Below are 55,189 nucleotides of genomic sequence, written 5' to 3'. Positions count from 1 at the left end.
CTGAAAATCAACATAGAATAGAGCAGTTATCTTTTTCAGAAAATACAGTTTTTTAATTCTTCTCTATTCCTTATTCCCTATTCCCTACTCCCTAATATCTATTTAGATAGATATTTGACGATGAAAAATCTCCTACTAGAAAATTTTCCAACTTTGTAGACAAACAAATATAGCAATCAGGAATCAGATGTGAGAATTTTACTCTTCCTGAAAATCAACATAGAATAGAGCAGTTATCTTTTTCAGAAGATACAGTTTTTTAATTCCTCTCTGTTCCCTATTCCCTACTATCTATTTAGATAGATGTTTTGCGATGAAAAATCTCCTACTAGAAAATTTTCCAACTTTGTAGACAAACAAATAGAGCAATCATAAATCAGATGTAAGAATTTTACTATTTCTGAAAATCAACATAGAATAGAGCAGTTATCTTTTTCAGAAAATACAGTTTTTTAATTCTTCTCTATTCCTTATTCCCTATTCCCTACTCCCTAATATCTATTTAGATAGATATTTGACGATGAAAAATCTCCTACTAGAAAATTTTCCAACTTTGTAGACAAACAAATATAGCAATCAGGAATCAGATGTGAGAATTTTACTCTTCCTGAAAATCAACATAGAATAGAGCAGTTATCTTTTTCAGAAGATACAGTTTTTTAATTCCTCTCTGTTCCCTATTCCCTACTATCTATTTAGATAGATGTTTTGCGATGAAAAATCTCCTACTAGAAAATTTTCCAACTTTGTAGACAAACAAATAGAGCAATCATAAATCAGATGTAAGAATTTTACTATTTCTGAAAATCAACATAGAATAGAGCAGTTATCTTTTTCAGAAAATACAGTTTTTTAATTCTTCTCTATTCCTTATTCCCTATTCCCTACTCCCTAATATCTATTTAGATAGATATTTGGCGATGAAAAATCTCCTACTAGAAAATTTTCCAACTTTGTAGACAAACAAATATAGCAATCAGGAATCAGATGTGAGAATTTTACTATTCCTGAAAATAAATCTAGAATAGAGCAGTTATCTTTTTCAGAAGATACAGTTTTTTAATTCTTCTCTATTCCTTATTCCCTATTCCCTACTAGATATTTATGTCGAACAGTTTATCAAATATTAATCAACAACAACTAACAAACTGGGTAGAACAAGCATTAGCTAAAAGTAGTTTGGGTAAACTACCTAATTATATCCCTTTACTTGCTGAGGCTAACCCGAAAAGTTTTGCAGTTGTTTTACAAACTATTGATAATCAGATTCTTTCATTAGGAAATCTGGAGACTAAGATACCTTTAATGAGTTTAATTAAACCATTTTTGCTATTTTATTTGTTATCTAAATTTGGCAATAAATCTGTATTTCAAAAAGTTGGCAGAGAACCTTCAGAAAAGCCGTTTAATTCTTTAGAACAATTAGAAGTTGATGGAGGATGGCCGAGAAATCCTATGATTAATAGTGGAGCGATCGCTTTATCATCTTTGTTACTAGGAAATACTGCTACTGAAAGGTGTAAAAATTTTTGTTTTTGGCTGAATAACCAAGGAAATTGTCAATTGTTTTTAGATGAAAATATGTTGGCTTCGGTTCGTTCTTTACCGAATCAGAATAATCAAGCTATTGCTAAAAAGTTAGTAGAATGTGGTTATATAAAAGATGCAGAAATTACTTTAGATACTTATAATCGAATCTGTTGTTTATCTGGCAGAATTTTTGATATAGCTAATCTCGGAATGTTATTAGTAAAGCCATCTAACTATGACTGGAAAAAATACTCTTCTACAGTTCAAGAATTAATGACTACTTGTGGTTTATATGAAGCATCAAATATTTATGCAAAAGAAATAGGAATTCCAACTAAATCTAGCGTTAGTGGAATTATTTTGGGAGTAGTTCCTAGTGGAGGAGTAATTGTTTGTTATAGTCCTCCTCTCGATCAACAAGGAAATTCTGTAGCAGGTTTATTTCTCTTAGGAGAAATTTCTAGAAATTCACACTTAAGTGTCTTTTGTTAGCCCAAAATTTAATTAGTTTTAATCAGGAGTCTACTTTGTTTAGCAATGCCAATTATTTGTCTTTTTTCCAGAAAGAAACTTTGATATTTTTGAGGCTAAATATGACAAAAATCAAACTTCAACAGAGTAGATAGAAAGAAAATACCCCATCCCAAGTTAAAGTTTTAGTCTGTAATATTTTGATTTTATTCCTGCCGTGTTTTTGAATCGTAAGTCTTTATAGATAACTGCAGTTCATTAATGGATAATTGATAATTATATCAAATCCGGTAGTATCAGTAGAATTCAAGACTGTAGGGGTTTGGTCTCCAAACCCTCCACCAACTAGGATTTTTCACTCTTTTCTGATGGTAGAATTATCACTCCTTTCGCGAGCGGATTTGATATTACCTCTCCCTAAAAGAGAGAGGATTTACTAAAAGGAAAAAATTTATTTCTCTTGGTTGAGGGATGGTTAGGTCATCTATCCATCCCTCAACCGCTTTTTTCCCTTTTAAGGGAAAGCTTTAAAGGTGAATTATTTAATTATTAATGTCAGCATTCACCAGTCAGTATTCAACTATCAATTTTATTATCTTGAGAGCAGGAATTGGCGTCTTTATGATTTCAAAGAATTAGAAAGTATGGGTAAAAGCTGATGCTTGCTTCATTTATTAAAAAGCTGAGAGCTGACAGTTAATAGCTGAATGCTTACTTAAAAATAGAGAGGATTGACGCTCAAGGAAAAAATTGATTTTTTTACCTTTTAAGGGGAAGCTTTAAAGGTGAATTATTTAATTATTAATGTCAGCATTCACCAGTAAGTATTCAACTATCAATTTTATTATCTTGAGAGCAGGAATTGGCGTCTTTATGATTTCAAAGAATTAAAAGTATGGGTAAAAGCTCATGCTTGCTTCACTTATTAAAAAGCTGAGAGCTGAGAGTTAATAGCTGAATGCTTACTTAACAATAGAGAGGATTAACTAAAAGGAAAAAATTGATTTTTTTCCCTTTTAAGGGGAAGCTTTAAAGATGAATTATTTAATTATTAATGTCAGCATTCACCAGTCAGTATTCAACTATCAATTTCATTATCTTGAGAGCAGGAATTGGCATCTTTATGATTTCAAATAATTCAAAGTATGGGTAAAAGCTGATGCTTGCTTCATTTATTAAAAAGCTGTTTGCGTAGCATTCCGCAGGAAGAGCTGAAAGTTAATAGCTGAATGCTTACTGATTAATTATTAATTATTCGGTAATCAAAACTTCCCAGTAAATTTATTTCTAGTGGAGCGGTAAATTAACCCTAATCAAATATTTTTTCCAGATATTCAGGGTTTAATGATGGAAAAAATATTTCCAATTGAATTAGAGATGCAAAAAAGATTTCTAATTGAATTAGGTTTTATTTATGCAGGTAAAATTCTGACACGACCTTGTTTATAAAAACACTGATTACTATATTTTTCACTCACATTCTTAATAATATGAAACCTCGCCATTAATTCCATTAATTCATCCTTTTTTACAGGTTTACTAAGATAGCCATCAGCACCTTGTTTCATTGCCCAATATACATCAACTTCTGCACTTTTACCAGAGCAAAAAACTACAGGTATATTCATAGTTTGAGTATCAGATTTAATTTGACGACAAACTTGATACCCATTCATTTTCGGCATAATAATGTCTAAAAGAACTAAGTCGGGATGGTATAGTTTGACTTTTTCTAATGCCTCTAAACCATTACTTGCTAATTTAACATTGAATCCCATCTTGGCAAGGATCTCTGAACATATTGTTCTAACAACTTCGGAGTCATCTACGATTAAGACTTTTTTATTAAACATAACTATTAAAGTAAAACTATGGATCTGAAGTCAAATTTAATTGAGATATTGATTGATATTCACTTCCATAAGTATCTTGACCTGAATTGAGCTATCTAATACTTGCACCTCTGAGTATTTTTCCCACTTGCAGGTTCAATTTACTTAATCAGTTAAAGATTTTGTTTTTCAGCAAAAGTTTATTAAAATTGCTGATTTAGTTTCAAAATTTTGTGGTACTTATAAAAAATTTTACCATATCAATCTATATTTATGCCTTAAGCAAAGAAATATTTAAGATTAAATATTGAGGCGAAAGTTTAAAGCAGTTATGTAAGCATTCAGCGTTCAGCTATTAGCTATCAGCTATCAGCTATGGGTTATTAACTTATTATCATAAGAAGGAGGAATTAGTCTCCAAGAAGTGACATAAGAATGAAATTGGTTATCAACCAAAACTTAGTAGTTCTTTTCTTTAAAGATATTTACTCATATGTTTGCGTCGATTCCGCAGAAAATGCTAAATGCAAGCTAGCTAAATACTTACACAGTTATATCAAATCCGCTTAGGTTAGTTAGCTAAACTTCCAAATTTTCTTGAAAAACTATTTGTCAAATAGCTATTAAGAGATTTGTTGAGGAACTAAATCTTTAAGGTGCAATAATGCCAGAGATTGAAATCAGTCTACAGGGTTAGAGGTATCGGTATTTAGACTCCTAAAGTTATGGTGAATTTCTTGGTGAAAAATAATTACAAATAATTGTATCTTTGCCTATTCAAATTCTCAATTAGGAAATTCCTAAAAGCACAACTACTTACCTAAATATGTAGAACTTACACGATGGAAAAATATTCTTAAAATTTGAAAATAAAGAGATTGAAATCAGTCTACAGGGGAGGATTTATCGGTATTGATACTCCTGAAGTTATGGTGAATTTCTTGGTGAAAAATAATTACAAATAATTGTATCTTTGCCTATTCAAATTCTCAATTAGGAAATTCCTAAAAGCACAACTACTTACCTAAATATGTAGAACTTACACGATGGAAAAATATTCTTAAAATTTGAAAATACTTTGAGTTTTTGCTGTCGGTAAGTCCTAATATTTTTTTTGATAAAATGGAAAATTATTAGTGCTGTAAAAGTAGTGATTTTCCCTCGAAAAAGTCAAATAATTTCTAAATACTTTTCCTTTGAAACTCTGAATTGAAAAGACTCTCTTTTTGTAAGCATTTAGCTATTAGCATTTAGCTTTTCCTACAGAATACTGCGCAAACAGCTTTTCAATGTAATAACTTGACTTTGGTTAGCTAAAGGGAACAGTATTATTGATAAGTTTGAATTTTCTTATGCGACTAATTCCTCCAGAGAGTGTGATAATCACTTAGTAACTTATAGCTGTTAGTTGACTACTGAATGCTTACCTCTTTTTTCTGTTAAAGTTTCCCCACTCTCCATAGTAAATCAGCAAATTAAAGCACTAACTAAAAATTTTAATTTTTCTGACTTTGCTAAATCAAACTCTCCCAGAGCGAGAAAGACAAAAAAATTAAATTCAGGTACAAATTACATCCTTTCTAAAACAGAAATTCCCAATAAAGACAAACCCAATTTTAAAGTTCTTGCCGTTACATCACACAACAATAATCGAGAAGTACGCAAAGGTTCTTCCGACTTCAAAACCGGACAATTTTCAAAGAACTTATTAAACTTTTCGCTCAACTCATACAAATATTCACAAAGACGATTAGGCAACAATTCAACAGACACAATATTCAATACTTCATTCAACTGTAATAAATGTTTTCCTAAAACCAACTCTTGCTCATCCTGCAAAATAATTTTGGCATCCTTTCTCAACTTTTCAAAATCAATTTCTCCCTTCCGAGCAATTCCTTGAACACGCACATAAGCATATAACAAATAAGGAGCAGTATTGCCTTGCAAAGCCAACATCTTATCGAAACTAAACACATAATTACTATTCCGATTTTGACTCAAATCTGCATATTTAACCGCACTTAAACCAACAACTCCAGCAGCATTTTCAATAAACTCTTCACTCTCAGAACGATTTTCCTCTTTTAATCTTTTTTCCAAATCATTTCGCGCCCTATTTATCGCTTCATCTAATAACTCTCTCAACCTTACAGTTTCTCCAGAACGAGTCTTTAATTTTTTCCCATCTTCTCCCAAAACCAAACCAAAAGAAACATGAACAACCTCTACATTTTCTGGTATCCAATCAGCCTTTTTTGCCACCTGCCAAACTTGAGAAAAATGATTAGCTTGACCAGAATCAGTAACATAAATTAATCGCCTTGCCTCCTCTTTTTCAATCCGATGAATTAGGGCAGCTAAATCAGTCGTCGCATAATTATAACCACCATCAGACTTCTGTACAATTAAAGGTAAACGTTCACCTTCCTTATTAATAAATCCCTCCAAAAATACACATTGAGCACCATCACTTTCTTCCAATAAACCTAACTTATTTAACCCTTCCAAAACCCCAGGCAACATCGAATTATAAAAAGACTCTCCCCGCTCATTTAACTTAATATCAAGTAAGTCATAAATAACTTGAAATTCGCGCCGAGATTGATTACATAAAAGTTGCCAAGCATAACGACTATCCTCCGCACCTCCTTGTAAACTTACTACCTCTTTTCTAGACTTTTCCTGAAAATTTTCATCCTCATCAAACCGTTTTTTTGACTGCTTATAAAAAGCAACTAAATCTCCTATATCTAAAACATCAGCAGTTATTAAAGCCTCCGGAAAAGCTTCCCGTAAATAAGTAATTAACATTCCAAACTGAGTACCCCAGTCACCCACATGATTTAGCCTTAATACATCATGTCCCTGAAATTCTAGTACCCTTGCCAAAGAATCTCCAATAATTGTTGAGCGTAAATGTCCAACGTGCATTTCTTTAGCAATATTAGGACTAGAAAAATCTATAACAACTCGCTGAGGATTTTTAGTCGGGGAAATATTCAGTCGTTCATCCTTAATTATTGCCTCTAGACAGATTTGGAGATATTCTGGTTTAAGACTAAGATTGATAAAACCAGGTCCAGCAATTTCTGGTGGAAGACAAAGGTCGGTAATGTCAAGATTGTCGATAATTTGAGTAGCGATCGCCCTTGGTTTATCCTTTAATTTTTTAGCTAAAGACATTGCTACATTACATTGATAATCTCCAAATTTGGGATTACTAGCAGGAACAACCATTGGATCTGTACCTGCTAAATTTTGACTAAAAGCAGCAACTAAAGCTTTGTCAAATTTACTTTTGAGTTTTTCAAGGGTAGATTCCATTGTCATGTTTAATATTTTCAACTTTTACAAATAATAGCCTTTTGCCATGAGAAAAAAAATTAGTATCTGATCAACTCCTACTCGAATATTCTGAATCTTGAGGAACCAAATTTACAGTTTATTGCACTATTGAATATGTATCAGTCTACTAGGAGCAGGAGGGTTATGATTTTTTCACGGGCAAAAATCCAGGATATTTAGAGGAATTGAGAATTTACATGAATACCAAGTTTGTTCAAGACCATTACGTGAGCAGGATTACTAAAATATTTACCTTGTTAGTTGTACAACATTAATCACCTAATCTGCTGTATAATTTTTCCCGATTAACGTGGCTTGCGTAACATAAATGTACTTTATTGTAGCTTAAGTAAAAAAAAATATAGGACATGAAACAAAAGCCACAGTTGTAAATTGCTGAAATTTTTCTCCTGTTTACTGCTATTTGATTCTTGTCGGAACTAAAACTTAATTATCATAATCCTTGTTTCTATATGAAACTAATTGAAAAACATATAATTAGCAAGCACCATTCTAATTATCAAGAAATAGATAAATTATGCTTTTTATCAAAGAAGCAGTTCAATCATGCTTATGCCGATGGAATAGAGGGACCTTTGAGTAATTCCCCATACGGAAACACCTGGAAAAGTGAGTTGATAATAGATGAATATTTGTCTATAAACTTACAAACTCTTATGTGTGATTCAAGACACTTAGATTAGTAATTATTATCTTATAGTTTTGTGATTTAGATAATGAAGATCGGATAATATATAGATATATAATTTTAAGAAATGTTAAGATAGGCTAAAATACAGAATAAAATACAACTTGAGGAAATTTATCATGTTATCTAGACGGACTTTCGACGATCATTCCCTGAGTGAATCTTTCTATCAAGCATTAATTAATCACTTTTATGAAGCTTTGAGTTTTTCCACTCAATCCCTATTAAATGAATGTAGTTTTGGCTTTGCCCCAGATTCAGTTGGAGTCAAAACTTTTTTCATTATTACTCCTTCTATATTAGATGCAGATAAATTAGGTCAAGATATTGAAAGTCTCAAAAATCGAATAATTTCACTAATGCCAGGAGTAGGAAAACTTGCTATCTGTGTAGATCCCACGAAAAAGGAAGTAGAGAATAATTATCACAATCAGAAAGAATTAGAAAAATCTAGAGACTGTGTTGATAAAGACCAAGAATTTATGCCACGGTATATGATGTGTAAAATTTTTCCTATAGATTTATCTAATCAAAATCTAGATTAATTTTTCCATCTAATTTAGATACTTCTGATATCTAAAATTTTTTCAATATTTTTTTTAGTTTAACCTCCGAAATAACTTTACCAGAAGGGTTTTTAATTTCAACTTTCTCGTCGAAATAATTGCTACCTTCATTGTAGTCAATTGGTAACAAGATATATCTTCCTTGATAGAGAGTTTGATCGGAGGTAATCGTAAATTCTAAATCCTGATTGTAAGTATTTTTTGTATATTGTAGATGTAATCTAGTGATAAATGTTTGTGCTTTTTCGTCATTCATACCCAACTCATTCAACTCTTGAGAATTTAACGGTGTTGTATTACAAGGGTCACAAGAACCTGTATCCCAGGCATATTCTGTAACTACAATTTCTTTCTTTGTAGATTGAATAGTTGAAACAAACAATTCTCGATAAAATTCGCCAAATTTTAATTCTATGTTTTGTGGAACATCAAAATTACTAGGAATCATTACATTTTCATAATTACTAACTTCAGCACGACCAGTTTTACTCAAAAAATAAACGATAATATTCTGAGTATCCTCTGAGTTAATTTTTCCCAATTGAAAAGGTAACATAATCTGAGGATAATTCTTAACAGTAAACTGAAGAGGTCTTAAATTTTGAAAACCTAGTTTCTCTTGCGCTTCTAAGTTAACTCTTACTACAAAAAAGAAAAGTTTTTTATCAATATAAGGTTGTAGATATTTAGCAGCACCTCTAGGAATTTTATACTGATTTTCCCTTAACCAACTTTCCAAAGAATTAGACTCTGTTGCACTTAAAATAACAATGTCATATTCTCCCACGGTGAAGCTTTCTATAACTCTTACATTTTGGCGAGGAGACTCACTTCTTGCTCCCCCACCTCTAAGAGCTGGATTACTATCAAAATCATAGTTAACTAATCTAGGAGCAGTAAAATCATCTAAGCGTTGAAAAAGTTTTGGAGAAATAACTCTTACATCTTGTTTTTTTAGTACAACTGGTACAGGTAAAATTAAAGCAAACTCTTCAGGTTCCCCCTTATAATCAAAAGCTAAACTATAAGTTGTTTGATTGTCTTGATGAGCGATCGCCACTTGTGAGCGGTTATTAAACATTTCAGCATCAACTTTTGCCACAAAAAAGCCACAAAAACTTCTAACTTTTTTGACATCTATAGACAGAGAAACCAAGATTAAACTTCCTACTATAGATAATTTGATAAATTTTTTCAGCCTGAATTTTAAAAACATATTAGTGGTGCTTACTTTGGGAGGTGGAAGTAAGGGATAGTCGATCAAAAAAACTGCTAAATAAAATTATTCTGGCAAATTGCTATCCCTCAAGACAAAATTGATGAACTACTACGTTATGGTTGCCAGACTTGTCTGTGTCGGTCTACTAATATTTATTAGCCAAAAAAGCATCTCCTGACAAAGGCTCGATCGCTGTATGATTGGGACTAGCCAGAAAATCTGGACGCGGTTTTTCCATAGGGAGCGGAATATTTTCAATACTGTTGTAGACAATCACAACAACTGCTCGATCAAAAGGATAGATATTAGCAGTTGACCCATGAACACAATTCGGATGAAGAAATAATATCGAGCCTGCACTTCCTTTCGGAGCAACTGTGCCATATTTTTTAGTCAATCTTTTCAGAGTTGGTTCATCAACAGCATAGTTAATATTGCTAGTCACATTAGCAATCCATGAGTCATAACCTTGATAAGTTTCATGTTGTTTTCGATCGCTCTTTTCAGCAATAAGACCTTCTTGATGAGAACCAGGAATAACCATCAGAGGGCTATTAAATTCGTGGACTTCATCTAAAAAAACAATCGCGATTCCGACTCTCGGAGTGGGAATTGAGTCTTCTTTCAAATGATAAGCATAATCCTGATGCCATAAATAGACATCTCCAGTCAATGCTCTTTTAGCATTAATATGAAATTGGTGAACATAGACCGAACTCCCCAAAATCTGTTGAATAGGTTCAATAATTCTTGCTTGTTTTGACAAACACTCGAACACTGGATTATAGGTGTGCGCTCCATAAATTGCGCGTATTGTCGTGCCATCTTTTTCGGTAATTTTACCGGGTTTTCCTTCTGCATATATTCCCGGCAATTCGGCTTTCATTACCTCAATCTCTTTTGGAGAAAAACAATTTTCTACCAAGAGATATCCTTGGTCTTGATAGGTCTGTAATTGTTCCGATTCTAGGTTCATCTGTCTAATTTCAAACGCTTTACTCCGAAATTTTACTATATTTGGAGATATAGAGACCTAAGATAACCACAGTAAATGCTACATAGTTCCAGAAACTTAAAATTTCGCTAAAAAATAACCAAGCTAAGAAAGCATTGATAATAGGGATAAGTAGCTTGGAGACCGCTATTAACCCAGAAGATATTTTCTTGAGGCAATAGGTGACAAGTCCCACCGCTAAAAGTTGACAGATTAACCCCAACAAAATCACAAAAAGCCATCCTGACCAAGTGTGGGGAAATACTTGAGTTTCTGTCATCAAAGCAATAGGCAATATAAATAGAGTCGATATTACACAAGTCCATGAAAGAATTGCTATCGAACTCAATTGGGAGCGCAAAGATTCTACAGGAAGCAGATAGGTACTATTGAAGAGTGCAGCCATTATCGCAACGCCATCCCCTTGTAAATTTCCTGTCGCCAATTGCCAGTCTTGAAGGCCAATCATACAAGCGCCTACAACAGCAACTGCCATGCCAATTAAAAAGACCTTATCAAAGGTTTGATTCCAGATCAGCCAACCCAAAAGAACTGTCCAAATTGGAGTCATATTCGTTAATATTGTGGTATTGGCAACAGTCATTTGACTCAAGGACCAAGCTAATAGGAGTTGATTACCCGCAAAACTGATTCCAGCAACCAATAGTTGTAATATAACTAAACGGGTATAGGGATTTTGTTTGACGGATTTATCTGGGGAAAACTGGTTTTTGAGATATTGTGCTCCATTCCAGAGACCTAGGAGCAAAGTGGCAAGCCAAACACGATGAAATGCGGTTGAAAATGGACCGATTTCTCCTTCAAGTAATCGGTAAAAGATTGGAAGCGAAGAGTGAGCAAATATTGCAAGACCTAAAAATCCGATCGCTCTTGAATTGCCCGATCCAGAAACTATTTCTTGTAGGACTTTCAATATTGACTCCTTGTTATAAGATTTTAGATAAATGGAAATCTAGGACTTAACGTCTTAGTTATCTGACTTAAGTTATACATAGAAATCTCAGATTCTACTCTGAGAGATTGATATAAAATTAGTCTAACTGCAACGTCTTAGTTATCTGACTTAAAGTTATAGATAGAAATTTCAGATTCGGGTCTGAGATATTGAGGCAAAATTAGTCCAACTGCAACGTCTTAGTTATTTGACTTGAATTATAGATCGATATCTCAGATTCCGACCTGAGATTTTGTAAGTTATAGATAGAAATTTCAGATTCTGGTCTGAGAGATTGATGGAAAATTAGTCTAACTGCAACGTCTTAGTTATGTGACTTTCAAGTTTATAGCTCGAAATCTCAAATTCAGCTCTGAGAGATTGAGGAAAAATTAATCCAACTACAACGTCTTAGTTATGTGACTTTCAAGTTTATAGCTCGAAATTTCAGATTCAGCTCTGAGAGATTGATGGAAAATTAGTCCAACTGCAACGTCTTAGTTATCTGACTGAAAGTTATAGATAGAAATTTCAAATTCAGCTCTGAGAGATTGATGGAAAATTAGTCCAACTGCAACGTCTTAGTTATTTGACTTTCAAGTTTATAGATCGAAATCTCAAATTCAGCTCTGAGAGATTGAGGAAAAATTAGTCCAACTACAACGTCTTAGTTATGTGACTTTCAAGTTTATAGATCGAAATCTCAAATTCAGCTCTGAGAGATTGAGGAAAAATTAATCCAACTACAACGTCTTAGTTATGTGACTTTCAAGTTTATAGCTCGAAATTTCAGATTCAGCTCTGAGAGATTGATGGAAAATTAGTCCAACTGCAACGTCTTAGTTATTTGACTTTCAAGTTTATAGCTCGAAATCTCAAATTCAGCTCTGAGAGATTGATGGAAAATTAGTCCAACTGCAACGTCTTAGTTATTTGACTTTCAAGTTTATAGCTCGAAATTTCAGATTCAGCTCTGAGAGATTGATGGAAAATTAGTCCAACTGCAACGTCTTAGTTATTTGACTTTCAAGTTTATAGCTCGAAATCTCAAATTCAGCTCTGAGAGATTGATGGAAAATTAGTCCAACTGCAACGTCTTAGTTATTTGACTTTCAAGTTTATAGCTCGAAATTTCAGATTCAGCTCTGAGAGATTGAGGAAAAATTAATCCAACTGCAACGTCTTAGTTATTTGACTTTCAAGTTTATAGATCGAAATCTCAAATTCAGCTCTGAGAGATTGATGGAAAATTAGTCCAACTGCAACGTCTTAGTTATTTGACGGGAATTTTCTAGCTCGAAATTTCAAATTCCGGCGTCAGAGATTGATCAAAAATTAGTCCAACTGCAACGTCTTAGTTATTTGACGGGAATTTTCTAGCTCGAAATTTCAAATTCCGGCGTCAGAGATTGATCAAAAATTAGTCTAACTACAACGTCTTAGTTATTTGACGGGAATTTTCTAGCTCGAAATTTCAAATTCCGGCGTCAGAGATTAATCAAAAATTAGTCTAACTGCAACGTCTTAGTTATTTGACGGGAATTTTCTAGCTCGAAATTTCAAATTCCGGCGTCAGAGATTAATCAAAAATTAGTCTAACTGCAACGTCTTAGTTATTTGACGGGAATTTTCTAGCTCGAAATCTAGCGTTTAGCCCAAAAATATAACTTCTGAACTTTGCTAGAGTTGGCTATTCAACCATTGGGTATCCAATTCCAGAAACTCAGCATTCCACCTCAAAGGTTCATCTACAAACTTGCTTCCCAGAGTAACACAGCTATCTAAAAATGGAGTATCCACTCCTACAAGACGAGCTAAAACCTGTAGTGGAAAAGCTCCAAAAGGTAACTCCTCCGAAAGATAGCGATGATGGAGATTCCTAACAGTAGCATTGTCCAATGCCTTAATCTGATGAATATGTTCGTAAATAGATGGCCCAGAAGTTCCATAAGCAGTCTTAAAATAATCATATATATTACTGAGATTAGGAAACCCTAACGCCTTAGCAATAATTAAGCGATCGCTATCTAAATCAGCAATTAAATCACCAGTACGAGGACTAAAACCTCGGTAAATGTTATAACTTTCTCCAAGCTCCCACTTTTCTAAAGTAGCTAAGATTAAAGGTATATGAAAAATATCATTACATTTATCTAAATTTACTTCTAAACTAGAAATAGCAGGACGCAAATTCTCAAATAAACTTTGGTAAGTAACCAAAATACGCTCTGTCATTTCTGAGTTTTGAGCAGCCACCTTAAACTGTTTTTTAAACCTTTTAATAGCAACTTGGTCATCAGCATTGCCTCGGCAAGCAAAAGGGCTATTATTTACATCTGCAATTGCCGGTAATTGCGTTTCAATTATCCCAAATTCTCTGTACAAAACTTTGCCAAAAACTCGACCAGAAAAACGACTAGCGCAAATTATTAGAATATTCATTTGAGAGTGAATATATTCACCTAAAATACTGGCATAAGATTCAATATCCTGACCTCGACAGCAAATAATAATATTCCTGGGCAATTTTCCATCATTGGCGACTGCAATTTTCTGAATATTATTAGAACAAGCTGCAATTGGATAATTACCAGGTAAAAATAGACCAGTTGAACGAACAATCTTAGTTTTATTTATTACAGAATAACGACGAGAAAATAAATAAACCAGACACCCTTGAGAACTAAGGTGAACAGCTGTAGCTAAACCTACATCTCCGCCACCCACGACTAGGTAACTATCTTGTGACATGAAAAAGTTTCCTCTCAATTTACTGGAATTTATTAAAACTTGACAATTTCTTTATACCAATTCGATAAAATAATGTTACAAGACTTTGGTTGTAGGGAACAAGAAACCAAAAATATCAGATTCGGGTCTGAGATATTGATAGAAAATTAGTCTAACTGCAACGTCTTAGTTATTTGACTTTCAAGTTTATAGATAGAAATCTCAGATTCGGGTCTGACATATTGATAGAAAATTATTTTAACTGCAACGTCTTAGTTATTTGACTTTAAAGTTTATAGATAGAAATCTCAGATTCGGGTCTGACATATTGATAGAAAATTATTTTAACTGCAACGTCTTAGTTATTTGACTTTAAAGTTTATAGATAGAAATCTCAGATTCGGGTCTGAGATATTGATGGAAAATTACTTTAACTACAACGTCTTAGTTATTTGACTTTCAAGTTTATAGATAGAAATCTCAGATATTGATAGAAAATTACTTTAACTGCAACGTCTTAGTTATTTGACTTTAAAGTTTATAGATCGAAATCTCAGATTCGGGTCTGAGATATTGATGGAAAATTAGTCTAACTGCAACGTCTTAGTTATTTGACTTTAAAGTTTATAGATAGAAATCTCAGATTCGGGTCTGAGATATTGATGAAAAATTACTTTAACTGCAACGTCTTAGTTATTTGACTTTCAAGTTTATAGATAGAAATCTCAGATATTGATAGAAAATTATTTTAACTGCAACGTCTTAGTTATTTGACTTTCAAGTTTATAGATAGAAATCTCAGATTCGGGTCTGAGATATTGATAGAAAATTATTTTAACTGCAACGTCTTAGTTATTTGACTTTCAAGTTTATAGATAGAAATCTCAGATTCGGGTCTGAGATATTAATGAAAAATTACTTTAACTACAAGGTCTTAGTTATTTAACTTTAAAGTTTATAGATAGAAATCTCAGATTCAGGTCTGAGATATTGATTAAAAATTACTTTAACTACAACGTCTTAGTTATTTGACTTAAATTTATAGATAGAAATCTCAGATTCGGGTCTGAGATATTGATAGAAAATTCGTCTAACTACAACGTCTTAGTTGTTTGACTTAAAGTTATAGATAGAAATCTCAGATTCGGGTCTGAGATATTGATAGAAAATTCGTCTAACTACAACGTCTTAGTTATTTGACTTTAAAGTTTATAGATAGAAATCTCAGATATTGATAGAAAATTATTTTAACTGCAACGTCTTAGTTGTTTGACTTAAAGTTATAGATATAAATTTCAGATTCCGGTCTGAGATATTGATAGAAAATTCGTCTAACTACAACGTCTTAGTTATTTGACTTTAAAGTTTATAGATAGAAATTTCAGATTCCGGTCTGAGAGACTGATGGAAAATTACTTCAAGCAGTCTTAAAATAATCATACATATAATTTGTCAACCGTTAATACTATTTTTAAAGTATTTTTTGGTAAAGTTCGGTTAATTATTGCTTGCAAAAAATATCATTGCTTGTCTTATGTTCATACCAGAAAAAATTCAACTTAACCCTCAAGCTTACCTCAAATGTGCCGTTTGTGGAGAGGAATATCCCTTAGAACTACGTTATCGTTGCCAGGCTTGTGATGGAGGTGTCTTAAATGTTGTCTACAGCAGCACTCAAACGTTAAAATCTGGTTCTGGACTTTCGCGCTTTGAAGACTTTGTTCCAATTCAACCCCTCCCAGAATTTGACTGTCCAGAAACTCCTCTGATTCGATTGGACAATCCTCAATATGTTGACCATGATGGGATTTACTGTAAAGTTGAAGGAGCTTTAGCCACAGGAAATACAAAATACCGACAGAGTTGTATGGCAACGCCAGGATTGTTATGGGGCGGAGTTAAAGAATTTGTCGTCTCTTCTACAGGCAACTCCTCTTCAAGTTTCATGTACTGGGCTAAAAAACTTGAAGGTCTAATTAGGCTTCATGTTTTTGTTCCATCAACCCATCGGCATCGGTTAAAGTTTGATAATCCCTATGCGACCATACATGAAACAAATGTAGATTTTGTGGAAACTGGCAAATTAGCCAAAGAATATGCTTTAGAAAATAATCTTTTCTGGGAAGGAGGATTTTTCAATTTCTTTCGTCGCGAAGGTCTGAAAACTGGCTATATGGAAGGAGCCACCCAACTAGATTTCCAAGTTGATGTAGTCTTTCAACCTATCAGTAGTGGGATGGGTTTTTATGGCGGATATTTTGGATTTAAGCAGCTTTTAGCTAATGGGTACATTGAGAAAATGCCTCGTTTTGTTGCTGTCCAGCAAGATACCTGCCCTCCTGTTTATACAGCATTTCATAGCGATCGAGAACAAATTGCCGATGAGGATATTGTCCGGAATCCTAAAGGGAAGGCTGAGGCAATTCTTAGAGGTAATCCTACCGCTAGTTACCCTTATTTGCGGGATTTAATTCTAGAGACTCAGGGAACTGTGGTTGCTCCAACTCAAGCAGAACTTTTGGAGAGTTACGAGATTTTACAAGAGACTGGTATTTCCGCTTGTCATACTGCGGCGTTATCTTTAGCGGCCTGTAAAAAGTTAATTGTTGACGGATGGATTTCCTCATCAGAAAAATGCTTGCTGATGTTAACTGGAGGACGAAGTTAGGAATGAGAATTAAATAAGTTCTGGAAAATTCTGGAATTTTTTTAAGAACTCCCATTATCAAAATAATTGCGTCGAAAACCTCGCCTTGATCGGCAAAATATTTTTGGAGCGGTACTCAAATCCCCGTTACAAAAATAACTTCTGACTTCTAACTTCGTTAATAGGGGTAAGCGTTCAGCTTTTCCCCAAAAATCCGTAAATCTCCCAACTATTTTTCATCCCGATTCAAGAGAGAAACTATATTTATCCTCAAAATTTTCATCTCCCCAAAACTCGGCAAAATTCCACAGTATTTTTCAGAACATCATACCCACGAAACCTTTTCAAATTCCATCGAATAATTTTTTACCAACCATTCATAATTTTCATCTACCCAAAAATCCGTAAATCTCCCAAATATTTTTCATCACAAAGAACCAAACCAATCCTCAGTCTCCAAATTTTCATTTCCCTAAAACTCGGCAAAATTCTAGAATATTTTTCAGAAAATCATACCCACGAAACCTTTTCAAATTCCATCATGCTAGCTCGGAAAATTCCTAATATAAATTGATAACTTCTCTCCAGCTAAAAATTATAAATTTTTGATCTAATAATACAGTTTCTTGAGATGAGTTATAGCCACTTCTGAATAATTTTTAACCAACCATTCATAATTTTTATCTCAAATTTTTCATCTCCCCAAAAACAAGTAAATTTCCCAACTATTTTTCACCTAGACAAATATAAAAACTAATATTAAACTTCCTAGTATAGATAATTTTATAAATTTTTTTAGCCTGAGTTTTAAAAACATACCATCAGCAATTAATAATTAATAATTAACAATTCTCCTTTCTTAAAAGAAGGGGATTAACTAAAAGGAAATTGTTTGATTTTATCTCCTTAAAAGGGGAGGCTTTAAATCTGAATCGTTTAACTATTAATTATTAATTATTCGGTGACTTAAATAGCGTTTGCCTTCCCTAATTATTCTGTGGTATAAATTACTTATTTGCTACCTTTTCGCCTTTCCTCAAACCATAAGCAAAAGCACCAAATACTAATAAACCGATGGCAGAAGTAGGTTCAGGAATTGAACTAGGGGGACAATCTTCAACTTCAACACATTTGATAGCATGATTGTCTGATTCAAAAGGTAGAGAGGGAGATAGAACTATTTTGTCAAAATAGTCACTTGCTCCAGTAGCAGAGAAATTAACGTATTCACCACCTCGATTAACTGGAAATGAGGTAATAATGTCTCCACCTGTAAATGATTGAAGTAATGTATTGCCTTGGTAGAAATCAATCCGATTTCCGTAATCCATTGATCCCCAATAAAGACCAAAATAATCTAGTAGTCCGTTATTAGAGTTGATTGTAACAGGGCTAGTTCCAAAATTACCAGGATCTCCAACACGAAAAGGAGAAACTACTAGATACTTTGATGAATCGTCAAGTGGTGCTGCAGAACCCCATACAGTACCTTCAACAATTGTTGGACTACCACCACTAGCAGAATAAACTATAGGACCCGATGTCGGTGCCGCACCTGAGTTAAAATCTATAGTTGTCACCCCTGGCATACTGGAGAATTGACCTTCCCCTGGAACAGATGTACCCCCAAGACTAAATGTAATTGCATTCGATGGTTTGGCAATTGTAGTTAAAAGTAAACTACCCAAAAGACCTGTCAATACTTTATTGATTGCTTTCATAATGGTTCCTTCAGAAATTATACGGATGTAGTGAATCCTATCCTGAAATTTTAGAATAAAGAATAAAAGGTAGCTCTTAATTGTTATTAAATGTTTAGATTTGATAAAAGAATGTTAAGAAAACAAAGTTTTAGGGTACAGAGAACCAGAAATCTTGGACTCACCGCAAAGAACTTAACTATTAGATTTCACAGCAATGCCAAATCTAGCGATCGCCTCAAAAAGTTTAGATAAAGAAATTCCTTCCTAAACCCAAGAAATGCTCACCGACAACTTACGATGAACTACGATGACACAAAAATTTAGGACTCAAGACCTCAAACAAACCTAATATGGTACAACTAACACCAAATCCCTCATTTAGTTTAACAATTCGCCTCGAAACTCCTAACCGTGCCGGAATGTTGGCCAAAGTCACCCAAGCCATCGCATCAGAAGGAGGCAATATCGGCCATATTGACTTACTCGAACAAAGTCGCCAAATTACACTTAGAGAAATTACAGTTGACGCCTACAGTACAGAACATAGTGACAAAATCGTCCAAGCTGTCAAAGCTTTACCAGAAATCAAAGTAGTCGATCTGTATGACCGAACCTTCAATTTACATCGTGGTGGTAAAATAACAGTCCAAGGCAAAATACCCCTCAAATCCCAAGCCGATCTATCAATGGCTTATACTCCAGGAGTAGGCAGAATTTCCAAAGCAGTTGCCGAAGACCCCGAACAAATCTACAACCTAACTATTAAACAAAATACAGTTGCCATTGTCACAGATGGTAGTGCCGTTTTAGGACTAGGAAATCTTGGCCCCGGAGGAGCTTTGCCAGTGATGGAAGGTAAAGCTATGTTATTTAAAGAATTTGCTGGAGTAGATGCTTTTCCAGTTTGCCTGGCGACTCAAGATACTGATGCTATTGTAGAAACAGTTAAAAATATTGCTCCTGTTTTTGGAGGAGTTAACTTAGAAGATATTGCTGCCCCTCGTTGCTTTGAAATAGAAGCCAAATTAAGAAAAATATTAGATATTCCAGTATTTCACGATGACCAACATGGCACAGCAATTGTTAGTTTAGCTGCCTTAATCAATAGTTTAAAATTGGTCAAAAAATCTATAGAAGATATTCGTATCGTTATTAATGGTGCTGGTGCTGCAGGAATAGCGATCGCTCGTTTGTTACGCAAAGCAGGGACTAATAAAATTTGGTTATGTGATTCTAAAGGTATAGTCTCAAAAAGTCGTACAGGTTTAAATCCCGAAAAACAAGAATTTGCCGTTGAGTCTTCAGGTACCCTCGCAGATGCTTTAGTGGGAGCTGATGTATTCTTAGGTGTTAGTGTGCCAGGAGTTGTTACTCCAGAAATGGTACGTTCTATGGCCAAAGATCCAATAGTATTTGCCATGGCTAATCCTATTCCCGAAATACAGCCAGAATTAGTAACAGGAGATGTGGCAGTTATGGCCACAGGTAGGAGTGATTATCCAAATCAAATTAATAACGTTTTAGCATTTCCTGGGATATTTCGGGGCGCTCTAGATTGTCGGGCAACTACCCTCACTTCGACAATGTATTTAGAAGCTGCTAGAGCGATCGCTTCTTTAGTCAAAACTTCAGACCTTGACAAGGAGCATATTATTCCTTCAGTATTTGATACAAGGGTAGCTACGGCTGTTGCTGGCGCTGTAGCCCATGCAGCTCGTCAAGAAGGGGTGACTGTTTAAGTAGGACTTGGTGACAAAGTCTTTTTGCTTTTTGTAGTAGTCAGTAGTCAGTAGTCAGTAGAAATGGGAATTTAAAGGAGGTAGTCGGATATATTTATTCCTCAATTTTTCTGTCCAATTCTTGCTGTTAATACTAACTTTTTGACAATTAAGAGCTGAAAACCAGGTACTTTTTATAGTAGTCAGTAGTCAGTAGTCAGTAGTCAGGAGAAATGGGAATTTAAAGGAGGTAGTTGGATATATTTATTCCTCAATTTTTCTGTCCAACTCTTGCTGTTAATACTAACTTTTTGACAATTAAGAGCTGAAAACCAGGTACTTTTTATAGTAGTCAGTAGTCAGTAGTCAGTAGTCAGTAGTTAGTAGTCAGTAGTCAGTAGTTAGTAGTCAGGAGAAATGGGAATTTAAAGGAGGTAGTCGGATATATTTATTCCTCAATTTTTCTGTCCAATTCTTGCCGTTAATACTAACTTTTTGACAATTAAGAACTGAAAACCAGGTACTTTTTCCAGACCTAAAAAGGCGCTTACCTTAATCTGTCAATCCTTTGAGATTAAGAGAGCAAAACCTAAGTAGGATTTATCAAACAAACAAAGTCACGGCACCCTACCTTGATTGGCGAAGTGTTTTTGGAGCATTGCTCAAAATCTCCATTACAAAAACAACTTCTGATTTCTAGCTTTACCAATTAATCTACTTTTGAAGACTTACGCCAAAATTATCAAATTATAGTCAATCAAAACTATAGCACTACTGTATATGTAGGATGAATGGTTGAAACAGGCTTCATTAATGGATAATGGATAATGGATAATGGATAATTGATAATGGATAATTGATAATTACCTCTCCCTAAAAGGGAGAGGATTGGCTAAAAGGAAAAGATTTATTTCTCTTGGTTGATTGGATATGGCGCCGGTCACCTATCCATCCCATCATAAGGGAATGCTCCGCTTGCCAACCGCTTTTTTCCCCTTTATTGGGGAGGATTTAAACCTGAATTATTTAATTATTTAATTGTTTAATTATTAATTATTTCGGTAAGTCTAATTAAGTTTTCAATTTTTATTTCTATTCAAAAAATTATCCATGGTTAATGGGAAAGTTTCTAGTTTGTTAAGATTAGAAAGTCGTTCCAGAAACTGGGTTGAGGATGCAACTATTGTGTTAAGACCTACGCCAAAATCTTGATGAAATATAATTAGTCAAAACTATAGCACTACTATTACAAACAACCTAAATAGTTAAAGCAAGTGTAAATCTAATTAAGTTTTCAATTTAAATTCACTTTGTTTTGAGTCAAAAATTATTGTTCCCAAGACATTTCTATAGTGAATTGGATATTCCTTTGTGTGCAAACTGACGCGAAAATCTTGATGAAATATAGTTAGTCAAAACTATAGCACTATAGCGCTACGCGCTAGGGAATAGGGAATAGGAAACAGTAGACTGTCAAAGGGTTTCAGGATGTAGAAAAATTCTAACCTTAATATATAGCACTATACTATTACAGACAACCTCAATGGCAAAAGCAAGATAAATATAATTAAGCTTTCAATTTTTTATTTATATTGAGTTAGTCAAAAATTATTTTTCCGAGAAAATTATCCATAGTTAATGGGAAAATGCTGGTTTTAGATAAACTAGATTTACTATTTTCTTAGTGCTTTTTAGATATTGTTAAAAATTTAATTCTAATAATTTGTAGGAATCTCAAAAAATATAGAATATTAACTATTGCAAATATATAAACCAGTAAATCATAAATGGCAACTACAAAATATATCCGCCGCAAGACTCGTAAAGTACCAATATTTGAAAGAATAATGGCACTTTTAGCACTATTAAATTTTACCCTAGTCTTATTTAATATTACCTATGTTACTTTGAGAGATTTTTATTTCGATTATATTCCTAGTCTCATAAAAATATACGACCCTATTAAAGGAATTATACCTAATAGAGATACAAAAAAATACCTAGATAGTTTTGAAGAATTAAAAACAAAAATCAATGAAGATCCTGAGTCTGTAGCAGTAAAAGAACAATTAAAATATCTACGAGAACTTTCTATAGATATGATCAATCAAAATCCTTTTGAAGTTGCGAATAAAAGTGGCTCTTTAGAAAAAATAAAAAATCGCATGAGGGATAAAATTCGTAATCCAGAAGATTCTGCAAAAGAATCATTTAGAACTTTTTGGAGTGTTGAATACTTAACAGAAAATAGGTGGATTGAAAAACGTGATTGGTTTGAAGCAGAGATAGTACCATTAATTGCTAAAAATTATTATCGAGGCATTGGTGAAAGTGGAGGACTAACTGATTATTTCAGCATAATTGACTTCCCATTTATCATTATATTTGGTTTAGAATTTTTAGGCAGAACATTTTCAATTAGTCGCCGTTATCCTAGCGTTAACTGGCTAGAAGCAATGCTATGGCGTTGGTACGATATTTTTTTACTACTGCCATTTCTTCAGTTTTTACGAATAATTCCTGTGACAATTCGCCTCAATGATGCTCAAATTATTAACCTAGAAACAATCAGGGCACAAGCTAGCCGAGGTTTTCTTGCTTCCATTGCTCAAGAACTAACAGAAGTAGTCATAATGCAAGTAATTAATCAGGTACAAAAAGATGTAAAAAACGGTGAATTAGCAAAGCGAATATTTTCCTCTCAAGATCGAACTTATATCGATCTAAATAACATAAATGAAATTGAAGCTATCGCTAGTAAATTAGTACAAATAACTGTCTGTAAAGTCATACCTGAAGTTCAATCAGACTTAGAAGCTTTAATCCGTTATAGTGTAGAAAAAATAGTTGCAGAATCACCCACTTTTCAGAGATTTCAGCAAATACCAGGAGTAGAAAACTTAGCAAATCAATTATCGGAAAGATTAGTCAAAGAATTATCCAATATTGCTACTGAAGTACCCCAAAATGCCTACGAGACAGTTAAAGCTGCAATGGCAGATCCAGAAGGAACAAAATTATCCGAACAATTAGTTCAACACTTCAGCAAATCGTTAAGTAAAGAATTACAAGAGGAACAGACTTTAGAAGAACTTCAATCCTTAGTATCAGCATTTCTTGAAGAAGTAAAGGTTAACTATGTGATGGGAATGAGTGAGGAAGATGTCGAGAAAATTTTAGAAGAAACCAGACAATTACAGCTTAGAGCTAATAAATATTAAGATGCTATAACTGGAAAAGAGCATCAAAAATGACTAGAGAAAAAAATAACTTTGCGTGTTAACAAAAAAATTGATAGTATAAATATTTTTAAGTAGCTAAATATGGTCTTCTGAATAAATTTAGAACCCATATATAGCAATTATAAATTGGTTGTGACAATTTTTCTAATAGTTGATTTGAGCTGAAAACATGAGTAAATTCTTTACGTCTCCAATCCGACCTTCCCTACCTGACTCCTAACTGCGACCAAAATACTATAACTTAAATTTGTAGTGCCAAAATACCGTCGAATAAGGAGGTAAATCCTTGGGTAAATCAAACCAATTACAACCATTCTTAAGTTAGTAGAGAACACGATATAAATATTTCTCTTTGTAGTCTATTTTGGGGGTTTAGTTTTTTTATTTTTCGGTAAATAGAATTCAATTATAACCCACTTCTCGTCTATCAAGCTACTTGAGTATGGCATTTTCTATCCATTACACTCTCTTGTAAATATCACCTAAATGGGTGAGATAATAAATTAATAAATAATTATTCGACGTTGGTGAATCAAGCTATGAAATCTAAAATTTGTAAAATATAAAATGCTTTTTATTTTAATTAGGAATTAGGCAATTACCATTTCAAGAAAAATCATAGCTAAAATTACCAAAGCCAATTATTCCTCTTAGTTATTTCCATGAAGTTTGAAGAAATATGGTCAAAATATAGAGCTAGTCTCAAATCATTTTTGCATTCAAAAGTTTCGTCACCAGATGAAGTTGATGATCTGCTTCAAGAAATTGAGATTTATACAAATCTAATTTAACTTCAACGGATTCGTAAACCACTTCTATCACATAGTAATTAAGCTTATTGTTTAATTCTTAATTGTTGCAGAGAATCATAATTTATTTTACTATCAAAAAATAGCTCACTTTTTGATAGTAATATCTTCTGATTTTTTATTACTCGCGGGACTTTAGTCGCCTTATGTTATACTTAAAAACTTAGTAAGGGTAGATGCCTGCGTGTTGAAGCATCCTAGTACGGAGAAATTCCGGCCCCACCTGAGAACCGACGGCTTTTTAAGTGCTTCAGCGACATTCATTGGGGCAAACAATGGCAGGTTGTAGAGCGATGAGAAGCATGCGTGGTAATCCCCTGCAAAGAAAAAAAACAAGTAGCCTGAAGCGAAAGCAACAGGGTAGAGGGTCGGTGGCTCCAAATGCCTTTTGACAGACCCTTTCAGGTACTTCCTGAAGAATCTGCGTCTCTTGAGAGGGCAGAGTGTCAATCTGTAGTAATCTCTGTCCGTTATACGGCGGAGAGAATGTCAAAATTGTCAACGGGGAGTGGGTAAAGCCCACTTTTTTTGTTGCATTTGTCCCATGAGTCACCCATTAATACCACAAATCATCAAATTTGCTACCCCTATTGCTGAATCACTAGGATTGGAATTAGTAGGAGCAGTATTTCATACAAACCAGCATCCTCCAGTTCTACGATTGGACATTCGACACCCTCATCAAGACACAGGTTTAGATGACTGTGAACGAATGAGTCATGCGATAGAAGAACAACTAGATGCAGTAAATATAATTCCTGAACCATATCTACTAGAAATATCCAGTCCTGGTATTTCTAAATTTTTGGATAATGACCGAGATTTCATTGCCTTTAAAGGCTTTAGTGTCACTGTAAATACTTCCGAACCCTATAAAGGTAAAAATAACTGGACAGGACAACTGGTTCGTCGGGATCAAATATGTGTTTACATAAACCAAAAAGGGCGACAAGTAAGTATTCCACGTTCTCTTATTAGTACCGTTGAATTACAAGAAGGAAGGTAGAAATTAAAAAGTGGTAATGCTCAAAACTCAGCAATCAGATTTTTAAGATTTTAAAAGAAAACGCTGTTTAGGGAGCATTACCAAGGAAAGAAATGAGTATTTCAACAATGAATAATGAATAATGAATAATTACCTCTCCTTGAAAAGAAGAGGATTGACTCGAAGGAAAATTTTTATTTCTTATCCCCTTAAAAGGGGAGGCTTTAAACCAAAATTTTTCGGTAAAACATCTCTAAATTAAATTAAAGGAAAATAGAAAATGTTGTAGGGACAGATATTATGGTCTAAATTTTTTGTTTGATAATTTATAGGAATTACACATCCAGAATTAAAAATTAGGGTTTGAGATTCTATATAAAAAATATCAAATCCCTTCGGGAGAGTTAACGGGAAAAAGCTTATTTAACAACAGTATTTTTGTTGAATGAAATCTACTGGGATTATTTGCTTTTCACTTCCTCTTCCAATAGAATAAGTCTGATATAACTGCTGCAGGATGGCAGAAATAACTGACCAGTTACAAAATCTTAAAAGCCTTACTAACCAATAATGCATGAATTTTTAATTCCGCGTAGTGGCACTAGGCAATTGGCAGTGGGTGTTTTGGGCAGCGCAAAGCTTTTATACCTAATACTCTGGGTAGGTCAAATCATTTACCATATACCGTCTCTATTCCTTTTTGTCTTTACTATCCTAATAGTTTCGTGAAAATAAATTTGTTTTCAGTAGGGCTTGCTGAATAAATATTAAAAGCTGATAAAGTTAAAATTTGAGCTATTATCTGTGTGAAAAAAAATACCATTTTTTGCCTCTCGTGAACTACAAAAAGTAAGGATTATGAGCAGATAACAGGGGAAATTTTGAGAAATAATTGTTCCGATTACATTCTCTCAATCTACCATTTCTACTGACTACTAGAGAACAGCAAGAAGACTTTTAAGCGCAAACCCTAAGTAAATACAAGTCCAATACCAATACTTCATGTTTGTTCTTTTTCCTAGTTTTTTTCTATCTCCAACATCTAAGCTCTCAAAAAAACAAAAAAATATCGCACTTGAATGCCTAAATAATTAATACCCTAATCTCACCAAGATTTAAACCAATTAGCTTCAATAACTACAATTCATAAAAATTTAGAGGATAAAAAATTATGTCAATGGTTAGTTTGCCTGGACTGAAAGAGTTAATCGAAAGTATTAGTAAAGAGCGCAATTTACCTAAACAAGCAGTTCAGTCTGCTTTACGAGAAGCTTTATTAAAAGGATATGAACGCTACAGACGGACTCAATCTATAGATGGAGTCCATTTTACAGATGATTACTTTGACAACTTTGAAATAGAGTTAGATATTGAAGAAGAAGGTTATCGAGTATTAGCTACTAAAACCATTGTTGAGACAGTAGCTAATCCAGATCACCATATAGCTCTACAAGAAGTTCTAGAAGTAGTCTCAGTAGCTCAGTTAAATGACACAGTATTGTCAGATGTGACACCCAATAAAAATGAATTTGGTCGTATGGCTGCTATCCAAACTAAACAAGTATTAGCTCAAAAGCTACGGGATCAACAACGAAAGATGATTCAAGAAGAATTTCAAGATTTAGAAGGAGAAGTTCTTCAAGCTAGAGTTTTGAGATTTGAAAAACAGTCAGTTATCTTAGCTGTAAGTAGTGGCTTTGGTAGGCCAGAAGTAGAAGCAGAACTACCGAAACGAGAACAACTACCTAATGATAACTACCGTGCTAATGCTACTTTCAAAGTCTATCTGAAACGGGTATGTGAAGGCTCAACTCGTGGACCGCAGTTACTTGTGTCCAGAGCTGATGCTGGTTTAGTGGTTTATTTATTTGAAAATGAAGTCCCAGAAATTGAAGACGAAATAGTGAGAATTGTGGCAGTGGCGAGAGAGGCCAATCCCCCATCCCGGCACGTTGGTCCCCGAACTAAAATTGCTGTTGATACTCTAGAAAGGGATGTAGATCCTGTGGGAGCTTGCATTGGTGCAAGGGGATCGAGAATTCAGGTAGTGGTGAATGAATTGAGGGGTGAAAAAATAGATGTGATTCGGTGGTCTCCAGATCCTTCTATATATATCGCTAATTCTCTTAGTCCAGCTAGAGTAGATGAAGTTCGTTTGATCGATCCAGAGGAAAGGAGGTCTCATATTTTGGTGTCTGAGGACCAACTTAGTCTGGCGATCGGTAAGGAAGGACAAAATGTGCGTTTAGCTGCTCGCCTAACAGGGTGGAAAATTGATATTAAGGATACGGATAAATATGACCATGCTGAAGAAGATAGCAAAATTGCGGCTGAAGTCTCTTATCGTCAAGCATTAGCTGAACAAGCTGAAGAAGAAGAAAATGAAACTGAGGAACCAGAGTTAGAGGTAATAGAAAATACTTTTGACAAAAATTTTGATGAACCAGATGATTCTTTGGAGGTTGATGAGAGTGAAACTGAATATCCTCTAGAATTAAGTTAGGTATAGCAGAAGTCAGATAGGGAAGCCGTAATTTCAGTTATCAGTTATCAGTTATCACTACCTCCTGCTGTTTGCCCAGAATTCCGTAGGAAACCAGGAGGCTTGAAAATACGGAATTGAACTTTTCTCTTGGTCGATTGGATATGGCGAGGTTTCCTCGCCATCCCTCGACCGCTTTTTATCCTCTTGAAAGAGGAGGTTTGAAACCAAAATTTTTCGGTCAGATTGCCGATGTATAGTAGGGGTTTGTTGGCCATTCGCCCCTACATTCGCGGCACGGACTATATAGCGCTACGCGCAAGTCAGATAGGGGAACTGTCGGATTGCCGACGTACAGTCAGAAGTCAGAAGTCACCTCTGACTGAGTTTGAGCATCTAGTAGTGTCCGCGCCCTTTGCTTCGACTACTATATTTGAGAGGAGCAAGAATGTCCTAATTGCCCTAGCGATTGCTATATTATGGTAATAATGTTAGTGTTGAAGGTAATTAATTAAAATCACAATTAATCTAATTAATTTAATCCCCTTACATTTGATGAAATAATTAAGATTTATTATTCAGAAAAGATTTTGTTAGTTGAGAACGACTTTACTATGTAATAATATCTTTTCTAGGTATTAATTTGTATAATTGTATTTTGAAAAATCTCGAATCAATATTGAAGACAAAAAGTTCAGTAATTAACAATTAACAATGACTTCTTTTTACAAAAAAGAGGATTCACCGAAAGGAAAATTTTTAATTTTCTCTTAGTCGATTGGAATGGGCTTTCCTTCGGAACCGAAGGAAAAAAAACTCACCATTTAACTAATTATTACGATAAAAATCTGAATAATTGAGTGAAAAAAATTGTTACAAATAGAGTTAAAATGAAACCCAATTACCGTCGGTGTATTAGTTGCAAAAAAGTTGCTCCTAAAGAAGAATTTTTGCGAGTTGTTCGGAGCAAAAAATCTGATAGTATTAAATTAGATCAAGGCGAAGGTCGTTCAGCTTACATTTGTGAAAAAATCGAATGTTTGAAAGTTGCCGAGCAAAAAAATAAGTTAGGCCGTTCACTTAAAGCTTATGTGCCACCAGAAATATATCGATTGCTATGGCAAAGATTAGAAAAACTGAAATAACTACAAATAATACTTAAAATAGTTTAATAGGAGCATAAGTCAATCAAGCAAAATTTATCTAAAATAACCAAACAAATTGAAAGGAATTATTAATTTGTATATTCTATAGCAGTTAGACATTTATGCTCTAATTTAGTCTAACTATAGATGTATAGATATATAGATAACTATGATAGTATTGAGACCAGTGAAAAATTACAAATAATGCTAGTATAAAGTTTGGAGTAGTAAAACTATTTCAAAAAAGCAACTACCGTCAAAACTAAAATAAATAATAAACTCCATTAAAATTAAATTATTTTTGTATAATTAATGCTCTCATAGAACTAAAAATCCTCAAATAGGAGTCTTAATTATTGGGCATGATTAGACCTGGAAACAAGAAATAAAATTAGGGAAAAAGAACAATCAACAATTTGTGAAGATCCCTCATTATAAGTTAATAGAGATGTTAAGGTATAAAGCTCAATTAAAAGGAATAAAATTCAGAATTACAGAAGTCTATTATACATCTTAATCAAGCTGTTTAGATGGGGATAATTTACCGAAATATAGATATAAAAAAACTAAATTTAGTGGAAAAGGAGTAACAAGAGGGTTGTATAAAACCAGGGAAAATAAATTATTAAATGCCGATTCATTAATGGATAATTAGAGCAGATAAACAAGTTAGATAGAAATAGGAATAGAAAATTAGAGATTAAAAAAACTCTTTCATTATTAATTAAAAATTATCAATTATCAATTATTCATGTAATTCCTGATGTCTTTGACCAAGGAATAAAGGGCTTGCCGTTAAACCCTGTAGTGGTCGCTCCACTTGCGTTCAACTAAGCTTTCAGTTTTTCTCGTTCAGTTTGAGTAAGTTTAGTTGAGCGGTGAAAACTAAAAAAAATATTTTTAGCAACAAAACTGAATAGAAATATGGTATAATTATAGTGTAATCCTTAAATCAATATTATAGCAATGTAAAAATAAGTTTTTTAAAGAGGGGGTAGAGTGGATGAACAATGGAAAAGTAAGAATTTACGAATTATCAAAGGAATTGAATTTGGACAACAAAGATATATTAGCAGTTTGTCAAAGGCTCAACATATCAGTGAAGAGTCATAGTAGCACTATCACAGAATCAGAAGCAGAACTAATTCGCACTAGAGCAGAAAACTTACCCCAGTCTCCTAGTCAGTCTGCTGCTCCAGAAAAAAGTAACTCTCAAAATCAAGATGCACCTAGTAACCATAACGAACAGAAAAAACAGCAGATACTAGAAGTACGCAAACCCAAATCATTAGTAGAAAAATCTCAACAGAAAAATCACAGCAAAATACATAATAATTTAGTGGCAACTCCTCCAAATCCCTCAGTATTAGATAATCAAGTTCAACCAGTTGGTAGACTAAGGCCAAACCCATCTCTAAAGTCAGAGACACCAAAAAATAAATCTGGCTCAGAAGTAGGTGATAATTCTCCAGTTCAATCTCCCAATAGACCATTAAATAAAAATCATACTCCTGAGAAAACGGATACCAGTGAAAAGGTAACAGAAGAAGTACCAAAGTTAGTGGCCCCACCTGCAAGGCCAACTCCCCCTAGCTTGAATCGAAATCAACGAAATACTAGCATTAGCAAGCCAAATCAAAAAAATAAAAAACCAAAGCAAGAAGGTAAAAAAAGAAAAGAGAAGGAAGAAAAACCTGCTATTGTATCTAAAACAGAAAATAAAGATACTCATGTTGCCAAACCTGCTATTGTATCTAAAACAGAAAATAAAGATACTCCCCAAAAAAGAGAAGGTGTAAAAACATCTCCTTCGGCTCCTGAAACTGCTCCTCAATTAAAGCCAAAACATAGAGATAAGCCGACAGTTAAACTAAAGCAAGAACTCAAGCAAGAACCAAAGCCTCAACTTGCACCAAAGCCGAAACTAACAACACCTGCTACAGAAGAATCAACAGATATTGACTTAGATTTAGATGTAGAAGAAAAAGGCCAAGAAGATAATGCAGTAGAAACTATAAATTATGATTTAGAAAAACCAAGGCGAAAAGCTATAGCTCCAAATAAGCCGACTTTAACGAAACCGAAGAAAGGTTCAAAGTGGGAAGAAGAAGAAGAAGAAGAAACCAGCGATATTCTTCAGAAAAATACGAAATCTGCTGTTAAGGCTAAACGTCGTCCAAAGCCGTTGCTAGAAGATGAAGATGAAGAATTAGCAGAACTTTTGAATAAACCTGCACCAGTAACAATGAGCTTATCTTTAGCTCGTCCAGCAAAACCAAAAAGTTTTGCTGAACAAAATAAGCCTCAGTCTGGTAGCAATGCTTCCACTGTTAAGAAGAAATCTAGTCAATCCCGTGAATCTGTCAAGTCTGAAAGTAGCGAACAAACTCAACCTGCTGAACTAAAACCTGTTGAAAAGTTAGTCATTAGTGCATCAATGACTGTTCAGGAATTGGCATTAGCTTTAGCAGTGCCTGAAACAGAGATTATCAGAAGACTGTTTATGAAAGGCATAGCAGTCAATATTACTGAAAGCTTGGATATTCCTACCATAGAAATGGTTGTACAAGATGAAGGAATACCGATAGAAATTCCAGAAGAGGAGTCAGCAGCTAAGAAAACTACTGAAATGCTGGAAGATGCAGATATGGAAAGTCTTCAACGTCGTCCTCCAGTTGTAACAATTATGGGACACGTCGATCATGGAAAGACCAGTCTTCTAGATTCGATTCGTACAACTAAGGTAGCAGCAGGGGAAGCAGGTGGTATTACTCAACATATTGGAGCTTACCATGTTGATGTGGAACATGAAGGCCAGATGCAGCAAGTAGTATTTTTAGATACTCCTGGTCACGAAGCTTTTACTGCAATGCGAGCTAGGGGGGCAAGAGTTACGGATGTTGCTATTTTAGTTGTAGCTGCAGATGATGGGGTACAACCACAAACTATAGAAGCTATTAGCCATGCTAAAGCTGCAGAAGTACCTTTGATAGTAGCTATTAATAAGATAGACAAGGAAGAAGCTAACCCAGACCGTGTTAAACAAGAATTGATGGAACATGGTCTAGTGCCTGAAGAGTGGGGTGGAGATGCAATTATGGTTCCAGTTAGTGCTATCCAGAAACAAAATTTAGATAGCTTACTGGAAATGATTTTGCTGGTGTCGGAGGTAGAAGACCTGCAAGCTAATCCAGAACGTTTGGCTAGAGGTACGATAATTGAGGCCAATTTAGATAAAGCTAGAGGACCAGTAGCTACTTTATTAGTACAAAATGGGACTTTAAAAGTAGGAGATATTGTAGTAGCAGGTTCAGTCTATGGAAAAGTACGGGCAATGATCGATGATCGGGGCGATCGAGTAGAGAAAGCTAGTCCATCTTTTGCTGTAGAAGTTCTTGGTCTTAGAGATGTGCCTGAAGCTGGTGATGAGTTTGAAGTGTTTGAGAATGAAAAAGAAGCTTCAGCTATTACTACGAAAAGAGCAGATGCGAAAAGACAATCGCGGATTATGGGTGGCGGAACTACTTTGGGTACTTTTTCAGCTCGTGCCCAGGAGGGAGAACTCAAAGAACTTAATTTGATACTAAAAGCGGATGTTCAAGGTTCTATAGAGGCTATTGTTGCAGCTCTACGACAACTACCTCAAAAGGAAGTGCAACTAAGGTTGTTGTTATCTGGAGCTGGGGAAGTTACAGAAACAGATATTGACTTAGCAGCAGCGAGTGAGGCCGTGATTATTGGCTTTAATACGACTATGGCATCAGGAGCGCGTCAGGCATCAGATGCAGCGGGAGTAGATGTTAGAGAATACGATGTTATCTACAAACTCTTGGATGATATCCAAGGGGCCATGGAAGGTCTGTTAGATCCTGAGCTGGTAGAAGAAGCGTTAGGTGAGGTGGAAGTTCGTGCTGTGTTTGCGATTGGCCGTGGTGCTGTTGCAGGTTGCTATGTTCTGTCTGGTAAAGTTGTCCGTAATTGTAAAGTGCGAGTACGTCGCAATGGAGAAGTTATACATGAAGGTATATTAGACTCCCTCAGACGTATGAAGGATGATGTTAAGGAAGTAAATGCAGGTTATGAATGTGGTATTAGTTTTGATCGGTTTAATGATTGGAGTGAAGGTGATATAATTGAAGGTTATCAAATGGTAACTAAGCGTCGGAAACTATCTACCTAAAGTAGTGAGTATCAAAGTAGTCCTTAATCAAAAGTAATACGAAAGAAGTTCCATAGTTTGAAGGCCACGTTTAAATTCTTTTCATCTACTCCCGTACAGGCAATTCGCTCTTTGCTGCTATTCCCTCTTCTCTAGAGATACACTTACGTCTTCTATAAATCGCTCAAAAAATAACCAACCCCCATCCCCTCCTGGGAGGGGATGGGGGTTGGTGCTGAGTCCTGACTGCTTCTTTATAAATGCTAAAAAAACCAACTTTACTTAAACTTTAAAGGCATTAATTACTTAAAGACTTTTTTACAAACACATAGGTGGAAATTGCATCAAAGCAATTTTTAGTTAAATTATAAAATAGTTACTAAATCTATAGAAAAATATTCCTAGACAAGTGTTTTAATTAAGTGTTACCTTAACGGGGTGAACTACAACACCCTCTATCCCATTGCTAAAAGCGTTTGGGACTACTTTTCTTATCGGTATTTAAACGAACATTGACATGACTCATTGTATTTGACACCAGATTATTTTTTTTAATAATAGTACGTTCTACTAACTGTATTATCCCTCCTGTAAACATTTAACGAGCTGTTCTGCAATCCTTTCTCAGTCTAAGATATTTTTAGTTGTTTTCCTATGTTTTTCTATAAAATTAATAAAACTTTACAATACTCCCGACGTTGCCCTTACGGGACAACGCGGGATTCTTCAGTCTGGGAAACCCTGACCGCTGCGCATGACAGAGGTGATGTCCTCCCCCTGTGTTGACATTGATAATAACAAAATGCTCCTAGCTTGTGTCTTGGGCCTATGAACGTTTAGCTTATGAAGGTATCCAAATCCGGGCCCAGGCTTTCATCCCGACGCTCCCCTCCCCCCTTCCAAAGGGGGGTTAGGGGGGATGGAGAGCGCGGGACTTCCCGCCAGGAAAGCTAATTAATAACTAAAAGATGATTTGGCAATAAAATTATCAAAATAATTCGGTCGGGCAACCCCGCGCTGATCGGCGAAACGTTTTTGGAGGTTTGCTCTAATCCCCGTGACAAAAAACAACTTCTGTAGGGGCGAGCAAGCGAATCGCCCCTACAGACTTCTGACTTCATATTTATGGAGCGATCGCACCCACACAAATGCTTTTTTTCAATCCAAACTAAATTTATTGAAAACTTTATTAATTAGTTAGAGCTTATGTAAAAACTAATATATAATCTTTAAGACTAAAAAATGTGTAGTAGAATTATTTGTGATTATAAACTAAATTCAAAAAATTATCAACTACAATTGATACAGATTTCAATTAATTTAGCCTATATATTCAAAAATAGATAGGATTCAGACAAAAAGCTATGTCTATATCCAAGGCTATCTGAACTATTTGTCTCTATTAGCCTTTGTTATTTGATTTAGCTTGGGGATAAAATCGACTAACTTGTTCAAATTAACTTGTAGAAACCACCTAGATACCCTCAAACATCTTGGTCAAACTACTGTGATTGGCAATCCCCAGTAGATTCAATCAACTTTATATTTAGACGTATAACTCATCAGGAGTGTTGATAATGGCAAAAATTGGCATATTTTATGGCAGCACATCCGGCGTAACAGCAGAAATCGCCGAAGCAATCCACGAAAAATTAGGCGAAGAACTTTGTGATATCATAGATATGGAAGAAGATTACGACGACTTTAATCAACTTCTTGAGTACGATTATTTATTATTGGGTTGTTCAACTTGGGGAGCTGGGGAAGTGCAGAATGCCTGGCGCGAACCACTTTTTGACATGGATATCGAAAAGCCTGATTTTACAGGAAAAACTATTGCTTTGTTTGGTGCAGCAGATCAAGTTAATCATGGAAAGCACTTTGCTGGCGCATTGCAACTTATGTGCGACCAATTCGAGAAGCTTGGTGCAACTGTAGTTGGAGAGTTTCCTACTGATGGTTACACTTTTGAGCATTCTCCTGCCGTACGTAATGGTAAATTTGTAGGATTACCACTTGATGAGATTAATCAAAGCGATCTAACTGAAGAGAGAATTACAGAGTGGTTGGAAACGCTACGCCCCATTTTTGTAGGCGAAGAAAGTCGTGTCTTAGTATCTGCTTAGATAGCGAAACTTCTCTAACATCAAATAAGCAACGCTAGGAAAAATTTTGACTGTCAAAGATTTCTCTAAATCTCAAATTGGGAAATCTGGCAGCCAATTTTCGTGGTGATCGCTGTTGAGACGAAAACAGCATCATCGGATCACATCTATAAAAAGTTTTTTTGTTTGCATATCAGTTCGTCTCCTTTTGGGTTGGGGAATATATTATTTCCCAACTTTTTTTTATTTATCAGGACTTATATCATGTCCGTTGGTATTGTTTGTGTAAAAATTGGGGAAATATTTACCCTCATGTAAGGTTTTTCCTGATCTTGTAGGGGCGAACGGCCGTTCGCCCCTACTCTTCTCTGTACAATACCGATGGTACCGGACATGATATTACGCAGGTGAAGCGAGAAACCCGGTTTATGGGAGGTAGATGTTAGTGTAGTCAGGTATTTAATATAAACCCGGTTTCTTTGCTTTTTTGCACTGATACTACCGGATTTTATATAATATCATGTCCGGATAATCAGCGATAGAACTCCGTTGCGCTTAGGATCGCGCCCCACAAACCTTCTCCCTTTGAACCTGAAACAATATTCCCTTGTGCCTTCTGCCTTCTGCCTTCTGTCTTCTGCCCTCTGCCTTCCTTCCTACTGACTAAATATCAAAAACTGTTTAACCAATAGCAGTTTGATTAGATAATAACAGCCATTTTTGTAATCCATCAATCAACGCTTGAGTGTGATGATAAGCTGCCATATTATCTCGATCGCCAAAACACTTGGCAGCAGCTTGTAAATCTTGCATTGCTGCTTGATAAAGTCCAGACTCTTGACGCAATAAACCTCGGTTTAAATATGCTTGAGCTTCATGGGGATTAAGTTTTAGAGTTTTGCTAAAGTCTGCCATTGCTCCTTCAATATTTCCCATCTTGCTACAAACACAACCTCTGTTGTAATAAGCTCTAGAGTTACCAGAATCTATATAAATAGCATAACTAAAATCTGCCATTGCTTTGTGCATATTTTTTGACATTAAATATGCTAAACCCCTTTCATTATAAATATCTGCTTGATTAAAATTAGCATCTTGTTGAGTATTGGCTAAAATTAAGTTATAGTCTGCTATTGCTTCTTGATAATTATTCAATTCAAAATTAGCTAATCCTCGGTTATATAAGGCACGAAAATCATTATAACTTTGGTTAAGCACTTGAGTATATTCTGTGACTGCCTGTTGGTAATTACCGATTTCGTAGTAAGCTAAACCTAGATTGAGATTTGCTTCTAAATTTTCTGGGTTGAGTTTTATTGCTTGATGACAGTCAGCGATCGCTTGCTCATATTTTCCCCATTGAAGATAAACTAAACATCTATTACTATAAGCACTGGCAAAGTTAGTATTAAGTTCTATTGCTTTGCTAAAATTGTCAACTGCTTGCTCATAGTTTTTGTTTTTAGTATTAGCTATACCTTCAGTGAAGAATTTTTTAGCATTGCCTATATCTGGGTTAGCAGTTGCAATTTTCATCGGTGGAGAGAATGACAAAAATAGGACTGTAACAACTATACCAATGCTGAATAGAAATCGATAAAAGCTATTCATTTGTCACCGTATGTATTTACTTCCAATACTAATATTGGGGCGAATACATAGAGCTATAGATTTGATATTTTCCCTAGCTCTAAAATTCACCCCAACTATCAAGGAATATATTATCAAGAACAGAAAACTTTCATTTGTAAAGTAGAAAACTTTTCTATTCTATCTTTTCCTAGTTTTATATTACTTTTTCTTTTTCCAGTCTGCTTCAGCTTGCTCTAAAACATAAGCTGAAACATCAGCAATGGCAGTGTCTCCAAGTCTTTTAAAAGCTGGCATAGATGCCTTACCATTTGTTACTTGATAAACAATTGCCTCTACACCTTTTGCTTCAAAATCCTTAAGGTATTTTGTTAAGGCTTCCTTTTTCAGAGTTTTCATAGGCATAATTGTATTCTTGCCTCCCGCATGGCAAGCTGCACAATTACCTGTGAATATCTTTGCTCCATTAGCTGTATCAGCAGCTAAAGCTGGAGGTTGTACCGCAACAACAACAAACATTATGGCCAATAGCACAATTGATAGTAATTTTTTCATTTGTTCTTCTCTCTCAATGCGAATACTGATGATGATTAAACTTGCGCTTCCTATTCTGAATTAAGTCAAGCACTACGTCAAACGACAGCCTGTCAAACATAAAAATTAAATTAATGATTATCAAAGAGTTTTTAATGCTACATTTTTTATTTGTACTAAGATTTTACAAGATTTTAAAGTTACTTATTAAAAAAATTATCCTCTCCCTAAAATACTCAACTTTTAGAGAGAGGAATATCTAACGGTAATCAATTTCAACCTTAATTAGTTAAAGGTTTGACCATTTTTTCAATTCAAAATTCAAAATTCAAAATTCAAAATTCAAAAATTTTGGTTCTAAGTGAATTTCAATAATTGTTTAATTAAGTATTCTAGCCTCGTTCTTCAAAGAGTGAAAAAATCAAAAATATTTTCCTTATTTCAAGCCTCTGACTTTAGGCAGAGGTTATAATTAGCGAATTAATAATTTTGAATTAATAATTTTGAATTGATTTGACAATTTATCTTACACTATAAAATATCTCCCAAAATTATATAGCCATAAGAAATCATTTGTGAGAAAAAACTGTAGGGTTTTGTAGACCAAAACCCTTGGCACTTGGGTTTGGAGGTCAAACCCCTACGAGCAAATCTTACAACCTATTTAGGATTGCTATATCTGCTTTTTCTTGACATACTCCCGACGTTGCCCTTACGGGAATTATAGGGATTATTCAGTCTGGGAAACCCTGACCGCTGCGCATGACAGAGGTGATGTCCTCCCCCTGTGTTGACATTGATAATAACAAAATGCTCCTAGCTTGTGTCAAGGGGATATGAACGTTTAGCTTATGAAGGTATCCGAATCCTGGCCCTGGCTTTCATCCCGACGCTCCCCCTCCCCCCTTGGAAAGGGGGGTTAGGGGGGATGGAGAGCGCGGGACTTCCCGCCAGGAAAGTTAATGCATTGTAGAGACGTACCATGGTACGTCCCTAGAGTTTTTTTCCAAATAAATAACTATTTGTGATTAGGCTAAGACAAAGATATTTTCGTCATGGCTAATGGCAATGAACTAATATCAACCTAGCTGGTTTAAGCTTGTGATGTATTAGTTAAGTTTTGCTATTATTCTACAATTAGATGGCCAACCATACCTGCACCACGGTGAGGAGCACAGAAAAACATATAATCACCAGCCTTAGCATCTGCTGGAATTTCTACATCAAAGCTCTCTCCAGCTTGAAATGCCATTTGTTTGTGAGAAAGTGATTTTGCCAGTTTTGCATCAGGTGATTTAGCAGGATCAAACAATACATTATGAGGTGCAAGCATACCATTCTTAAATGTAACTGTATCACCAGGCTTAACAGTTACTTTCTGAGGACCAAATGCTAGTCCACCAGCACCCATTGTTACTTCGTAGTTTGCTGCTTCTGCTGGACTAGAGAATACTAGACTACCAATAACTAGCATTACTACGGAAGCCAGCATTGCTATAGACTTGGAAAATGATGATATGAAACGCATCTTTAAACTCCTGTTTTTTTAGATTATTTAGTATCTATTAGGTAATTATACACTAATAAGACAGAATGTCATACTTAAATAATTTACCATAAGAACAGGAAATTTTTAGCTAGGACAAGCAAAAATCGAAAAATCAAAAATTATGAGTAGTTTACCAAATTACCGTCCACAACAAATGTCCCTTGGCCCTCTGGAGGCAGAAATTTTAAACATTCTTTGGGATTTGGGTTGTGCCACAGTCAAACAGGTACATGAACTTATTCTAGCTGACCCTGACCGAGAGTTAGCTTATACTTCAGTAACAACAGTGCTGCGTCGCCTAACTCAAAAAGGTTGGTTAGGTTGTGATGAAAGTAGTCGTGCTTTTGTCTGGCGACCTTTAATTTCTCGTCGAGAAGCCCAAATTTTAAGAGCGCACCAACAACTAAATCAATTTTTGGAAGTAGGAAATCCTGATGTAGTGGCCGCTTTTGCCGATAGTTTAGACTCTGCCAGTATAGAGCAAATAGAGGCGATCGCCCAAAAGCTAAAAGCTTTACGCAAAGCTAGGGAGGATCAAAAATAATGCACCTAATTATTATATTTTTGGCTCTAGGTTTAGCTTATAGTCTGAGATGTGTGGATTTTTTTATTTCTCCTAATTGGTTAGTCCGTTGGCAGCGTTGTTTACTATTATTTATTTCTCCGCCCCTACTTTTAATCGCAACGGCCATTGCAATGATTTGTATGGGGCCTGAAGGAGAAATGCTAGGATTCTCAACTGGATGGGTTAGTTATGTATTGGCCTGGAGTTTTTGCGGATGGACAGTCATCCTCGGTTTAGTTTTAGGCTATCAAGGTTGGCAATCTGTGCAAAAAGTTAATGATTATCCTCAAATAAATATTAAAGGTAAATCTGTATTTTTACTTGATAATTCCACTTTATTTATTGCTCAAATAGGCTTTTGGCATTCTAAGTTAGTTGTTAGTAAAGGACTTTTAGAAAGATTAAATTCTGATCAACTTTATGCAGTTTTAAATCACGAACAAGCTCACTATTATTATCGAGATACTTTTTGGTTTTTCTGGTTAGGTTGGTTGGGAAAAATAGTTCCTTTTTTACCAAATACTGAAGTTTTGTGGCATGAACTTTTGACTCTGCGAGAAATTCGTGCCGATCAGTGGGCAAAAAAACAAGTGGATGGGTTATTATTGGCGGAGACTTTATTGTTAATGGTGAGCGATCGCTTGACTGAAGCAAATAACTTTTATGCAGCATTTAGTTGCACGACTCCCCCTAATCGTTTGACAGAAAGAATTGATGCCCTATTAGCAGAACCAGATTTTTCTATGCAGCAAAATAATTACTGGTTTTGGAGTTGGATATTGTTGAATTTTTTACCTTTAATTACTATGTTTTTTCATCAGTAAATCTCTCCAGAAAAGAGGGAACAGGGAACAGGGAACAGGGAACAGGGAACAGGGAACAGGGAACAGGGAATAGGGAACCCACCCCTAACTCATCCCAGGAGGGGAAGTAGGGGATTAGAGCAACGCTCCAAAAAAGTTTCCCGGATCAAAGTGAAAGTGGGGTTGCACGACCCAATCCAGTTTGATAACTGTCGATCCAAACTTGATATTAATCAAGATATAGCAATCAGGAATGATTTTGATAGAATTTAAAAACGATTCAGATAAATCAAAACCCTTTTATATTCTGACTCCTGTAAGGGCGATTCGCGCAATTAGCAGCATTCCGCAGGAAACCGCCCCTACTACTCCTAACTCCTAATTACTACTAAAATCTCACAACTCAAATATGATTGCTATAGAACTTTGAGACTTTTTCAGCAAACTCCTAAAAATAATACTATATCTATGCCATAGCTAAGATGTTTTTGGGTCTTTTTTGATGCTGTAAATTGTACATATGTTCAAACAATTTCCAACAATATTCTTCAGAAAGTCCACAAGTTACAGCACCTCGAAGTACAACGTTAAAATACCAATCATTAGGAGCTAATTCTTGAGATGATTTATCTACAACTACATAGGTACTAACTCCACTATATAATTCACCTCGACTATAAACTTCAACTGTTTCTGGTCGATAAACACCACAATGAATTTCCTTAATAAAATCAAATTTTACACCCTCTCTTTCGTCTAGGCGATCGCGCAACCTCAAAGGCAAATTATAAAGCACTCCTTCCACAGTAGAATTTGGGTCTTTTACTACATCTAATACTCCACACTTACGCTTTTCTGAATAACGATAAAACCCAATTCTGTATCCTTTAAGTTTCCCAGGACCAATAACATAAGGATAAGTATTTTCAGCAAAAGTTCGTTTTAAATCTACAGGACACATACAAGAACCATAAGCAAAGTAGTAAAACTTTTTCTCTGTAGAAATTAGCTTGTTCATCTTAGTTGTTGATTAGAGGTTCTGAGTTAGTATATCTTTGAAATTCCAGGAATATTTAACTGGAATATCTACGGCAAGCTATGCCTAAAAAGATTGCATCTTTTAAGCTTCCCTCAAGTAATATTTTGATATTCTTGTTAGTAATAAATATTAACTTTTAATATTTGCAACTTCTGTAGGTAAACAAACAGTAAAAGTAAAACCAAAAGAAATTTGGTAATGGTAGAGAGAGTGTGGGGAGTAATAATAAACTTATTCAGCAGTACCTAAAAAATTTAGTCCCACAACCGACGACCAGATGTACCTTTAAATCTTTGATGGGTATCTTTCAGCAAACTTGGTATATCCAATTTTTCCGGGCATCTGGGTAAACATTCGCCACATTCAGTACATCGGTTGGCCTTGTTACCAGGAAACCAATGACCAGCATTTTCAAACATCCCATATCTGTATTTACCGAAATTTATCATGTCGTAGGCTATCCCTAAATTCCTTAATCTTAGGACTTCTGGAATATTAATATCCTCTGGACAAGGTAAACAAGCATAACATTGACTACATTTCTCGGTTCCCAAACGCTTTAAAGCTTCGGTTTCCAAACGCTGAAATATTTCTATTTCTTGAGAAGTTAGAGGTTCTGTGCGATCGCTCATGGTCAAAGGCCATTCTAATTCTTGTGGCCTAGCAGCACCCACACTTAAAGTTGTAATTCTAGGGTCGCTTAACAAAAAGCGATAATTTAATTCCAGCGGAGAAAAAGGCTGACACAACTCTTGAAGAGTAGGGGATGGGGTGTATAACTGCCCACCTTTATCTGCTGGAGAAATAATAAAAATGCCCATATCTTTTTGGGAGGCCAACTCCACTGCAGGAGCATGACGTTGGAAAAAGTAGTAGTAATGTAAATTAATAAATTGAAAAAAGTCTGTATTAATGGCTGCTAGGATGACCTCTAATGGCCCATGAGTAGAGAAACCAATATGTTTGACTCGCCCATCATCCACTACTTTATGGAGCGCTCTTACTCCATGACGGGTGGTTTCTAAATGTTCCCAAGTATTAATGCCATGAATAGCCAGAAAATCTAAATAGTCAATATTGAGATTTTTCAATGATTCATCTATACAGCTTTCTATAGCATTAACATCTTTTGTCGGTGTAATTTTTGTTGTTATATAAAGTTGGTCACGCTGCAACCCAGATACCAAGGCTTTACCCAGGTACTTTTCACTTTTACCATAACCTCTAGCTGTTTCAATATGGTTAATACCCATATCTACAGCTTGCCGTATTGTTTGCACAGCATTTTCTTCAGATACTAAGTATCGCATAGTTCCCAAGGAAAACACTGAAAGGTTTAAATTCGTTTTGCCAAACCTGCGGTAATGCACCTGTATTTTTTAGTTTTTAGTTTTTAGTTATAGTTAATTATAGCAATCGAAGCAAAGGGCGCGGATATGACTAAATGCTGTTTGTGTTTTTGTAGACGCAAAGCATCCTGTAGGGAAGCATGGACCCACTAAAAACTCAGTCAGAGATTACTTCTGACTTCTGACTTCTGACTTCTGACTTGCGCGTAGCGCTATAGCGATCGCTCTGAAAATCTATAATTAATAAATATAGTAGTGGTTTACCTGTAAGTTCAATACATCAAACCACCTATAATCTGGCATCAAATAGAAAAGGAGTAGAAAGAAGATGGCTGATGACTAATTAACTTTTGAATTTTGAATTTTGAATTCCGCGAAGCGGTATAGTGCTAATTGTTATGCATCATTGTTTTTTCAAGTTTTGAGCCCAATCAATCTTTTTGATTTTGAATTTTGAATTTTGAATTTTGACTTCCGCGAAGCGGTATTTTGAATTTTGACTTCCTCCGAAGTGGTATCAAGATACTCAACCAGTGGTAGATCCACCACGTTTGATTAAATCTTCAGGGCGAAGTTTTGACACAAAGTCTCTAAATGCTTGCCTTTCAGCTTCATCTGCATCTCGGTCTACTGGAATCGAAGCATCTGCTATTACCTCTTCCATGACCCAAATAGGACTATTTGTACGCAGGGCAATAGATATAGCATCACTAGGGCGAGCATCAATTTCTTTCCTAGTTTCCCCTTGCTTCACAATTAGCACTGCATAGAAAGTATTATCTTGCAATGAATGAATTACCACCTTTTCTAGAACCCCATTCAGCGAATCTAGTATATTAACCGTAAGGTCGTGAGTCAATGGACGTGGTGGTTGATGGTTTTCCAGAGCGCTAATAATTGCCTTGGCCTGATCTTGACCTATATAGATAGGCAAGGCACGCCGTTCTGTACTATCTCTTAACAATACAATTGGATTGCGTGTTGCTGCATCCAATGCTATTCCAGCGACTTTCATTTCAATCATCGACTCTGCCTCATTGTTATTTTGTAAATTATTTTTGTCAAGCTGTATAGGATATATATGAATAATTATAGGTAAAGAGCAAGTGAATCTTACCTATACCCTGGTATTTACCTATATATGATATATGAGTTATTTTTACACTTATTTATTTTATTATTTTCGATATTTTGTATAGTGTCTACCTTGACCTATACCTTACCAGATGATACAAATAACGTCATCTCAAGGGTTATATTGCTGTAACTACTCATAAAATTTAACTAAACTTTAATTAATTAATCAGAGGAAAAACAGTGTTTACAGGATTAGTTCAAAATTTAGGAAAAATTCAGCTTTTAGAAGAAAGCCAAGTTTTAGTTTCTCTGGCATCATCAAGCAACAGGCAAATTATCTTAGAAGATTTGGCCATTGGTGATAGTGTAGCTGTAGACGGTGTGTGTCTGACAGTAATAAGTATTTTAACGGAAGGATTTTTGGCGATCGTATCACCTGAGACCTTACAACGTAGTACGCTAGGCAAATTATCGGATAGGTATGTTAATCTTGAGACTTCATTACGAGCAGGTAGTAAACTAGGAGGCCATTTTGTCACGGGTCATATTGATGGGGTTGGATGCTTGAAAAGCTCTATTGAAACAACCAATGCCTGGGAAATGAAATTTACAGCTCCACACACAACAGATGAAAGGTGGCAGCGTCAGATAGCACCCTATATTGTGCCGAAAGGGAGTATAGCAGTTAATGGTATTAGTTTAACTGTGGCTGATTGTGATGTGGATGGCAACTGGTTTCAAGTAGCAGTTATTCCCCACAGTTTTAATGAAACAAATCTGAGTCATTTAAAACCAGGTAGTTTAGTAAATATTGAGGCAGATATTCTTGGTAAATATGTAGCTAAATTTCTGCGTCATGGATCTAATAATTATTCGGTTTTACCACCTGCTTTAACAGCAACTTCTACTGTTAATAGTTTAAAAGATATTACACCAGAATTTTTGGTAGAAAATGGTTTTATTTAAAATAGGGAGATGGGGAGATGGGGAGATGGGGAGTGTGGGAGGTGTGGGAAGTGTAGGAGGTGTGGGGAGATGGGAAAGAACTTTCTCCTTTTTTAATCGAAATAATTATAATTGGGTCGTGCAACCCTGTCTTGACTGGCGAAATGTTTTTGGAGTGTTGCTCGCTATCTCCCTTTTCAAAGCAACTTCTGAGTTCTTTTAATGTTAAATTTTCTTTCTTCCTAACTGCTGATTTCTGATTCCTTTCTGTCTAATTGATAACTATTCAACGAGAGATATCCAAAAATCAAAAATAACATCAATTATTATCCATAAATTACCAATTATTTCTCCCTGTTCTCTGTTCCTTGTTCCCTCTTCCCTTCGATATGATTTTCAAATAATGAAGATTTTTTTAGAGACAGAAAGATTAATTTTACGACAGTTTACCGAAGCTGATGCAGAATTATTATTTGAGTTAGATAGTGATCCAGAAGTAACTAGATTTACAAAATTAGGCGATCGCTCTGGAACACCGACTTCATACAATGAGATTAAAAATGAATTTTTGCCTAAAGTTCTCAGATATTACCAACAATATCCAGGTTATGGTTTTTGGGCAGCTATTGAAAAGTTAAGTAATAAATTTATTGGTTGGTTTCATTTTCGCCCAGGTTTAGATAGTTATATGGGAGCAACTTTGTATGAAGTCGATGATATTGAACTTGGTTATCGGTTACAAAGAAAAATGTGGAGAAAAGGATATGCAACTGAAGGTTCAAAAGCTTTAATTCGGAAAGGTTTTTTAGAGTTAGGAATAGAGAAAGTAGTTGCTAGTGCTTTGTCAGAAAATAAAGCGTCTATTCGAGTTATAGAAAAAGTTGGATTAAAATTTGAACGCAATTTTGTTTATTCAGAGTCTCAGCAAGCAGGTGTTAAATATGCTTTGAGTAGAGAAGATTTTATTAGACATTCCTAGAAAAGAGTACGAATAATAATGGCGTTCAAAAGACTTTAAAGAAGATGTCTTTTTGATTAATAAGATAAATTATGAACTAAGAAATGGTATCAAATCTATTCATTCTGACTCCTGATTCCTGACTCCTAAAAAATTCCCTAGCTACTTGTCGTCAATATTTGTTAAATAGGTATTACATTTTACTTTTAATCAAAAAGAATTAAATAATTATGTAATAGCTATTGTTCCCCAAAAATTATCTAGTAAATTAAATTATGAAAATCAATAATTGACAATAAATATGAGTAATACTAATTCTACAGAACTACCACTTTGGGTACAAGATAGAAAACAAGTAATTGCTAATGATGAAGGAGTTGAATGGCGAGGTGGAACACGACCAGATTATTCTCACAATGATCGAGTTTTCCAAGAAGAAAGCAAATATCATCATCCAGAAGGATCTTTAGAAGCGATCGCTCATAACTTAGTGCGAACTTTTGAGATGGAAGCATCTAATAAAACTAATCCTCAACAGTGGTTATCTGTTGTTGCCGATAAGTTTCGCATGAGTAGTAATGGAGGCAAAGAGTACACTGCTCAAGAAACAGCAGAACAAGGAACATACAATCTTTTTATTGATAAAAATAAACATTATAATCCTGAAGAAGAAACTTTTGAATCATCCTTTGAAGTTTTTCATACAGCTTTTCCTAATGGGTTTCTTTGGGAAGTAATAGAAGTGCTTTCAGGACCGCCAAATGTTACTTTTAAATGGCGGCATTGGGGAACTTTCCAGGGTAATTTTAAAGAGTATCAACCTACTGGTGAAACAGTTGAAATTGTGGGAATTAGTATTGCTAAATTAACTGAAGATTTAAAGATTTTATCTGTAGAACATTATTTCGATAATAGTAAATTTATCAAAGATTTAACTGCTGGTGCTTGCCCATTTCATAGTCAAAAATAACATTAGTAGTAGCGCGTCAAGCTTGAAAATGTAGGTTGAAAAGCCTAACCCCCCAACCCCACAACTATCCCCCCTTGCCCCCCTTGGAAAGGCAGGGTCAATTTATTGTCATCAGAGAAAAAAGTAGGAGAGGGTGGGTCCGTGTGGTCCGTGTGATCCGTGTGGCAGAAAAGTCCACTTTTATTCATGCAGCTTACGTATCCCCATCCTCCCCATCCTCCCCATCCTCCCCATGCTCTCCCTAAATATTCTAGCTCAGACAAAGAATTAGCCCTGCCCTTTCCAAGGGAGGAGGAGGGAAGGGGGAGAAACTCCCCTCTCATTCATCAGAAGAGAGGTTGGGGGAGAGGTATTCCCTCGTTGCTCCATCCTAATCTACAATTTAAGACTTGACTTGACAGGGAGTAGGGTCGGTTAGTCGGCAATAATGCGTGAATCGGAATTACACTTTTCGCGGGCAAGATGCCCGCACTACGCCGTAACCCAGCGAACATTAACACTCTATTTGTTGCAGGACTCCTTTATTCTAGTTCTTGGCTGCGGTACAGGGCGTTCCAGTCGTTTCTTGAAGGCCTTGGGAAATCATGTTGTGGGTGGAGACATCAGTACCGAGATGATTGCACAGCAGGCTAGGAGAGCAGATCCAAAAGGTGACTACCATCTGCTCAAACCGAGCCAGTCTTTGCCTTTTGTGGATGGATATTTTCAGGCTTTTTTCTCAAACTGGATGTTACTGGAAATAGGCAACCAGATCGAGCTCAATTTAATTGTACGAGAGATGGCTAGAATTATCTGCTCATCTGGCGTTGGTATAGTAGTTACTAATACAGAGGAGTTTTACCAAGGAAATTGGCTATCTTGTCTAGTAGATTTTCCAGAGAATAAGCCACCTCTGCATTCGGGGCAACAAGTTAAGGCTCGCCTGCTCCCGGAAAACATTGATGTAACTGATTATTTTTGGAGCGACAACGACTACAAGATGGCATTTCTCCAAGCAGGTTTGAGGGTAAAACAGGAATTTAGACCTCTGGGAAATAGCTCAGATCGACTTCAATGGAAAGATGAGATTAGGATAGCTCCTTATGCTATTTATCAATTGGAGAAAAGTCTTTAATTACTAGATTTTTCTGAGTAAAGCGATAATTTGTGAAAGTAAACAATATGAAAACTGAAGATTAAGAAATGGAATATCCGTATAAGCATTATGGTTTTGACTTGAGGTAATTTACTAAGAAACTGTTTGAGAAGTACTGCATGGAACCGATGAATGGGAGGATGGGGAGGATGGGGAGGATGGGGAGGATGGTCCGTAAGAATCCTGTCTACATTGATAAAAAAGTGTATTGAAAAATACACTTTTCTCCTGAAAAAGCCGATTCAAGACAAAATCATAACTTGTCAATAATGCCCAAGTTTTATGTTAAGAAAGATGTTTATAAAGCATAGCTTTGAAAGGGGGAAGAAGGGAAGGGGGAGTATTTCTCCCTTCTCAAAAGCAGGAGAGGGGTTGGGGGAGAGGTCTTCATTGACTCGCTCTTTACCCACATTTTCAAGCTAGACGCACTAGTAGTTTGGGTGAATAATTCCTACCTTTGAAGAGGATGAAATTAAGAGCGATCGCTTTTGACAAAAATTTGAAAACTGAATTATCATAGAATAGTAAACAGAGCGATCGCTCTCTATTTATCAATTAAAACTATGACAACGACTAATACCGAATATAAATATGTGCATCTTGACGAAAAAAATGTCCCTATGATTACAGGTAGCACGATGAAAGTAGTCGAGTTAATCACCTCGGTTAAAGCTTACAGTTGGACAGCAGAAGAGTTGCACGAAAGTTATCCTCATTTGAGCATGAGTCAAATTTATTCTGCTCTAGCTTATTATTGGGATAATCAGGCAGAAATAGATGCAGATATGGAAGAACGAGAAGAGTATGTAAAACAAGCAGAACTAGAGGCCGGGATTTCACCTTTTGCTATTAGAATTAGGGAAATGGGCTTAAAATGAGTTTTTTCTACATGGATGAAAACGTATCAAGACTCATTACAGAGGGGTTGCGTCGCCGAGGGATAGATGTGTTGACAGTTCAAGAAGATGGTTGATCTGGAGAATCTGAGCCAATAATATTCGATCGCGCAGTCGAACTTGGATATATTATATTTTCACAGGACAGAGATTTTTTAATAGAGGCAAAACGGCGTCAAATTGAAGGTTATCATTTTCCAGGTGTAATTTACTGCCGTCAATCTCGGATTTCTATTGGTGATTGTATTAGCGATCTAGAAATTATTGCCAAAGTAGGCACTTTAGAGGAATTTGCTAATCGTGTTACTTTCTTGCCTTTGTAATATTACAGGATGATAACTAAAGAAAAAATATGAAACTCAAAAATTATTTTTACGGTTTTCTTACCGCATTAGTAATAGTATTAGCAACTAACTACGTGCTGACTGCTAATGGTCATACCCCACTATTTCAAAATTCTGGCATTGACAATTATATTGCTCAAGTTCCAAATAATCCCAAGTTTGCCATACCTGTTGAATGTAAGCTAGACAAAGACTGCTTTATTTTATTGTATAGCGATCGCGACCCCAGTCCGAAAGCGGTAGATTTTGGTTGCGGGAGGCAAACTTATGACACTCACAAAGGAACAGATTTTGCCATATCTGATGAGAAAATTATGGCGAAAGGTGTAGCTGTGGAATCGGTAGCTCCTGGTAAAGTGCTACGAGTGCGAGATGGAATACCAGATCGCCGAGTCAAAAATCAAGCAGATAAGGATGCCGTTAAAAATATTGAATGTGGTAACGGAATGGTTATAGATCATGGTAATGGTTGGGAAACTCAATATTGCCATCTCCGCAATGGTAGTGTGGTTGTGAAACCAGGAACAGTTGTCAAAATAGGTACTCAATTGGGGTTGGTGGGAGAGTCGGGTTTAGCTTCCTTTCCTCATGTACATTTGAGCTTTCGATATCAGGGAGAAATTGTCGATCCATTTGTGGGACGGAATGCTAAGAGTGGTTGTAATACTGCTCGTAATTCAATTTGGCAACAACCTTTGAGTTATAAACCGACTGGTTTTATTCGGAGTGGGTTCGCTGCTACTGCACCAACTATGGATGATTTGTGGTCTGGGAAATTTTACGATACGGTTTTACCAGGGAATAGTCCTGCATTAATATTTTGGGTTCAAATTTATGGGGTGTTGCCTGGGGATGAGGAACATTATCAATTATTTGCTCCTAACGGCGATCGAGTGATAGACAATAAGAAGGAAATTAAATCTGCTAAAAAGACATGGATGGGATATGTGGGTAAACGCAATAATTCTCAGTCTCTTGCTAAAGGTAAATGGAGAGGTGAGTATAGTTTGATGCGAGGTGACAAAGTATTGGTAAATGTGAGCAAAGAGGTTGAATACAAGAGTGTATTGTTGGGGGAGATGGGGAGATGGGGAGATGGGGGAGATTGAATAATGAACATATACTATATAACCGGATTCTATATTAAGCGTCGAAGCGCAACCCAACAAATACCTACACTCTATGTATAGAGTTGTTGGGTTTCGTTCCTCAACCCAACCTACATGAGTAGCGATCGCTCTAGCAACAAACCAAAGGACACAGCCTAAGCAAGACTAATCATATCATGTCCGCTTGCCACACTGAGAATCAGGTTCTATTATCAGTATTGGCAAAAACTCCAAGTTTGGTTTAGGTTTGGTGACCAAACCCATACAAGGCATTAATTGTAAGGATACTAGCGGATTTGATATCATCTGAGCTGTTCAGATTTTCTCACGGTTTAAGTTTAGTTGAAATCTCAATCTCAGTCTTGAGCTAAATGCTATAATAAACAACTACTGAACGTGTAGCGATCGCATCAAAGCAATACCTGTAATTACAGCGACAAAAAACCATGTCACAAATAAACCAATCACTTCACTAATAAATAAACCTATTACCCGATAAATTAAGCCACCGACTAACCAACCCAAGGGCAAACCAATTGCCCAAGCAATAATATTTGCAATTATCCACAACTCCTCCCGATAAATTTGCTTTTTGAGTACAAAACATTGAGCTAATCCCAAGATACCTCCCACAATAGCACCATTAATTAATCCGTAAAACAACCTCAGCCAAATTTGTTCTGTTCTTGGAGCTATCCAACCTAATGCTCCTAAACTACTCGCTCCGATCAATAACCAACTTACAATACTCACTACCACCCACCATTTGCTTTGGAAAATCCGATTTCTCAGTACCAACCATTGTGCTAATCCCACCACAGCACCACCGATAGCTCCTGATAAGGCCCCAATATAAGGTCTTACACCTACTTCCACAAATATTAAGCTGAGGAAAAAACCGACAACAGTAAAAAATACCCACTGCAAGCAAAAACCCCATCCTATTTTTTGGGGTTTAGTGCGGGAGGGATGATAGTACAACCTGTTCATTAATGGATAATGGATAATGGATAATGGATAATGGATAATTATATCAAATCCGGTAGCATCAGTATAATTAGATAGTTAATCTAGGAGTCAGGAGGGAACAGAACTTAGAAAGATTTACTCTTTGCTAAAAATGAAAATTTTTTTATACCGAACCCGAGCGGATTTGATATAAAAAGAGTGTGGGAAGGGTGGGAAGTGTGGGAAGTGTGGGGAGATTATAGAAAGATTTGGTCAGGACTTACGCAAATTCTCAAACAATACGCTATCCGTAGAGGGCGAATGCCATTCGCTAGATATGGTGATTCTGCGCAAGTCCTGTTGGCAATGCTTGAAGATGGAATATTTTTTTATACCGAGTTAAGCGGATTTGATATAATCAGGACTTAGGCAAAATTATAAATCATACACCTTACAGTGCTTTTCAGTTGAGTAGACCACAAAACTGTTGTAGGAGTAATGAGTAATGAGTAAGGAGTAATGAGTAAGGAGTCAGTATGATTGTGGTTTATTCATATGAAAACCGCTGTATGTAGGGGCGAATGGCATTCGCCCTTACTAGATATAGCGGTTCTGCGTAAGTCCTGATAATATAAAACCCGGATAATTACTATAGCTTACGTCATTGCGACTTACACTCCGTGGAAGGAAGCAATCTCTTATGTTTAGGAGATTGCTTCCTATCGTCGCAATGACAAGTGTTCAACAGGATTTTATATAAAAATGCCAAAATCACTACTTGTACACCACTACCAAAATGTGTTTATAATTCTATCAGGACTTACGCAAATTCTTAGACAACACGCTATCCCTAGGGGGCGAATGCCATTCGCCCCTACAAGATATGGTGGTTCTGCGTAAGTCCTGTCTATAATTACTTCAATCTCCCCACACTTCCCACACTCCCCACACTTCCCACACTCCCAACATTTCTCTTCATTTCGGGCGAGATACAGCAGTGGGAAACATTTTTTTAAATTCAACACGCCGCTCTTGGGGTGAGTCTGGAGTCATATAACTCCATAAAGTTTCCCAATAGAAAAAAGATACTCCAGCAAAGTTGCGATCGCGAACTGCTTTTACCTGTTGTTGAATTTTTTCAATTGTCATAAATGTTTTCAAGGTTCCTGCGAGAATACCAATGCTGAAAGGAATTTTATTTTTAGCAATTTTGACGGCAGGTTGTTCCAACTCTTCTACAAATGAGGGTAGCTCCTCTCGATACACCTGCAAAATAAATTCATCTACTAAACCTCTCTCGATCCAAGTTTGCCAGTCTTGTAGATATAATTTGTATGCAAAATCATAAGGATTAGAAGATACAGATACAATACAGTTTGGTTTAACAGCTTTGATAGATTTGTAAATTCTCTCCATGAAAGCAGTTATTTGATTTGCCCGCCATTGCACCCATTCTGGATCTGTAAAATCTTCTGGAGGCATTTTGCCCTGATGTTGTTGTCGATAGAGGTAAACTGTAATCGGATCGTAGCCAAATTGTACTGGCATTCCAAAGCGATCGTCTATTTGAATGCCATCGACATCGTATTTTTTGACAACTTCTAATATGAGATCGAGAATAAAATTTTGCACCTGGGGATGAATGGGGTTAAGCCAAACATTTTGGATGGAGAGGGACTGCCGCAGTTGGGTTAATAAAGACTGTTCATCTGATTCTGGGAGCAAATCTTTTAATTCTAGTTCAAAGAAACCCTCAGAAAAATTTCTATTTTTATCAAAACTCGTTGTCACCCACTGAGGATGACGTTTGACTAACACAGAATTTATTGGGGCCATGAAACCATATTCAAACCAAGGGATAACTCGTAAACCTTGACGATGAGACTGTTTAAATATTTCTTTGAGTACATCTTTACTAAGGCGAAATACAGTCAGAGTGGGATCTTGAGGTTGGCCTGTGACTTTTTGGGCGACATCACTGGGGTAAAAGGTGTTACCTCGGTTCCAGGTTACGGGATAAACAGTGTTGAAATTGAGTAGAGAAAGTTGACGGAGGGCGCGATTTATTGCCCACGGAGTGAATAATACGTTACTACTGACGTTGGTTATCCAGACTCCCCGCACTTCTTTTTTTCCTGGTGTAGCGTTTGCGGTGACTGGAGTTGTTGGAGTTACTATTGCGTATAGGGAAATAGAGAGGAGAGCGATCGCTACTCCCACTACTAGCCATATTTTTAATCGTTTTAATTTCTCAGGACTTACGCAAAAAATGAAATTACACACCATCTGTAGGGGCGAATGGCATTCGCCCTCCCTATATGTAGAGTCTCCGCGTAAGTCCTGTTTATGATTATTTTTATTAGTCATTTGAATAATGTCACTCTGTTCGGGAACAGTTCCATCAATTTTTACCAATTTTCTGCTCCCACTGATTCTCCCCAATCCAATTGATCATGCTGCATATCTGGAGTAGCATCTTTGAGTAGCTCGTCAAGACTGTATTTAGGTTTTATAGGGGAGAGAATAATTTTATTGCCATGAGTAGAAATAGAAACTATCGTTCCTTCTATTAAGCCGATCTCTTGGGCGATCGCTTGTGGAAATCTCACTCCAAGGGAATTATCCCACATACTCACTTTTTGAGTGACCATAATTGAGAAATTACATGAACGTTTATACACCAAATATATTTTTTTAACACAAATTCAGGTTCAGATTCAACATTAATTATTCTAAACTTCACTAACATAAAACTTGACAAAACAGAGAAATTATATACTTGTCATTTTATAGATATTTCGGGAGAATATAATGTATAGGACTTACGCAAAGAAACCCGGTTTCTACGATAAATTGTTGTTTTTGACAATAAACATCTACGAGAAACCGGGTTTCTGGGTTCGCATGGCTTTAGTCCTGATGTATTTAAAAATAGGCTTTTCTCCCCCTCCCATCTCCCTATATCCCCAGTAAGACTTCCTGATATAAAGCTATTGACAGAGATCAAAAAAACGGTTTATTATTCAGGGTACTAAAAGAGTATTAGCGTGTCTAGCTTGAAAATGTGGGTTAAAAAACCTAACCCCCAACCCCCTTCCCTGCAAGGGAAGGGGGGGATTTCTCCCCTCTCCTTGCAGGAGAGGGGTTGGGGGAGAGGTCTTCGTGTGTTGCTCGCTCCTAACTCACCATTTTAAGCTTGACACGCCAGTACGAGCGTGTCTAGCTTGAAAATGTGGGTTAAAAAACCTAACCCCCCTACCCCCCTTTCAAAGCTATCCCTGATCAGGAACTCCTGAAAACCTTGTGGGGAGGGTGGGGAAGATGGGGAGGAAGAATCTTCAAAAAAACGTATTTTTCAATACACTTTTCTGATGAAAAAGCCTCTCAAACGACTTATACATAACTTCTGACTAATGCCCAAGTCTTATGTTAAGAAATATGTTCAGGACTTACGCAGAACCACTATATATAGTTAGGGCGAATGCCATTCGCCCCTACAGGTGGTGTATAATTTCGTATTTTGCGTAAGTCCTGATGTTTATAAAGCATAGCTTTGAAAGGGGGGATAGGGAAGCGGGGTTTCAAAGCCTCTCTCCTCCCAGGAGAGAGGTTTGGAGAGAGGTCTTCGCTCGTTGCTCGCTCAAACACCCACAATTTTAGTCTAGACACGCAAACCCCTATACTATGATGTGTTTTATTTGATTATTTCAGATATCTCCATTACTGTTATTCCCTTTGCCTAACTCCTGTTAGAGAAATTGTCTGACATCTCAGAACTGCAAAAATAAAAACGAATAATTTGACTATGCTACTACAACAAGAAAAGCTGGCTCATATCAACACTATTGCCCATGAAGGCAAAGTGGTTGTTGTGGGAACCGATACTAACGGCAAGATATTCTATAGTTTCTAAATATATAGAAAAATATTCTAATATTCAGTTCAGACCAAATTAATTAATCTTGGATGAACTACAACACCCTCTATCCCATTGCTAATAGCGTTTGGGACTACTTTACGATCTGCCGA

General features: G+C 35.7%; 40 protein-coding genes. 23 read left to right on the top strand and 17 right to left on the bottom strand.

The window, feature by feature from the left end; translation table 11 throughout:
- Positions 1–1,104: 1,104 nt before the first annotated feature.
- The gene (locus tag F6K40_RS07775; protein ID WP_293133753.1) at positions 1,105–2,022 is read left to right on the top strand and encodes a glutaminase; all 918 of its coding nucleotides are present in this window, start codon (positions 1,105–1,107) and stop codon (positions 2,020–2,022) included.
- Between the two features lie 1,391 nt (positions 2,023–3,413).
- Here F6K40_RS07775 and F6K40_RS07770 read toward each other — a convergent pair.
- Together F6K40_RS07770 and argS are read right to left on the bottom strand one after the other, a co-directional pair.
- The gene (locus F6K40_RS07770; protein ID WP_293133751.1) at positions 3,414–3,854 is read right to left on the bottom strand and encodes a response regulator; all 441 of its coding nucleotides are present in this window, start codon (positions 3,852–3,854) and stop codon (positions 3,414–3,416) included.
- Positions 3,855–5,402: 1,548 nt separating this feature from the next.
- Positions 5,403–7,160, bottom strand: coding sequence for an arginine--tRNA ligase (gene argS / locus F6K40_RS07765; RefSeq protein ID WP_293133749.1), 1,758 nt, complete (start codon positions 7,158–7,160; stop codon positions 5,403–5,405).
- Between the two features lie 452 nt (positions 7,161–7,612).
- On the opposite strand from argS, the gene F6K40_RS07760 reads away from it, so the two are divergent.
- Together F6K40_RS07760 and F6K40_RS07755 are read left to right on the top strand one after the other, a co-directional pair.
- Positions 7,613–7,885, top strand: coding sequence for a hypothetical protein (locus tag F6K40_RS07760; RefSeq protein ID WP_293133747.1), 273 nt, complete (start codon positions 7,613–7,615; stop codon positions 7,883–7,885).
- Between the two features lie 124 nt (positions 7,886–8,009).
- Entirely contained in the window at positions 8,010–8,435 is a 426-nt protein-coding gene (locus F6K40_RS07755) for a hypothetical protein (protein WP_293133745.1), read from the top strand.
- Between the two features lie 31 nt (positions 8,436–8,466).
- Here F6K40_RS07755 and F6K40_RS07750 read toward each other — a convergent pair whose 3' ends face one another.
- The 4 genes from F6K40_RS07750 to F6K40_RS07735 form a co-directional block, all read right to left on the bottom strand.
- Entirely contained in the window at positions 8,467–9,672 is a 1,206-nt protein-coding gene (locus F6K40_RS07750) for a DUF2330 domain-containing protein (protein ID WP_293133742.1), read from the bottom strand.
- Between the two features lie 148 nt (positions 9,673–9,820).
- A complete protein-coding gene (locus F6K40_RS07745; RefSeq protein ID WP_293133739.1) occupies positions 9,821–10,651 on the bottom strand; it encodes a phytanoyl-CoA dioxygenase family protein in 831 nt (276 codons plus the stop codon).
- A gap of 19 nt (positions 10,652–10,670) precedes the next feature.
- The gene (locus F6K40_RS07740; protein ID WP_293133736.1) at positions 10,671–11,603 is read right to left on the bottom strand and encodes a DMT family transporter; all 933 of its coding nucleotides are present in this window, start codon (positions 11,601–11,603) and stop codon (positions 10,671–10,673) included.
- 1,701 nt (positions 11,604–13,304) lie between these two features.
- Positions 13,305–14,375: an NAD/NADP octopine/nopaline dehydrogenase family protein gene (locus F6K40_RS07735; RefSeq protein ID WP_293133733.1), complete on the bottom strand. Its 1,071-nt coding sequence runs from the start codon at positions 14,373–14,375 to the stop codon at positions 13,305–13,307.
- Between the two features lie 1,483 nt (positions 14,376–15,858).
- Here F6K40_RS07735 and F6K40_RS07730 point away from each other — a divergent pair.
- Complete coding sequence (locus F6K40_RS07730) at positions 15,859–17,022, top strand: threonine synthase (protein WP_293133730.1); 1,164 nt, start codon at positions 15,859–15,861, stop codon at positions 17,020–17,022.
- A 986-nt stretch (positions 17,023–18,008) separates the two neighbouring features.
- On the opposite strand, the gene F6K40_RS07725 is transcribed toward F6K40_RS07730, so the two are convergent.
- Positions 18,009–18,722 carry an Npun_F0296 family exosortase-dependent surface protein gene (locus tag F6K40_RS07725; RefSeq protein ID WP_293133727.1) on the bottom strand — a complete coding sequence of 238 codons (714 nt, stop codon included), beginning with the start codon at positions 18,720–18,722 and terminating at the stop codon, positions 18,009–18,011.
- 332 nt (positions 18,723–19,054) lie between these two features.
- Here F6K40_RS07725 and F6K40_RS07720 point away from each other — a divergent pair, with 332 nt between their 5' ends.
- From F6K40_RS07720 to F6K40_RS07685, 8 genes are all read left to right on the top strand, one after another.
- On the top strand, positions 19,055–20,443 hold the full coding sequence (locus tag F6K40_RS07720) for a malic enzyme-like NAD(P)-binding protein (RefSeq protein WP_293133724.1): 1,389 nt from the start codon (positions 19,055–19,057) through the stop codon (positions 20,441–20,443).
- 1,766 nt (positions 20,444–22,209) lie between these two features.
- Positions 22,210–23,643 (top strand): hypothetical protein, encoded by a 1,434-nt coding sequence (locus F6K40_RS07715; RefSeq protein WP_293133721.1) that lies wholly within the window; start codon positions 22,210–22,212, stop codon positions 23,641–23,643.
- Positions 23,644–25,017: 1,374 nt separating this feature from the next.
- A complete protein-coding gene (gene rimP, locus F6K40_RS07710) occupies positions 25,018–25,479 on the top strand; it encodes a ribosome maturation factor RimP (RefSeq protein WP_293133718.1) in 462 nt (153 codons plus the stop codon).
- 1,150 nt (positions 25,480–26,629) lie between these two features.
- A complete protein-coding gene (nusA, locus tag F6K40_RS07705; RefSeq protein ID WP_293133715.1) occupies positions 26,630–27,961 on the top strand; it encodes a transcription termination factor NusA in 1,332 nt (443 codons plus the stop codon).
- Positions 27,962–28,830: 869 nt separating this feature from the next.
- Complete coding sequence (locus F6K40_RS07700; RefSeq protein ID WP_293133712.1) at positions 28,831–29,085, top strand: YlxR family protein; 255 nt, start codon at positions 28,831–28,833, stop codon at positions 29,083–29,085.
- A gap of 1,003 nt (positions 29,086–30,088) precedes the next feature.
- Complete coding sequence (infB, locus tag F6K40_RS07695) at positions 30,089–33,265, top strand: translation initiation factor IF-2 (protein WP_293133709.1); 3,177 nt, start codon at positions 30,089–30,091, stop codon at positions 33,263–33,265.
- A gap of 1,036 nt (positions 33,266–34,301) precedes the next feature.
- On the top strand, positions 34,302–34,445 hold the full coding sequence (locus F6K40_RS07690; RefSeq protein ID WP_293133706.1) for a hypothetical protein: 144 nt from the start codon (positions 34,302–34,304) through the stop codon (positions 34,443–34,445).
- Positions 34,446–34,821: 376 nt separating this feature from the next.
- Positions 34,822–35,370: a flavodoxin gene (locus F6K40_RS07685; RefSeq protein WP_293133703.1), complete on the top strand. Its 549-nt coding sequence runs from the start codon at positions 34,822–34,824 to the stop codon at positions 35,368–35,370.
- 660 nt (positions 35,371–36,030) lie between these two features.
- Here F6K40_RS07685 and F6K40_RS07680 read toward each other — a convergent pair.
- From F6K40_RS07680 to petE, 3 genes are all read right to left on the bottom strand, one after another.
- Entirely contained in the window at positions 36,031–36,885 is an 855-nt protein-coding gene (locus tag F6K40_RS07680) for a tetratricopeptide repeat protein (protein ID WP_293133700.1), read from the bottom strand.
- 255 nt (positions 36,886–37,140) lie between these two features.
- Positions 37,141–37,494 (bottom strand): cytochrome c6 PetJ, encoded by a 354-nt coding sequence (gene petJ / locus F6K40_RS07675; protein ID WP_293133697.1) that lies wholly within the window; start codon positions 37,492–37,494, stop codon positions 37,141–37,143.
- A gap of 1,105 nt (positions 37,495–38,599) precedes the next feature.
- Positions 38,600–39,001 carry a plastocyanin gene (gene petE / locus F6K40_RS07670; protein WP_293133694.1) on the bottom strand — a complete coding sequence of 134 codons (402 nt, stop codon included), beginning with the start codon at positions 38,999–39,001 and terminating at the stop codon, positions 38,600–38,602.
- Between the two features lie 142 nt (positions 39,002–39,143).
- On the opposite strand from petE, the gene F6K40_RS07665 reads away from it, so the two are divergent.
- Both F6K40_RS07665 and F6K40_RS07660 read left to right on the top strand, forming a co-directional pair.
- Positions 39,144–39,566, top strand: coding sequence for a BlaI/MecI/CopY family transcriptional regulator (locus F6K40_RS07665; RefSeq protein WP_293133691.1), 423 nt, complete (start codon positions 39,144–39,146; stop codon positions 39,564–39,566).
- Positions 39,566–40,411, top strand: coding sequence for a M56 family metallopeptidase (locus F6K40_RS07660; protein ID WP_293133688.1), 846 nt, complete (start codon positions 39,566–39,568; stop codon positions 40,409–40,411). The genes F6K40_RS07665 and F6K40_RS07660 overlap by 1 nt, the downstream gene beginning before the upstream one ends.
- A gap of 445 nt (positions 40,412–40,856) precedes the next feature.
- Here the strand turns inward: F6K40_RS07660 and F6K40_RS07655 are convergent, their stop codons facing one another.
- From F6K40_RS07655 to F6K40_RS07645, 3 genes are all read right to left on the bottom strand, one after another.
- Positions 40,857–41,408 (bottom strand): gamma-glutamylcyclotransferase, encoded by a 552-nt coding sequence (locus F6K40_RS07655; RefSeq protein ID WP_293133685.1) that lies wholly within the window; start codon positions 41,406–41,408, stop codon positions 40,857–40,859.
- Between the two features lie 275 nt (positions 41,409–41,683).
- Positions 41,684–42,799 (bottom strand): aldo/keto reductase, encoded by a 1,116-nt coding sequence (locus F6K40_RS07650; protein ID WP_293133682.1) that lies wholly within the window; start codon positions 42,797–42,799, stop codon positions 41,684–41,686.
- Between the two features lie 505 nt (positions 42,800–43,304).
- On the bottom strand, positions 43,305–43,802 hold the full coding sequence (locus F6K40_RS07645; protein ID WP_293133679.1) for a bifunctional nuclease family protein: 498 nt from the start codon (positions 43,800–43,802) through the stop codon (positions 43,305–43,307).
- A gap of 293 nt (positions 43,803–44,095) precedes the next feature.
- Between F6K40_RS07645 and ribE the strand changes: the two genes are divergently transcribed.
- The 4 genes from ribE (at position 44,096) to F6K40_RS07625 (ending at position 46,728) form a co-directional block, all read left to right on the top strand.
- Positions 44,096–44,821 carry a riboflavin synthase gene (gene ribE / locus F6K40_RS07640; RefSeq protein ID WP_293133677.1) on the top strand — a complete coding sequence of 242 codons (726 nt, stop codon included), beginning with the start codon at positions 44,096–44,098 and terminating at the stop codon, positions 44,819–44,821.
- Positions 44,808–45,023, top strand: coding sequence for a hypothetical protein (locus F6K40_RS07635; RefSeq protein WP_293133674.1), 216 nt, complete (start codon positions 44,808–44,810; stop codon positions 45,021–45,023). Before ribE ends, F6K40_RS07635 begins: the two co-directional genes overlap by 14 nt.
- Before the next feature lie 180 nt (positions 45,024–45,203).
- Complete coding sequence (locus F6K40_RS07630; protein ID WP_293133671.1) at positions 45,204–45,779, top strand: GNAT family N-acetyltransferase; 576 nt, start codon at positions 45,204–45,206, stop codon at positions 45,777–45,779.
- A 280-nt stretch (positions 45,780–46,059) separates the two neighbouring features.
- Positions 46,060–46,728: an ester cyclase gene (locus F6K40_RS07625; RefSeq protein ID WP_293133668.1), complete on the top strand. Its 669-nt coding sequence runs from the start codon at positions 46,060–46,062 to the stop codon at positions 46,726–46,728.
- A 44-nt stretch (positions 46,729–46,772) separates the two neighbouring features.
- Here F6K40_RS07625 and F6K40_RS07620 read toward each other — a convergent pair whose 3' ends face one another.
- A complete protein-coding gene (locus F6K40_RS07620) occupies positions 46,773–46,991 on the bottom strand; it encodes a hypothetical protein (RefSeq protein WP_293133665.1) in 219 nt (72 codons plus the stop codon).
- Positions 46,992–47,155: 164 nt separating this feature from the next.
- On the opposite strand from F6K40_RS07620, the gene F6K40_RS07615 reads away from it, so the two are divergent.
- From F6K40_RS07615 to F6K40_RS07600, 4 genes are all read left to right on the top strand, one after another.
- Positions 47,156–47,842, top strand: coding sequence for a class I SAM-dependent methyltransferase (locus F6K40_RS07615; protein ID WP_293133662.1), 687 nt, complete (start codon positions 47,156–47,158; stop codon positions 47,840–47,842).
- 584 nt (positions 47,843–48,426) lie between these two features.
- Positions 48,427–48,741, top strand: coding sequence for a DUF433 domain-containing protein (locus F6K40_RS07610; protein ID WP_293133659.1), 315 nt, complete (start codon positions 48,427–48,429; stop codon positions 48,739–48,741).
- Entirely contained in the window at positions 48,738–48,836 is a 99-nt protein-coding gene (locus F6K40_RS07605) for a DUF5615 family PIN-like protein (protein ID WP_293133656.1), read from the top strand. The genes F6K40_RS07610 and F6K40_RS07605 overlap by 4 nt, the downstream gene beginning before the upstream one ends.
- A gap of 275 nt (positions 48,837–49,111) precedes the next feature.
- The gene (locus tag F6K40_RS07600; protein WP_293133653.1) at positions 49,112–50,212 is read left to right on the top strand and encodes a M23 family metallopeptidase; all 1,101 of its coding nucleotides are present in this window, start codon (positions 49,112–49,114) and stop codon (positions 50,210–50,212) included.
- A 387-nt stretch (positions 50,213–50,599) separates the two neighbouring features.
- On the opposite strand, the gene F6K40_RS07595 is transcribed toward F6K40_RS07600, so the two are convergent.
- Positions 50,600–51,202, bottom strand: coding sequence for a hypothetical protein (locus F6K40_RS07595; RefSeq protein WP_293133650.1), 603 nt, complete (start codon positions 51,200–51,202; stop codon positions 50,600–50,602).
- Between the two features lie 177 nt (positions 51,203–51,379).
- On the opposite strand from F6K40_RS07595, the gene F6K40_RS07590 reads away from it, so the two are divergent.
- On the top strand, positions 51,380–51,589 hold the full coding sequence (locus F6K40_RS07590; RefSeq protein WP_293133647.1) for a hypothetical protein: 210 nt from the start codon (positions 51,380–51,382) through the stop codon (positions 51,587–51,589).
- Between the two features lie 546 nt (positions 51,590–52,135).
- Here the strand turns inward: F6K40_RS07590 and F6K40_RS07585 are convergent.
- Together F6K40_RS07585 and F6K40_RS07580 are read right to left on the bottom strand one after the other, a co-directional pair.
- Entirely contained in the window at positions 52,136–53,575 is a 1,440-nt protein-coding gene (locus F6K40_RS07585) for a glycoside hydrolase family 10-like protein (RefSeq protein ID WP_293133644.1), read from the bottom strand.
- Complete coding sequence (locus F6K40_RS07580) at positions 53,569–53,811, bottom strand: AbrB/MazE/SpoVT family DNA-binding domain-containing protein (protein ID WP_293133641.1); 243 nt, start codon at positions 53,809–53,811, stop codon at positions 53,569–53,571. Before F6K40_RS07580 ends, F6K40_RS07585 begins: the two co-directional genes overlap by 7 nt.
- Positions 53,812–55,189: the final 1,378 nt, after the last annotated feature.

Source organism: Okeania sp. SIO3I5, assembly GCF_010672085.1.
In the GTDB taxonomy this organism is placed as follows: domain Bacteria; phylum Cyanobacteriota; class Cyanobacteriia; order Cyanobacteriales; family Microcoleaceae; genus Trichodesmium.
This window is presented reverse-complemented; position numbering and strand designations above follow the sequence as displayed.

Bases quoted from the DNA above. Each gene is read 5' to 3' on its own strand.
- nusA (WP_293133715.1), top strand. From the start codon at position 26,630: ATGTCAATGGTTAGTTTGCCTGGACTGAAAGAGTTAATCGAAAGTATT.
- F6K40_RS07595 (WP_293133650.1), bottom strand. From the start codon at position 51,202: ATGAACAGGTTGTACTATCATCCCTCCCGCACTAAACCCCAAAAAATA.
- F6K40_RS07610 (WP_293133659.1), top strand. From the start codon at position 48,427: ATGACAACGACTAATACCGAATATAAATATGTGCATCTTGACGAAAAA.
- F6K40_RS07580 (WP_293133641.1), bottom strand. From the start codon at position 53,811: ATGGTCACTCAAAAAGTGAGTATGTGGGATAATTCCCTTGGAGTGAGA.
- F6K40_RS07665 (WP_293133691.1), top strand. From the start codon at position 39,144: ATGAGTAGTTTACCAAATTACCGTCCACAACAAATGTCCCTTGGCCCT.
- F6K40_RS07700 (WP_293133712.1), top strand. From the start codon at position 28,831: ATGAAACCCAATTACCGTCGGTGTATTAGTTGCAAAAAAGTTGCTCCT.
- F6K40_RS07735 (WP_293133733.1), bottom strand. From the start codon at position 14,375: ATGTCACAAGATAGTTACCTAGTCGTGGGTGGCGGAGATGTAGGTTTA.
- F6K40_RS07645 (WP_293133679.1), bottom strand. From the start codon at position 43,802: ATGATTGAAATGAAAGTCGCTGGAATAGCATTGGATGCAGCAACACGC.
- argS (WP_293133749.1), bottom strand. From the start codon at position 7,160: ATGGAATCTACCCTTGAAAAACTCAAAAGTAAATTTGACAAAGCTTTA.
- F6K40_RS07725 (WP_293133727.1), bottom strand. From the start codon at position 18,722: ATGAAAGCAATCAATAAAGTATTGACAGGTCTTTTGGGTAGTTTACTT.
- F6K40_RS07680 (WP_293133700.1), bottom strand. From the start codon at position 36,885: ATGAAAATTGCAACTGCTAACCCAGATATAGGCAATGCTAAAAAATTC.
- petJ (WP_293133697.1), bottom strand. From the start codon at position 37,494: ATGAAAAAATTACTATCAATTGTGCTATTGGCCATAATGTTTGTTGTT.
- F6K40_RS07755 (WP_293133745.1), top strand. From the start codon at position 8,010: ATGTTATCTAGACGGACTTTCGACGATCATTCCCTGAGTGAATCTTTC.
- F6K40_RS07635 (WP_293133674.1), top strand. From the start codon at position 44,808: ATGGTTTTATTTAAAATAGGGAGATGGGGAGATGGGGAGATGGGGAGT.
- F6K40_RS07745 (WP_293133739.1), bottom strand. From the start codon at position 10,651: ATGAACCTAGAATCGGAACAATTACAGACCTATCAAGACCAAGGATAT.
- petE (WP_293133694.1), bottom strand. From the start codon at position 39,001: ATGCGTTTCATATCATCATTTTCCAAGTCTATAGCAATGCTGGCTTCC.
- infB (WP_293133709.1), top strand. From the start codon at position 30,089: ATGAACAATGGAAAAGTAAGAATTTACGAATTATCAAAGGAATTGAAT.
- F6K40_RS07720 (WP_293133724.1), top strand. From the start codon at position 19,055: ATGGTACAACTAACACCAAATCCCTCATTTAGTTTAACAATTCGCCTC.
- F6K40_RS07660 (WP_293133688.1), top strand. From the start codon at position 39,566: ATGCACCTAATTATTATATTTTTGGCTCTAGGTTTAGCTTATAGTCTG.
- F6K40_RS07750 (WP_293133742.1), bottom strand. From the start codon at position 9,672: ATGTTTTTAAAATTCAGGCTGAAAAAATTTATCAAATTATCTATAGTA.
- rimP (WP_293133718.1), top strand. From the start codon at position 25,018: ATGAGTCACCCATTAATACCACAAATCATCAAATTTGCTACCCCTATT.
- F6K40_RS07615 (WP_293133662.1), top strand. From the start codon at position 47,156: ATGCGTGAATCGGAATTACACTTTTCGCGGGCAAGATGCCCGCACTAC.
- F6K40_RS07605 (WP_293133656.1), top strand. From the start codon at position 48,738: ATGAGTTTTTTCTACATGGATGAAAACGTATCAAGACTCATTACAGAG.
- F6K40_RS07600 (WP_293133653.1), top strand. From the start codon at position 49,112: ATGAAACTCAAAAATTATTTTTACGGTTTTCTTACCGCATTAGTAATA.
- F6K40_RS07630 (WP_293133671.1), top strand. From the start codon at position 45,204: ATGAAGATTTTTTTAGAGACAGAAAGATTAATTTTACGACAGTTTACC.
- F6K40_RS07715 (WP_293133721.1), top strand. From the start codon at position 22,210: ATGGCAACTACAAAATATATCCGCCGCAAGACTCGTAAAGTACCAATA.
- F6K40_RS07775 (WP_293133753.1), top strand. From the start codon at position 1,105: ATGTCGAACAGTTTATCAAATATTAATCAACAACAACTAACAAACTGG.
- F6K40_RS07685 (WP_293133703.1), top strand. From the start codon at position 34,822: ATGGCAAAAATTGGCATATTTTATGGCAGCACATCCGGCGTAACAGCA.
- F6K40_RS07770 (WP_293133751.1), bottom strand. From the start codon at position 3,854: ATGTTTAATAAAAAAGTCTTAATCGTAGATGACTCCGAAGTTGTTAGA.
- F6K40_RS07625 (WP_293133668.1), top strand. From the start codon at position 46,060: ATGAGTAATACTAATTCTACAGAACTACCACTTTGGGTACAAGATAGA.
- F6K40_RS07655 (WP_293133685.1), bottom strand. From the start codon at position 41,408: ATGAACAAGCTAATTTCTACAGAGAAAAAGTTTTACTACTTTGCTTAT.